Origin of the sequence: Pseudomonas sp. JUb52 (assembly GCF_004341115.1) — a bacterium.
Classification (GTDB): domain Bacteria; phylum Pseudomonadota; class Gammaproteobacteria; order Pseudomonadales; family Pseudomonadaceae; genus Chryseomonas; species Chryseomonas oryzihabitans.
On sequence record NZ_SLYS01000009.1, the window covers coordinates 54,294 to 110,932 of the forward strand.

The 56,639-nt window shown below is 65.7% G+C and carries 50 protein-coding genes and 1 tRNA gene (2 of these 51 cut by a window edge); 37 read left to right on the forward strand and 14 right to left on the reverse strand.

Annotated elements, in window-relative coordinates:
- Together cyoA and EC839_RS15835 are read right to left on the reverse strand one after the other, a co-directional pair.
- On the reverse strand, window positions 1-356 hold the beginning of the coding sequence (cyoA, locus tag EC839_RS15830; protein ID WP_007160924.1) for a ubiquinol oxidase subunit II. The gene continues 568 nt to the left of window position 1, outside the view; the window shows 356 of its 924 coding nt (coding positions 1-356); it begins with the start codon at window positions 354-356; its stop codon lies beyond the left edge, outside the window.
- Between the two features lie 406 nt (window positions 357-762).
- Window positions 763-838 (reverse strand) — tRNA-Thr (locus tag EC839_RS15835).
- A 290-nt stretch (window positions 839-1,128) separates the two neighbouring features.
- Here EC839_RS15835 and EC839_RS15840 point away from each other — a divergent pair.
- Window positions 1,129-2,127 (forward strand): SDR family oxidoreductase, encoded by a 999-nt coding sequence (locus EC839_RS15840; RefSeq protein WP_132832781.1) that lies wholly within the window; start codon window positions 1,129-1,131, stop codon window positions 2,125-2,127.
- A gap of 159 nt (window positions 2,128-2,286) precedes the next feature.
- Here the strand turns inward: EC839_RS15840 and EC839_RS15845 are convergent, their stop codons facing one another.
- Entirely contained in the window at window positions 2,287-2,784 is a 498-nt protein-coding gene (locus EC839_RS15845) for a pilin (protein WP_132832782.1), read from the reverse strand.
- A 212-nt stretch (window positions 2,785-2,996) separates the two neighbouring features.
- Between EC839_RS15845 and pilB the strand changes: the two genes are divergently transcribed.
- The 5 genes from pilB to yacG all read left to right on the forward strand — a co-directional run bounded on the left by pilB (window position 2,997) and on the right by yacG (window position 7,793).
- Entirely contained in the window at window positions 2,997-4,691 is a 1,695-nt protein-coding gene (gene pilB / locus EC839_RS15850; protein WP_132832783.1) for a type IV-A pilus assembly ATPase PilB, read from the forward strand.
- A 210-nt stretch (window positions 4,692-4,901) separates the two neighbouring features.
- Window positions 4,902-6,119 (forward strand): type II secretion system F family protein, encoded by a 1,218-nt coding sequence (locus tag EC839_RS15855; RefSeq protein ID WP_027600839.1) that lies wholly within the window; start codon window positions 4,902-4,904, stop codon window positions 6,117-6,119.
- Window positions 6,119-6,991: an A24 family peptidase gene (locus tag EC839_RS15860; RefSeq protein WP_132832784.1), complete on the forward strand. Its 873-nt coding sequence runs from the start codon at window positions 6,119-6,121 to the stop codon at window positions 6,989-6,991. Before EC839_RS15855 ends, EC839_RS15860 begins: the two co-directional genes overlap by 1 nt.
- Window positions 6,988-7,599 carry a dephospho-CoA kinase gene (coaE, locus tag EC839_RS15865; RefSeq protein WP_132832785.1) on the forward strand — a complete coding sequence of 204 codons (612 nt, stop codon included), beginning with the start codon at window positions 6,988-6,990 and terminating at the stop codon, window positions 7,597-7,599. Before EC839_RS15860 ends, coaE begins: the two co-directional genes overlap by 4 nt.
- Entirely contained in the window at window positions 7,596-7,793 is a 198-nt protein-coding gene (gene yacG / locus EC839_RS15870) for a DNA gyrase inhibitor YacG (RefSeq protein WP_007160931.1), read from the forward strand. Before coaE ends, yacG begins: the two co-directional genes overlap by 4 nt.
- Before the next feature lie 13 nt (window positions 7,794-7,806).
- Here the strand turns inward: yacG and EC839_RS15875 are convergent, their stop codons facing one another.
- The gene (locus tag EC839_RS15875; protein WP_132832786.1) at window positions 7,807-8,304 is read right to left on the reverse strand and encodes a hypothetical protein; all 498 of its coding nucleotides are present in this window, start codon (window positions 8,302-8,304) and stop codon (window positions 7,807-7,809) included.
- A 181-nt stretch (window positions 8,305-8,485) separates the two neighbouring features.
- On the opposite strand from EC839_RS15875, the gene recC reads away from it, so the two are divergent.
- From recC to rmuC, 4 genes are all read left to right on the forward strand, one after another.
- Window positions 8,486-11,917, forward strand: coding sequence for an exodeoxyribonuclease V subunit gamma (gene recC / locus EC839_RS15880; RefSeq protein ID WP_132832787.1), 3,432 nt, complete (start codon window positions 8,486-8,488; stop codon window positions 11,915-11,917).
- Window positions 11,914-15,576, forward strand: a complete 3,663-nt coding sequence (gene recB, locus EC839_RS15885) for an exodeoxyribonuclease V subunit beta (RefSeq protein WP_132832788.1) — start codon at window positions 11,914-11,916, stop codon at window positions 15,574-15,576. Before recC ends, recB begins: the two co-directional genes overlap by 4 nt.
- Window positions 15,569-17,650 carry an exodeoxyribonuclease V subunit alpha gene (gene recD / locus EC839_RS15890; protein WP_132832789.1) on the forward strand — a complete coding sequence of 694 codons (2,082 nt, stop codon included), beginning with the start codon at window positions 15,569-15,571 and terminating at the stop codon, window positions 17,648-17,650. Before recB ends, recD begins: the two co-directional genes overlap by 8 nt.
- Before the next feature lie 73 nt (window positions 17,651-17,723).
- On the forward strand, window positions 17,724-19,307 hold the full coding sequence (rmuC, locus tag EC839_RS15895) for a DNA recombination protein RmuC (protein ID WP_007160936.1): 1,584 nt from the start codon (window positions 17,724-17,726) through the stop codon (window positions 19,305-19,307).
- Between the two features lie 102 nt (window positions 19,308-19,409).
- Here the strand turns inward: rmuC and EC839_RS15900 are convergent, their stop codons facing one another.
- The 4 genes from EC839_RS15900 to EC839_RS15915 all read right to left on the reverse strand — a co-directional run bounded on the left by EC839_RS15900 (window position 19,410) and on the right by EC839_RS15915 (window position 24,118).
- Complete coding sequence (locus EC839_RS15900; protein WP_132832790.1) at window positions 19,410-20,993, reverse strand: peptide chain release factor 3; 1,584 nt, start codon at window positions 20,991-20,993, stop codon at window positions 19,410-19,412.
- 94 nt (window positions 20,994-21,087) lie between these two features.
- Window positions 21,088-22,263, reverse strand: coding sequence for an acyltransferase (locus EC839_RS15905; protein ID WP_132832791.1), 1,176 nt, complete (start codon window positions 22,261-22,263; stop codon window positions 21,088-21,090).
- A 298-nt stretch (window positions 22,264-22,561) separates the two neighbouring features.
- Window positions 22,562-23,611, reverse strand: a complete 1,050-nt coding sequence (locus EC839_RS15910; protein WP_132832792.1) for a glycoside hydrolase family 5 protein — start codon at window positions 23,609-23,611, stop codon at window positions 22,562-22,564.
- Between the two features lie 315 nt (window positions 23,612-23,926).
- A complete protein-coding gene (locus tag EC839_RS15915) occupies window positions 23,927-24,118 on the reverse strand; it encodes a hypothetical protein (RefSeq protein ID WP_132832793.1) in 192 nt (63 codons plus the stop codon).
- Between the two features lie 719 nt (window positions 24,119-24,837).
- On the opposite strand from EC839_RS15915, the gene EC839_RS15920 reads away from it, so the two are divergent.
- The 4 genes from EC839_RS15920 to EC839_RS15935 are packed head-to-tail and all read left to right on the forward strand — an operon-like array spanning window position 24,838 to window position 28,288.
- Window positions 24,838-25,548, forward strand: coding sequence for an ABC transporter permease (locus EC839_RS15920; RefSeq protein WP_132832794.1), 711 nt, complete (start codon window positions 24,838-24,840; stop codon window positions 25,546-25,548).
- A 9-nt stretch (window positions 25,549-25,557) separates the two neighbouring features.
- A complete protein-coding gene (locus EC839_RS15925; RefSeq protein ID WP_132832795.1) occupies window positions 25,558-26,460 on the forward strand; it encodes a glycine betaine ABC transporter substrate-binding protein in 903 nt (300 codons plus the stop codon).
- 3 nt (window positions 26,461-26,463) lie between these two features.
- Window positions 26,464-27,123, forward strand: a complete 660-nt coding sequence (locus tag EC839_RS15930) for an ABC transporter permease (protein ID WP_007160943.1) — start codon at window positions 26,464-26,466, stop codon at window positions 27,121-27,123.
- A 10-nt stretch (window positions 27,124-27,133) separates the two neighbouring features.
- On the forward strand, window positions 27,134-28,288 hold the full coding sequence (locus EC839_RS15935; RefSeq protein WP_132832796.1) for an ABC transporter ATP-binding protein: 1,155 nt from the start codon (window positions 27,134-27,136) through the stop codon (window positions 28,286-28,288).
- 50 nt (window positions 28,289-28,338) lie between these two features.
- On the opposite strand, the gene EC839_RS15940 is transcribed toward EC839_RS15935, so the two are convergent.
- Both EC839_RS15940 and EC839_RS15945 read right to left on the reverse strand, forming a co-directional pair.
- On the reverse strand, window positions 28,339-28,875 hold the full coding sequence (locus EC839_RS15940; RefSeq protein ID WP_132832797.1) for a murein L,D-transpeptidase family protein: 537 nt from the start codon (window positions 28,873-28,875) through the stop codon (window positions 28,339-28,341).
- A gap of 23 nt (window positions 28,876-28,898) precedes the next feature.
- Entirely contained in the window at window positions 28,899-29,453 is a 555-nt protein-coding gene (locus tag EC839_RS15945; RefSeq protein ID WP_132832798.1) for an NUDIX hydrolase, read from the reverse strand.
- A gap of 127 nt (window positions 29,454-29,580) precedes the next feature.
- Between EC839_RS15945 and EC839_RS15950 the strand changes: the two genes are divergently transcribed.
- The 3 genes from EC839_RS15950 (at window position 29,581) to purT (ending at window position 31,646) form a co-directional block, all read left to right on the forward strand.
- Window positions 29,581-30,168, forward strand: coding sequence for a CoA pyrophosphatase (locus tag EC839_RS15950; RefSeq protein ID WP_132832799.1), 588 nt, complete (start codon window positions 29,581-29,583; stop codon window positions 30,166-30,168).
- A 77-nt stretch (window positions 30,169-30,245) separates the two neighbouring features.
- Window positions 30,246-30,443 (forward strand): DUF1289 domain-containing protein, encoded by a 198-nt coding sequence (locus EC839_RS15955; RefSeq protein WP_007160948.1) that lies wholly within the window; start codon window positions 30,246-30,248, stop codon window positions 30,441-30,443.
- Window positions 30,444-30,464: 21 nt separating this feature from the next.
- Window positions 30,465-31,646: a formate-dependent phosphoribosylglycinamide formyltransferase gene (purT, locus tag EC839_RS15960; RefSeq protein ID WP_027600826.1), complete on the forward strand. Its 1,182-nt coding sequence runs from the start codon at window positions 30,465-30,467 to the stop codon at window positions 31,644-31,646.
- A gap of 61 nt (window positions 31,647-31,707) precedes the next feature.
- Here the strand turns inward: purT and EC839_RS15965 are convergent, their stop codons facing one another.
- Window positions 31,708-33,012, reverse strand: coding sequence for an MFS transporter (locus EC839_RS15965; RefSeq protein ID WP_027600217.1), 1,305 nt, complete (start codon window positions 33,010-33,012; stop codon window positions 31,708-31,710).
- Window positions 33,013-33,200: 188 nt separating this feature from the next.
- Window positions 33,201-34,001 carry an inner membrane protein YpjD gene (locus tag EC839_RS15970; protein WP_007160952.1) on the reverse strand — a complete coding sequence of 267 codons (801 nt, stop codon included), beginning with the start codon at window positions 33,999-34,001 and terminating at the stop codon, window positions 33,201-33,203.
- Here EC839_RS15970 and EC839_RS24185 point away from each other — a divergent pair.
- From EC839_RS24185 to EC839_RS16040, 14 genes are all read left to right on the forward strand, one after another.
- A complete protein-coding gene (locus tag EC839_RS24185; RefSeq protein ID WP_165904675.1) occupies window positions 34,000-34,245 on the forward strand; it encodes a hypothetical protein in 246 nt (81 codons plus the stop codon). The genes EC839_RS15970 and EC839_RS24185 overlap by 2 nt on opposite strands.
- Before the next feature lie 175 nt (window positions 34,246-34,420).
- Window positions 34,421-35,800 (forward strand): signal recognition particle protein, encoded by a 1,380-nt coding sequence (gene ffh / locus EC839_RS15980; protein ID WP_007160953.1) that lies wholly within the window; start codon window positions 34,421-34,423, stop codon window positions 35,798-35,800.
- A 250-nt stretch (window positions 35,801-36,050) separates the two neighbouring features.
- Window positions 36,051-36,299 (forward strand): 30S ribosomal protein S16, encoded by a 249-nt coding sequence (rpsP, locus tag EC839_RS15985; RefSeq protein WP_017640797.1) that lies wholly within the window; start codon window positions 36,051-36,053, stop codon window positions 36,297-36,299.
- Window positions 36,300-36,304: 5 nt separating this feature from the next.
- Entirely contained in the window at window positions 36,305-36,841 is a 537-nt protein-coding gene (rimM, locus tag EC839_RS15990) for a ribosome maturation factor RimM (RefSeq protein ID WP_132832800.1), read from the forward strand.
- A gap of 3 nt (window positions 36,842-36,844) precedes the next feature.
- Window positions 36,845-37,582 (forward strand): tRNA (guanosine(37)-N1)-methyltransferase TrmD, encoded by a 738-nt coding sequence (gene trmD / locus EC839_RS15995; protein ID WP_007160956.1) that lies wholly within the window; start codon window positions 36,845-36,847, stop codon window positions 37,580-37,582.
- A 42-nt stretch (window positions 37,583-37,624) separates the two neighbouring features.
- Window positions 37,625-37,975, forward strand: a complete 351-nt coding sequence (gene rplS / locus EC839_RS16000; protein ID WP_007160957.1) for a 50S ribosomal protein L19 — start codon at window positions 37,625-37,627, stop codon at window positions 37,973-37,975.
- Window positions 37,976-38,040: 65 nt separating this feature from the next.
- Entirely contained in the window at window positions 38,041-38,454 is a 414-nt protein-coding gene (locus tag EC839_RS16005; protein WP_007160958.1) for an acyl-CoA thioesterase, read from the forward strand.
- Window positions 38,451-39,341 carry a site-specific tyrosine recombinase XerD gene (gene xerD / locus EC839_RS16010; protein WP_132832801.1) on the forward strand — a complete coding sequence of 297 codons (891 nt, stop codon included), beginning with the start codon at window positions 38,451-38,453 and terminating at the stop codon, window positions 39,339-39,341. Before EC839_RS16005 ends, xerD begins: the two co-directional genes overlap by 4 nt.
- A gap of 63 nt (window positions 39,342-39,404) precedes the next feature.
- Window positions 39,405-40,130, forward strand: coding sequence for a thioredoxin fold domain-containing protein (locus EC839_RS16015; protein ID WP_007160960.1), 726 nt, complete (start codon window positions 39,405-39,407; stop codon window positions 40,128-40,130).
- Window positions 40,131-40,193: 63 nt separating this feature from the next.
- Window positions 40,194-41,498 carry a homoserine dehydrogenase gene (locus EC839_RS16020; RefSeq protein WP_027600220.1) on the forward strand — a complete coding sequence of 435 codons (1,305 nt, stop codon included), beginning with the start codon at window positions 40,194-40,196 and terminating at the stop codon, window positions 41,496-41,498.
- 46 nt (window positions 41,499-41,544) lie between these two features.
- Window positions 41,545-42,954 carry a threonine synthase gene (gene thrC, locus EC839_RS16025; protein WP_027600221.1) on the forward strand — a complete coding sequence of 470 codons (1,410 nt, stop codon included), beginning with the start codon at window positions 41,545-41,547 and terminating at the stop codon, window positions 42,952-42,954.
- Between the two features lie 280 nt (window positions 42,955-43,234).
- The gene (locus EC839_RS16030) at window positions 43,235-43,774 is read left to right on the forward strand and encodes a YaeQ family protein (RefSeq protein WP_007160963.1); all 540 of its coding nucleotides are present in this window, start codon (window positions 43,235-43,237) and stop codon (window positions 43,772-43,774) included.
- Window positions 43,774-45,495 carry a single-stranded-DNA-specific exonuclease RecJ gene (gene recJ, locus EC839_RS16035; protein ID WP_132832802.1) on the forward strand — a complete coding sequence of 574 codons (1,722 nt, stop codon included), beginning with the start codon at window positions 43,774-43,776 and terminating at the stop codon, window positions 45,493-45,495. Before EC839_RS16030 ends, recJ begins: the two co-directional genes overlap by 1 nt.
- Window positions 45,496-45,721: 226 nt before the next feature.
- The gene (locus EC839_RS16040; protein WP_027600223.1) at window positions 45,722-46,825 is read left to right on the forward strand and encodes an NADH:flavin oxidoreductase/NADH oxidase; all 1,104 of its coding nucleotides are present in this window, start codon (window positions 45,722-45,724) and stop codon (window positions 46,823-46,825) included.
- 37 nt (window positions 46,826-46,862) lie between these two features.
- Here EC839_RS16040 and EC839_RS16045 read toward each other — a convergent pair whose 3' ends face one another.
- Window positions 46,863-47,333: a nuclear transport factor 2 family protein gene (locus EC839_RS16045; RefSeq protein WP_132832803.1), complete on the reverse strand. Its 471-nt coding sequence runs from the start codon at window positions 47,331-47,333 to the stop codon at window positions 46,863-46,865.
- A gap of 192 nt (window positions 47,334-47,525) precedes the next feature.
- On the opposite strand from EC839_RS16045, the gene EC839_RS16050 reads away from it, so the two are divergent.
- Complete coding sequence (locus tag EC839_RS16050; protein WP_132832804.1) at window positions 47,526-48,221, forward strand: tellurite resistance TerB family protein; 696 nt, start codon at window positions 47,526-47,528, stop codon at window positions 48,219-48,221.
- Window positions 48,222-48,224: 3 nt separating this feature from the next.
- Here EC839_RS16050 and EC839_RS16055 read toward each other — a convergent pair whose 3' ends face one another.
- Window positions 48,225-49,127, reverse strand: coding sequence for a LysR family transcriptional regulator (locus EC839_RS16055; protein ID WP_132832805.1), 903 nt, complete (start codon window positions 49,125-49,127; stop codon window positions 48,225-48,227).
- 146 nt (window positions 49,128-49,273) lie between these two features.
- Here EC839_RS16055 and EC839_RS16060 point away from each other — a divergent pair, with 146 nt between their 5' ends.
- The 5 genes from EC839_RS16060 to EC839_RS16080 all read left to right on the forward strand — a co-directional run.
- The gene (locus EC839_RS16060; protein WP_132832806.1) at window positions 49,274-50,950 is read left to right on the forward strand and encodes a GMC family oxidoreductase; all 1,677 of its coding nucleotides are present in this window, start codon (window positions 49,274-49,276) and stop codon (window positions 50,948-50,950) included.
- A 109-nt stretch (window positions 50,951-51,059) separates the two neighbouring features.
- Window positions 51,060-52,682 (forward strand): MFS transporter, encoded by a 1,623-nt coding sequence (locus EC839_RS16065; RefSeq protein WP_132832807.1) that lies wholly within the window; start codon window positions 51,060-51,062, stop codon window positions 52,680-52,682.
- Between the two features lie 100 nt (window positions 52,683-52,782).
- Window positions 52,783-53,878, forward strand: a protein-coding gene (prfB, locus tag EC839_RS16070; RefSeq protein WP_100168977.1) for a peptide chain release factor 2 whose coding sequence is annotated in 2 segments (ribosomal slippage) — window positions 52,783-52,854 and window positions 52,856-53,878 — 1,095 coding nt in all. Because the reading frame shifts where the segments join, the coding sequence is not laid out codon by codon here.
- Between the two features lie 66 nt (window positions 53,879-53,944).
- The gene (gene lysS, locus EC839_RS16075; RefSeq protein ID WP_132832808.1) at window positions 53,945-55,447 is read left to right on the forward strand and encodes a lysine--tRNA ligase; all 1,503 of its coding nucleotides are present in this window, start codon (window positions 53,945-53,947) and stop codon (window positions 55,445-55,447) included.
- A gap of 274 nt (window positions 55,448-55,721) precedes the next feature.
- A protein-coding gene (locus EC839_RS16080; protein ID WP_027600227.1) for a transporter crosses the window boundary here: on the forward strand, window positions 55,722-56,639 show its 5' portion. 90 nt of this gene lie beyond the right edge of the window; 918 of the gene's 1,008 nt are visible here — the first part of the coding sequence; its start codon is at window positions 55,722-55,724; the stop codon falls past the right edge of the window.

Below are 56,639 nucleotides of genomic sequence, written 5' to 3' on the forward strand. Positions count from 1 at the left end.
GGCTTGAAGGGATCCAGCTCGTGGGAAGTCTTCCAGTTCAGGATGCTCAGGAACACCACGATGGCCAGGGGGACCAGCCAGACCACGGCTTCGATCTTGTAGGAGTGAGCCCAGTTCGGGGTGTACTTGGCTTCCTTGTTGGTAGCGCGGTACTTCCAGGCGAACAGGAAGGTCATCACGATGACCGGGATCACCACGATCAGCATGAGGCCGAACGCTGTGTAGATGAGGTTGCGTTCTTGCACGCCGATGGAGCCTTTCGGGTCCAGCAGCACGGCGTCGCACCCGCTGAGCAGCAGCGCGGCGGCACCGGCCAGAAGCCAACCGGTTGGTTTTAGATACTTCGTTAGTTTCATCTCACGACCTCAGTAGAGCGGCTCATCGTGGTTATTCTCTCAACGTGCCTGTCGCCAGCCTCATGCTCCGCAACGGACAGGCATCCGTGCGGCAGGCTGATGGATTGCAGAAATTGCGGGATTTCGCAGCGCGGTATGGTGCCACAGAGGGGCTGGATATTCGACCCTTTGGTCAGCCGCTGTTCAGGTGTTGCCGCCCGTCAAGCAAGCCGAAATCAGGCGGTGTAAGGCACTGTCATGCGCTGGGTAAGAGTAGCCGAGGGGCAGGGAGTCGCCAGTTTGCTCGGGCGTTTGCGGTCAGCTCGCACGCAAGGCGCAGATCGGAAAGGGACGCAGAAAGGCTCGGCCCAAGGCGGCTAAGGCCTTGAAGGCTTTGAAAAGAGCGAGGAGGGATGAGGCGGAAGGATGGTGCCGGAGATAGGAGTCGAACCTACGACCTTCGCATTACGAATGCGCCGCTCTACCAACTGAGCTACACCGGCACGAAGCTTTCAATGATAAGTCTTCGGTCATCTGCTGTGCAAGCCTGGTCATCGGGCCTGTGCCAAGCCCTGTGGCGATGTGTCGCACTGCTGTCCGCCGCTGATTTCGCGATTCGTTAATGCTTCTCGGCCTGACGTGATTTTTGCGCGCGAAGGTCAGCGGTCAGGGCGGCATGCATTCGGGAAACCTTTATGGGAGTCGTCATACCTAAACCTTCGCGGATCCAGCCTTGCCGCAGCTTCGCCCCCATGATCCTGCCAATAGATAGCTGCCCATGCGGAGAGCCTCGATGACCGATTACTCCCTTACCCGTCGTAACGTGCTCGTCGGCTCCGCCGTGGGGCTCGCCGCCGCTGCTTCGGGCGCTGCCGTCGCCCAGGAAGGCAGCAGCGCGACTCGTCCCGCCAAGCCGCTGCAGGACCCGCGCACCAAGTACACCCGCGAGCCTTTCAAGGAGCAGCGCCAGGAATGGCCGGCGCTCACCAGCAAGATGGAGCCGCGTCCCGACCATGGCGAGACCAGCTATCACGGCTCGGGTCGCCTGGCCGGGCGCAAGGCCCTCATCACCGGCGGCGACAGTGGCATCGGTCGCGCCGTGGCCATCGCCTTTGCCCGGGAAGGGGCGGATGTGGCTATCAACTACCATCCTTCCGAAGAGTCCGACGCTCAGGAGGTGGTCAAGCTGATCCAGGAAGCCGGCCGCAAGGCCATCACCCTGCCGGCTGACATCCGTACCCAGGAGGCCTGCGAAGACGTCGTGAGCAAGGCCGTCCAGCAACTCGGCGGCCTGGACCTGCTGGTGAACAATGCCGCCTATCAGCAAAGCAAGGCGGACATCCTCGAGATCACCGACGAGCAATTCGACCGCACCTTCAAGACCAACGTCTATCACGTCTTCCGCTTCAGCAAGGCCGCCATCCCGCACCTGCCGCCGGGCGCCAGTATCATCAATACCGTCTCGGTGAATTCCTATGATCCCGGCGAGGAACTCATCGACTACGCCGCGACCAAGGCCGCCATCCTTAATCTCACCAAGGGCATGGCCAAGCAACTGGCCAAGAAGGGTATTCGCGTCAACGCCGTGGCGCCGGGTCCGGTGTGGACGCCGCTGCAGGTGGCGGGTGGTCAGCTGGAAGGGCAGATGAAGGAGTTCGGGCAGGACACGCCGCTGGGGAGGGCAGGGCAGCCGGCGGAGTTGGCGGGGTTGTATGTGGCGTTGGCGGAGGAGGAAGCGAGTTTTAGTACGGGGACGGTGGTGGGGGCGTTTGGGGGGAAGGGGATGCCTTGAAAGGCGGCTTTATATGGCTAGTGCGAATATTTTTAGAAAAAATACTATCTATTAATTTCCAATTTCATAGTGCTACCTGAAGCTTATCAAGTATTAAAAGTCGACCAATTGACATTGATCGACTTTTAATGGTTCTAGCCTATGTTAATGCAGTATGCATCAACGGCACTCGGACGGGGCAAAAGTAGCAGCCAGACTTCCTTCGGTAGTGCCTTTGAATCCGCCATCGGCCGATCCTTTGGCTCTGCATTTCCAGACAACTGCATCACTCGGAGGAGTGAAGGTCTTAGTTCCATCTGGCAGTGCAGTACCTTTTGGAGCATTAGGGGTTAGAATAATAGTACCGCCCCCCGCTGCGGCTGTAGTCGTAATGGTGATTGCACCGGTCGTTGCATCAATTGCGACGCTAGAGGTATTCGCAGTCGCGCTCGGTTGAGTATAACCAAGACCATAACCAGATGCCGATGCTCCAGGATTGCCTGAAGAGAGCACATCAGCAACATTTACTTTTGCGGCGTCTGCCAGGCCTAGGCCTTCCGCGACGCGAGCTCTAGTAGTGTAGTTTTGGTAGGCAGGAAGAGCTACCGCCGCCAAAATACCAATGATCGCAACGACGATCATCAGTTCGATCAAGGTAAAGCCTTTCTGAGCTTTCATTCCAAATCTCCGAGGTTGGATCAGGCCAACGTGCCTGTTTGAGGTATAGCACAGGCCGTGCCAAAGAAAAGTGGCGACTGCAGCACGTTTTCCTTGTGGTGGGCGTCAACAAAAGGGCAGGTGATGACAAAAAATGTCAGCTGTCTGGCGTCATTTTGCGGGCGCCATTGGTGGTGCTATAACGCTTTCTGTAGCTAAGGGTAGGAATGACGATGAACGAGACAGTGATGCTGTCGGGACTAGCGCGGCAGCTAGTGGATGCTCAACTGCTGGCGGAGGCGGCAGCGCAGCAGGCGGTGGTCAAGGCCAAGCAGGCCAAGGTGCCACTGGTGACCTATCTCGTTCAGCAGCGGCTGGTGCAGAGCCGCCCTTTGGCGGAGTTGGCTGCCCAGGAATTCGGCGTACCCTTTGTTGATCTTGCGGCTATCGACAAGGAGCAGCTACCCAAGGACATCGTCAACGAAAAGCTGATGCAGCAGCACCACTTCCTGCCTTTGAGCAAAAGAGGCAACAAGCTTTTCATCGCGCTTTCCGATCCTACCAACCAGCAGGCCATCAATGATGTGTCCTTTGGCAGCAAGCTGGCGGTGGAGGTCGTGCTGGTCGAAGATGACAAGCTACATCAGGCCATCGAGCGCTACCTCGATACGGGAACCGGTGGGCTTGAGTTGTCCGATCTCGATCTCGATCTGGAAGCTGAGGGAGGAGAGCGGGCGCAAGAAGCCGTGGCTGGTACCGACGCCGACGATGCGCCCGTGGTGAAGTTCGTCAACAAGATGCTGCTCGATGCCATCAAGAAGGGCTCGTCCGACCTACACTTCGAGCCCTATGAAAAGATGTACCGGGTACGCTTCCGTACCGACGGTGTCCTGCACGAAGCGGCGCGGCCCCCGGTGCAGCTGGTGTCACGGATTTCGGCTCGGCTCAAGGTGATGTCCAATATGGATATCTCCGAGCGGCGCAAACCCCAGGATGGCCGGGTAAAGCTCAAGGTCTCCAAGACCAAGTCCATCGACTTCCGGGTCAACACCTTGCCTACCCTCTGGGGCGAGAAGATCGTGATGCGGATTCTGGATTCCTCCAGCGCCCAGATGGGGATCGATGCCTTGGGCTACGAGGATGTGCAGAAGGAGCTCTATCTGCAGGCACTCAAGCAGCCGCAGGGGATGATCTTGGTGACCGGTCCGACCGGTTCGGGCAAGACGGTATCCCTCTATACCGGCCTCAACATCCTCAATACCGAAGACATCAATATTTCCACGGCGGAGGATCCGGTGGAAATCAACTTGGAAGGTATCAACCAGGTCAACGTCAACCCGCGTCAGGGACTCGACTTCTCTCAGGCGTTGCGGGCCTTCCTGCGTCAGGATCCCGACGTGATCATGGTGGGTGAGATCCGGGACCTGGAAACGGCGGAGATCGCCATCAAGGCAGCCCAGACCGGTCACATGGTGATGTCGACCCTGCACACCAACAGCGCGGCGGAAACCCTGACGCGCTTGCGTAACATGGGCGTGCCCGCCTTCAACCTGGCGACCTCGGTCAATCTCATCATCGCCCAGCGGTTGGCACGCAAGCTGTGCAGCAAGTGCAAGAGAGTCCATGAAGTGCCGCGTGAGGCATTGTTGGCCGAAGGGTTCAAGGAAGAGGAGGTCGGTAGCTTCACCCTTTACCAGCCTATCGGTTGCGAAGACTGCAATGCGGGATACCGCGGCCGGGTGGGGATCTACGAGGTGGTGAAGATCACCCCGGCACTGCAGCAGATGATCATGGAGGAGGGCAACTCCATCGAGATCGCGGCGCGGATGCGTAAAGAGGGCTTCAATGATCTGCGGCGGTCGGGGCTGGTGAAGGCGATGCAGGGGATTACCAGTCTGGAAGAGATCAATCGGGTAACCAAGGACTAGCGGCTTTCCCTCACCCTAGCCCTCTCCCGGAGGGAGAGGGGACTTGATCCGAGCGTTGGTCGATCATCGCTGCAAGCCTCGGATACGTCGGGGCGCGGCGACTGTCGCTGTTTGGCGTGATGCTTGCCTTTAAAGCCGCAACCAGCTCTACATAGAGCATTCTTTTGACGGGCTCGCCACCGCGGGCCGAGCCTTTGACGAGTCGAGGCCATGGCCGATAAAGCTATCAAGATGGGCAGCTTCACCTGGGAGGGGACCGATCGCAAAGGGACCAAGGTGAAGGGCGAGATGACGGGCCTGAACCCTGCGTTGATCAAGGCGCAGTTGCGCAAACAGGGAATCAATCCGACCCGGGTACGCAAGAAGTCGGTGTCCCTGTTCGGCAAGGGCAAGAAGATCAAGCCCATGGATATCGCCCTGTTCACTCGACAGCTGGCGACCATGATGAGTGCCGGTGTGCCCCTGCTGCAGGCCTTCGACATTATCGGCGAGGGCTTCGATAATCCCAACATGCGCAAGATGGTCGACGACATCAAGCAGGACGTCGCCGCGGGTAACAGCCTGGCCAACTCCTTGCGCAAGCAGCCGCAGTATTTCGATGACCTCTATTGCAACCTGGTGGACGCAGGTGAGCAATCGGGTGCCTTGGAGACCCTGCTGGATCGGGTAGCCACCTATAAGGAAAAGACCGAGGCGTTGAAAAAGAAGATCAAGAAAGCCATGACCTATCCCGCGGCGGTGATCGTCGTCGCGGTGATCGTGTCGGCCATTCTATTGATCAAGGTAGTGCCTCAATTCCAATCGGTGTTCGAGGGCTTCGGGGCTCAGCTGCCGGCCTTTACCCTTATGGTCATCGCGATTTCCGAGGTTTTGCAGGAGTGGTGGTTGCTGGTACTGGGCGGGCTCTTTGTGCTGGCTTTCGTCCTTCGTCACTTCTACAAGAAATCGGAAAAATTCCGCGACGCGGTCGATCGTGGATTGCTCAAGATCCCGTTGATCGGCTCCATTCTCTACAAGTCGGCCATTGCCCGTTATGCCCGGACCCTGGCCACAACCTTCGCAGCGGGTGTCCCGCTGGTGGATGCCCTGGACTCGGTGGCGGGTGCGACCGGCAACGTGGTATTCCGCAATGCCGTGGAGAAGATCAAGGGCGATGTGTCCACCGGTATGCAGCTCAATTTCTCCATGCGCACTACCGGGGTGTTCTCTTCCATGGCCATCCAGATGACAGCTATTGGTGAGGAATCCGGTTCGTTGGACGAAATGCTGTCCAAAGTCGCGACCTTCTATGAAGACGAGGTCGATAACATGGTCGACAACCTCACCACCCTGATGGAGCCGATGATCATGGCGGTCCTGGGGGTTCTGGTGGGTGGTCTGATCATTGCCATGTATCTGCCCATCTTCCAGCTCGGCTCGGTGGTCTGATGGCGCTGCTGGAGTTCCTGGCCGGCGCGCCGCTGGCCGCGGCGCTGTGCGCGCTGGTCCTGGGGCTGCTGGTGGGCAGCTTTCTCAATGTGGTGGTCTATCGCCTGCCGGTGATGCTGAGGCGGGCTTGGCAGGCGGAGGCGCGTGAGGTGCTGGAGCTGCCGGCCGAGCCGGCAGGCGCCCCCTTCAACCTGGCGCGACCTGCTTCACGCTGTCCTCATTGCCAGCGCGCGGTGCGGCCCTGGGAAAATGTGCCGGTGCTGAGTTATCTGGTCCTGCGCGGTCGCTGCAAGGGGTGTCAGGCCTCTATCAGCCTGCGTTATCCGCTGGTGGAGCTGGCCTGTGGACTGCTGTCGGCCTGGGTCATCTGGCACCTGGGCGTGACCTGGCAGGGTGGGGCCTTTCTGCTGCTGACCTGGGGGCTACTGGCGGCCAGTTTGATCGACGCCGATCACCAACTGTTGCCGGATGTGATCGTGCTGCCGCTGTTGTGGCTGGGACTGGTCGCCAATCAGTTCGGCCTGTTCACCAACCTCGGCGATGCCGTCTGGGGCGCGGTAGCGGGGTATCTGAGTCTGTGGCTGGTATTCCAGCTGTTCCGTCTGGTGACTGGCAAGGAAGGCATGGGCTATGGCGACTTCAAGCTGCTGGCGCTGCTCGGCGCCTGGGGCGGTTGGCAGATCCTGCCGTTGACCATCCTGCTGTCCTCGCTGGTGGGCGCCATTCTGGGCGTCATCACCCTGCGGCTGCGGCGGGCGGAAAGCAGCACGCCCTTGCCCTTCGGTCCCTATCTCGCCGTGGCGGGGTGGATTGCCTTGCTCTGGGGTGATCAAATAACCGGCCTGTACCTGAACTTCGCCGGATTCCGATGACTTCTGCCTGGACCCTCGGCCTGACCGGGGGTATCGGCAGTGGCAAGAGCGCCGCTGCCGAGCATTTCGCCCAGTTGGGCATCACCTGTGTCGACGCCGACCAGGCCGCCCGCTGGGTGGTGGAGCCGGGACGACCGGCGCTGGCCGAGATCGCCGGGCATTTTTCGCCCGCTGTCTTGCAGCCGGATGGCAGCCTGGATCGAGCGGCGCTGCGAGCCGCGATCTTTGCCGATCCAACTGAGCGGCGCTGGCTGGAAGCCCTGCTGCATCCCCTCATTCGCCAGGAAATCCTGGCGGCCCTGGCTGGTGCCGAGTCGCCCTATGCCATCCTGGTGTCGCCGCTGCTATTCGAGTCCGGACAGCGGGCGTTGGTGCGGCGGGGGCTGGTGATAGACGCGCCGGAAGCGCTGCAGCTCGAGCGGGCCATGCGCCGCGACGGGGTGGACGAAGCCCAGGTACGGGCCATCCTGGCGGCGCAGTTGCCGCGCGCCGAGCGGCTGGCCAAGGCGGATGACGTCATCTGCAACGACGGCGATCTCGCCACGCTCCACGCCGAGGTGGAGCGCCTGCATTCCTTTTATCTGACCCTTGACGGAGGCCAAGTATGAGCACTCTTACCGTGGACTGCCCCACCTGCGGCGCACCCGTGGAATGGAGCGAGAAGAGCGCCAACCGGCCCTTCTGTTCCGACCGCTGCAAACTGATCGATCTGGGTGCCTGGGCGGCGGAAGAGCACGCCATCCCCGGCAATGAGCTGGAAGACGATCTCTACTCCGAAGACCTCAATCGGCGCGGCCACTAGGGCGCGCCTTCCCCTATAGCCGCTGCGCCCAGGCCTGGGCGGTCGCCTGGGCCGCCTGGCGCAGCTTGGCCGGCAGCTCGGGTTTCTCGTATTCCAGCGGGCTGGACGCCGTCACCGTATGGATCCGGTCGCGCTTGATGAAGAAGACCTGGGTGCCCAATAGCGGCTTGCTGCAGGCGCTGGCGCCTTCGCCCAGGCCGTCGATGGCCTTGCACTCCAGTTGTTCGCTCAAGGATTGCACCTGCCGGCGCAGCTTGGGCAGCGCCCGACCGCCATTCTCGTAACCCGCCGACAGGCCCAGCAGGTAGTTGGCCGGCTGGCCGGTGTCGCGATCGGTGAAGGCGCAGCCGCCGGCGATCTGCCGGGCATAGGCCAGGGGCAGGCCGGAGGTCTGCTGGAGCAGGGGCAAGGGCAATTGCGCCTGCAGGCTGGCGCAGTCGACGGGCTCGCCGGTGTCGGCATGGGCGAAGGCGGCACCCAGAAGCAGGGGAAGGGCAACGAGGAAACGCATGAAAACATCCTGTCGAAGGCCGGCGGCCGATAGCGGCTGAGTCTACCGGCTCGAGTCCCGCGATAGGCGGGTGGACGGAGCGGCTGTGCACTGCGTCATGCGTCGGTCAACACATTGCGGGCTGGTGTCTGGCGCGGGTGATCCTTACCCTGGCCGCAGATAGCGAACAGCGAGGCGTAGGATGTCCGAGGCGCTCACTCCCGGATTCATGGTGGTACACGGCAATCGGCTCGAAGAGCTGCGCGGCCTGGCGGTCGGCTGGATGCGGCGGTATCCCCTGGCGCCGCTGGAAAACGAACAGGTGCTGGTGCAGAGCAATGGCATCGCCCAGTGGCTCAAGCTGGCGCTGGCCGAGGATCCGCGCGGTGACGACGAGGGCGGTTGCGGGATCGCCGCGGCCCTCGAAGTGCAGTTGCCCGCGGCCTTTCTCTGGCGGACCTATCGCCAGGTATTGGGGCGTGACCAGGTCCCACCCTCCTCGCCGCTGGACCGCGCGCCCCTGACCTGGCGTCTGATGCGGCTCCTGCCGACCCTGCTCCTGCAACCGGACTTCGCCGCCCTGCGGCGCTTTCTCGACGACGACGGCGATCTGCGCAAGCGCTATCAGCTGGCCGAGCGCCTGGCCGATCTCTATGACGGCTACCAGGTCTATCGCGCCGACTGGCTCAACGACTGGGCCGCGGGGCGCGATCTGCTGGCCAGCCTGCGCGACGGTCGGCGTCCTTTGCCGGAAAGTTGCCGCTGGCAGGCGCAGCTGTGGCGGGCGCTGCTGGACGATGTGGGTGACGGTGGTCTGGCCCGCAGTCGGGCCGGGGTGCACCGGCGCTTTCTGGAGGTCATGCAGGCGGCGACCGAGCCGCCAGCCGGTCTGCCGCGGCGGGTGGTGATCTTTGGCCTGTCGGCGATTCCGGCGCAGACCCTCGAAGCCCTGGCCGCCCTGGCGCGCTTCAGCCAGGTGCTGCTCTGCGTGCACAATCCCTGTCGCCATCACTGGTCCGATATCGTCGCCGACCAGGATCTCCTGCGGCAGAATTACCGGCGCCAGCAGCGCAAGCCGGGCATGCCGCAGACCCTGGATGCCGAGGCGCTGCACCAGCACGGCCAGCCGCTGCTGGCGAGTTGGGGCAAGCAGGGCCGCGACTATATCCACCTGCTGGACGAATTCGACGAACCCGATGGCTATCGCCGCCTGTTCGAGGACCTCAACGGTGGGCGCATCGACCTCTTCGCCGAAACCGAGCCCCAACACCTGCTCGGCCAGTTGCAGGACGACATCCTCGAATTGCGTCCGCTGAGCGAGACCCGCGAGCGCTGGCCGGCGGTCGATCCGGCACGGGACAGGTCCATGCGCTTCCATGTGGCCCACAGCCCCCAGCGCGAGGTGGAGATTCTCCACGACCAGCTCCTGGCGCGCTTCAACAGCGACAGCAGCCTCCGGCCGCGCGACGTCATCGTCATGGTGCCGGACATCGACGCCTATGCGCCGCACATCCGCGCGGTGTTCGGCCAGCTCGAACGTCAGGATCCACGCTTCATCCCCTTCAGCCTGGCCGACCAGCACCAGCGCGGTTTCCAACCCTTGCTGATCGCCCTGGAGCACCTGCTGCAGCTGCCCGACAGCCGCTTCGCCCTGAGCGAGATCCTCGACCTGCTGGACGTACCGGCGCTGCGCGCCCGCTTCGGTCTGCGCGAGGGCGATCTGCCGACCCTGCATCTGTGGCTGGAAGGCGCCGGCGTGCGCTGGGGACTGGATGCCGAGCAGCGCAGTCGCCTCGACCTGCCCGAGGGGCTGACGCAGAACACCTGGCGCTTCGGTCTGAGGCGCATGCTGCTGGGCTACGCCGTCGGCAGTGGCGCGGCCCTGGGGGATATCGAGCCCTTCGACGAGGTGGGCGGCCTGGACGCAGCACTGGTCGGACCGTTGGTGGATCTGCTCGATGCCCTGGACGCGGCCCAGGCGGCGCTGGCCCAGCCGGCGCGACCGGCGGAGTGGGGCGCCCGCCTGCAGGCGCTGCTGGCGCTGTTCTTCAGTGCCCAGGATGAGCACGACGAATACCTGCTGGAACAGCTGGAAAATCTGCGCGAGCGCTGGCTGGAACTGTGCGAGGACGTGGCGCTGGATGAAGACCTGCCACTCACCATGGTGCGCGAGGCCTGGCTGGCGGGGCTGGACAGCGGTGGCCTGGCCCAGCGCTTTCTCGCTGGCGCGGTCAATTTCTGCACCCTGATGCCCATGCGCGCCATTCCCTTTCGCGTGGTCTGCCTGCTGGGCATGCATGACGGTGCCTATCCGCGCATCCAGTCACCGCTGGATTTCGATCTCATGGCCCAGGACTACCGTCCTGGGGACCGCTCGCGACGGGAGGACGACCGCTATCTGCTGCTGGAAGCGCTGCTCTCGGCGCGCGATCAGTTCTATGTCAGCTGGGTGGGGCGCAGCATCCGCGACAACAGCGAGCGCCCGCCGTCGGTGCTGGTCGCCCAGTTGCGCGACCATCTCCAGGCCGGTTGGCGGCTGGCGGGGCATGAAGAGGAGCCGGAGCGCCTGCTCATGGCCCTGACCCAGGAGCATCCCCTGCAGCCTTTCAGTGCCCGCTACTTCCGCGGTGAGCGCGGCTATTTCAGCTTCGCGGCCGAGTGGCTGGGCGTGCATGACCGCACCACGCGTGACGAGGATGAGCTGTTGCCGCCGCTGGTGCCCGAAGAACCCCTGGGCCTCGATGATCTCGCACGCTTTCTGCGCGGACCGGTGGACCTCTTCTTCGCCAATCGCCTCAAGGTGCACTTCGCGGCGCCCGATGCGCCGGCGGAAGACGAAGAGCCTTTCGGCCTGGACGCCCTGACCCGCTACCAGTTGGGCGAAGACCTGCTGGCGGCGGCTCTGGCCGCGCCGGCCGAGGCGGATCAGGCGCTCTTGGCCGCCGCCGAGCGCCTGCGCGGCAGTGGTCGGCTGCCGCTGGCGGGTTTTGGCGAGCGGGCCGGGCGGGCCTTGCGCGAGCCGCTGCCCGCCGTGGTGGCCCAGGTCGAGGCCCTGACGCTGCGCTGGCCCGAACCCCTGGAAGAGGCCCTGACCCTGGATATCGAACATCGCGAGCTGCAACTGGTGGCCAACCTCGAACGGCTGCGCCGCGGCCCCGAGGGCCTGCTGGCCCTGAACGCCCAGGCCAATGGCCTGGGCAATACGCGTACCCGCAAGTGGCACCGGCTGTTGCGGCCCTGGGTACAGCACCTGGTCGCCGCGGCCGGTGGTCTGCAGCTGACCACCGCGGTGGTGGCGACCGACCTGACCCTGTTGCTGGCGCCACTGGACGCTGAGCTGGCTCGCCGTCAGCTGAACGAATTGCTGGACGCCTGGGCCCTGGGGCAGCGGCGGCCGCTGCCGGTGGCGCCGCGCACCGCCTTCGCCTGGCTGGCCAATGACCCGGACAAGGCCCTGGCGGCGGCCGAGCAGGCCTATCAGGGCGAGGCGGCGACTCATCCGGCGCTGCGTCGGCAATACCCGGACTTCGCCGCCCTGCTGGCCGACGAGGAATTCGATGGCTGGTGCCAGACCCTCTATGCCCCGGTCTATAACGCCGGTTGGCAGGTGATGGGTGGGGAGGGCCAGGCATGAGTCAGCGTCCGCTCGCCCTACGCTTTCCGCTGCAGGGCAATCAGCTCATCGAGGCCAGTGCCGGCACTGGCAAGACCTTCACCATTTCCGCGCTCTATGTGCGTCTGGTGCTGGGCCACGGTACGCCGGAGACGGCCTTCGGCCGCGAACTGCTGCCGCCCCAGATCCTGGTGGTGACCTTTACCGAGGCAGCCACCCAGGAATTGCGCGATCGCATTCGCCATCGCCTGGCCGAAGCCGCGCGTTTCTTCCGCGACGAGATCGCCGCGCCCGATCCGCTGCTCGCCGAGTTGCGCGAGGACTTTCCGGTCGAGGCCTGGGCCGACTGCGCCCGCCGTCTGGACATCGCCGCCCAGTGGATGGACGAGGCGGCCGTCTCCACCATCCACAGCTGGTGCCAGCGCATGCTGCGCGAGCACGCCTTCGACAGCGGTAGTCTCTTCGTGCAGAACCTGGAGCAGGACCAGAGCGAGCTACTCGCCCAGGTGGTGCGCGACTACTGGCGACGCTTTTGCTACCCCCTGGAAGGGGAGGCGCTGGACTGGGTGATCGAGCACTGGGGCGAGCCCCGCGCTCTGGCCGCACGCCTGCGACCCTTGCTGAGCGAGGCCCTGGGCGCGCCCCAGGGCGAACCCGCCGCCTTGCTGGCCACCGCCCTGACGGAGCGTCGCGAGCGATTGGCACGGCTCAAGGCGCCCTGGGCCCAGTGGGCGGAAGAGGTGCGTGACCTCTGCCAGGCCGGCTGCGACGCCAAGGTGGTCGACGGCCGCAAGTTGCAGAAGCGATTCTTCGGGCCCTGGTGCGACAAGCTGGTCGCCTGGGCTGACAACCCCGCCAGCGAGGACCTGGATATCGGCACCGGCTTTACCCGGCTGACCGAGGAGGGCTTCGCCGAGGTCTGGACCAAGGCCAGTCCGCCGGATCATCCGGCCCTGGCGGCCATGGCGCGCCTGCCCGGGCAACTGGCCGAGCTGCCCAGCCCCGAGGTGCCGCTGCTGGAGCACGCGGCGGCCTGGGTGCAGCAGAAATTCGAGCGCGAGAAGCTGCGTCGCGCCGAGCTGGGTTTCGACGACATCCTCACCCGCCTGGATCGGGCATTGCAGGCCGATGGCGCCGGCGCGCGGCTGGCGGCGCTGATCCGCGAGCAATTCCCGGTGGCGCTGATCGACGAATTCCAGGACACCGATCCGGTGCAGTACCGCATCTTCAGCAGCGTCTATGGCGCGGGGGAGGGTACCGGGCTGTTCCTGATCGGCGATCCCAAGCAGGCCATCTATGCCTTCCGCGGCGCCGATATCCATACCTATCTGCAGGCGCGTCGCGCCAATGCCGGCCACCTGCACTCGCTGGACACCAACTTTCGTTCCACCGCCGCCATGGTCGCGGCGGTCAACCAGGTGTTCGCCCATGGCGAGGCCACGGCCCCGCGGGCGGCCTTCCTGTTCCGCCAGGGCGAGGACAATCCGGTGCCCTTCGAGCCGGTCCGCGCCCAGGGGCGGCGTGAAGTCCTGGAGATCGACGGCACGCCTGGCGCGGCCCTGACCTTCTGGCAGCTGGCCGGCGACGAGCCCCTGGCCGGCACCGCCTATCGCGCCACCCTGGCCGAGAGCACCGCCAGCGAGATCGTCCGGTTGCTGAGCCTGGCCGCCGAGGCCAAGGCCGGCTTTCGACGCGAAGACGGCGAGCTCACGCCACTGCGGCCGGCCGACATCGCCATCCTGGTACGCGCCGGCAGCGAAGCCCAGGCGGTACGCCAGGCGCTGGTGCGACGCGGGGTGCGCAGCGTCTATCTGTCGGACAAGGATTCGGTGTTCACCGCCCAGGAGGCCCGCTGCCTGCTGGACTGGCTCAAGGCCTGCGCCGAGCCCGACGTGGATCGTCGGCTGCGCGCGGCGCTGGGCAGCCTGACCCTCGACCTGCCCTTGGCCGAACTGGATGCCCTCAATCACGACGAGCAGGCCTGGGAGGCGCGGGTGTTGCAATTCCGCGGCTATCGCCAGCTATGGCGCGGCCAGGGCGTGCTGCCCATGCTGCGCCGACTGCTGCAGGACTTCCGCCTGCCGCAGCGGCTGATGGCCCGCGCCGATGGCGAGCGGGTGCTGACCAATCTGCTGCACCTCGCCGAACTGCTGCAGCGTGCCGCCGGCGAGCTGGACGGCGAGCAGGCGCTGATCCGCCACCTGGCCGAGCAACTGGCCGCCCAGGGCGCCGCCGACGAGCAGATCCTGCGCCTGGAAAGCGACGCCGAGCTGGTCAAGGTGGTGACGGTGCACAAGTCCAAGGGCCTGGAATATCCGCTGGTGTTCCTGCCCTTCGCCTGCGCCTATCGCGCCGAGGAGAGCGCCAGCCTGCCGCTGCGCTATCACGACGATCAGGGCCAGCTGCGCCGCACCTTCAAGCCCTCCGCCGAGGAACTGGCCCGCGCCGACGACGAGCGCCTGGCCGAAGACCTGCGCCTGCTCTATGTCGCCCTGACCCGGGCCCGCCATGCCTGCTGGGTCGGGGTGGCCGATCTCAAGCGCGGGCGCAGCAAGGAATCCGGCTTCGCCCGCAGTGCCCTTGGCTACCTGGCCACCGGCGGCGAGCCCCTGGCGAGTTCGGCGGCCCTGGGCACCGCCCTGACCACCCTGATCGGCGCGCAACCTGACACCCTGATCCTGCCGCTGCCCGCAGCCAGTCCGGCACGCCTGCCCGAAGCCCGCGAAGCGCCGGTGACCCTCAAGGCGCTGACGGCCCGTCGGGCGGCCCGCGAGGACTGGTGGATCGCCTCCTACAGCGCCCTGCGCATCGGTACGCGCCTGGGCGAGGCGCGGGAGGAGGTCCCGTTCAACCTGGAGCTGGATCTGGATACCCCGGCGGCCCAGAAGCTGTTCGACGACGATCGCCTCGCCCCGGACGAGGCCCGCCAGCCGGCGGCCGGCGAAGACCTGCATCGCTTTCCCCGCGGCCCCGGTCCGGGCACCTTCCTGCACAGCCTGCTGGAATGGGTGGGCGAGGAGGGCTTCACCGCCATCCAGGCGGCGCCCGAGCGGCTGGACGATCTGATCGCCCGGCGTTGCCAGCGGCGTGGCTGGAATCACTGGATTCCCATCCTGCAAGGCTGGCTGCGCCAGTTGCTGGCGCTGCCGCTGCCCCTGCCGGGGGGCAGCCAGCGCCTGGGCGAACTGGCGCGCTACCAGGTGGAGATGGAATTCTGGTTCGCCACCCATGGCGTCGATCTGGAGCGGCTGGACGAGCTGGTGCGGCGCGGCACCCACGGCGGCCAGGCGCGGCCGATGCTGGAACCGGGACAGCTCAACGGCCTGTTCAAGGGCTTCATCGATCTGGTCTTCGAACACGAGGGGCGCTATTTCGTGGTGGACTACAAGTCCAACTGGCTGGGCGCCGAAGCCGGGGCCTATACCCGCGCGGCCATGGAGGAGGCCGTCCTGGCCAAGCGCTATGACCTGCAGTACGTGCTCTACAGCCTGGCCGTGCACCGGCTGCTCAAGGCGCGACTGCCCGACTATAGCTACGAGCGCCACTTCGGCGGCGCCGTCTACCTGTTCCTGCGCGGCTGTGATCCGGCCGGCCACGGCGTCTTTGTCGAGCGGCCCGCCCAGGCGCTGATCGAGACCCTGGATCTGCTGTTCAGCGGTGCGGAGAATGCCCATGTCTGATTTCAGCCCCGCCACCGAACGGCTGCTGCGCCTGGCGTCCCTGGCCCAGGAGCGTCCACTTACCCCGCTCGAACAGCGGGACGACCTTTTTCGCCTACTGGAACTCTGGGTGCAGCGCGGCTGGTTGCGCCAGGTGGACCGGGCCTTCACCGGCTTTCTCGGCGAACTCGAACCCCAAGGCGACTCGGCGGTGCTCTTGGCCGCGGCCCTGGCCAGCCATCAGCTCGGCCATGGCCATGTCTGCCTGGATCTCGCCGCCACCCTGCGTAATCCCGATGCCGCCCTGTCGCTGCCACCCGAAGGCGACGAGGCGCGCGCGTCGCTCTTGCCGTCGCAGTTGCTGCACGGCCAGACCCTCGAGGCCTGGCAGCAGGCGCTGCGGGCCAGCGCCCTGGTCGATGGCGACGGCAGCTGTCCGGAACGACCGCTGGTGCTGGGCGGTGAGCGCCTCTACCTGCGTCGCTACTGGAATTACGAACGCGCGGTGGCGGCCAGCCTGCGCCAGCGCCTGGCCACCCCCGAGCCTTTGCCGGCGGATCTTGCCGAGCGTCTCGATCGGCTGTTTCCGCCGGACCCCGACGCGGGTGGCGAACCCGACTGGCAGAAACTGGCCTGCGCCCTGGCGGTGCGCGGTGCCTTCAGCATCGTCACCGGCGGCCCCGGCACTGGCAAGACCACCACCGTGGTGCGCCTGCTGGCGCTGCTCCAAGCGCCCGCGGTGGCGGCCGGTCGCCCCTTGCGCATCCGCCTGGCCGCACCGACCGGCAAGGCGGCCGCGCGCCTCACCGAATCCATCGGCGGCCAGGTCAGTCGCCTGCCGGTGGATGACGAACTGCGCCGGCACATCCCCACCGGGGTGACCACGGTGCACCGGCTGCTGGGCAGTCGGCCCAATACCCGCCACTTCCGCCATCACCGCGGGCATCCCTTGCCGCTGGACGTGCTGGTGGTGGACGAAGCCTCGATGATCGACCTGGAAATGATGGCCAGCCTGCTGGCGGCCCTGCCGCCGCGGGCGCGTCTGGTGCTGCTGGGGGACAAGGATCAGCTGGCTTCGGTGGAGGCGGGCGCGGTGCTGGGCGATCTCTGCCGGGATGCCGAAGCCGGACGCTACAGTCCGGCCACCCGCGCCTGGCTGGAAGCCGTGAGCGGCCAGTCGCTGGCCCAGACGACCCTGGCGGTCGGCGACGACCAGGGTGACGCCCTGGCCCAGCAGGTGGTGATGCTCAGGCGCTCACGGCGTTTCGGCGCTGGCAGCGGGATCGGCCAGCTGGCCCGTCGGGTGAATGCCCAGGACGGCCAGGGTGCGCAGCAGGTGCTGGTCGACGGCGGCTACGCCGATCTCCATCGGGTCCTGCTCAAGGGGCCGGAGGATCGCGCCCTCGAACGCCTGGTGCTGGAGGGACGCGGGCGCGCCCGGGGCTATCGACATTATCTCGAGGTCCTGCAGGGGACGCGGCCTCAGCTGGATACCGTCCTGGAGGATCCCGCCTGGACGCTCTGGGCCGGCCAGGTGCTGGCCGCCTTCGACGACTTCCAGCTGCTCTGCGCCGTGCGCAAGGGCCCCTGGGGTGTGGAAGGTCTCAACCTGCGCATTGCCAGTGCCCTCTTGGCGGCGGGCCTGCTCGCGGGCGAGCACGGCTGGTACGAGGGCCGTCCGGTGCTGGTGACGCGCAACGACTACAGCCTGGGGCTGATGAATGGCGACATCGGCATCACCCTCTGCCTGCCGGACGCCAACCAGCCGGCGCGCAAGGTCCTGCGGGTCGCCTTTCCCCGCGGCGATGGCAGCGGCGGTCTGAGATTCGTCTTGCCCAGCCGGTTGGCGGCGGTGGAGACGGTGTTCGCCATGACCGTGCACAAGTCCCAGGGCTCGGAATTCGCCCACACCGCGCTCCTGCTGCCCGAGCAGCTCAGTCCGGTGCTGACCAAGGAGCTGGTCTATACCGGCATCACCCGGGCGCGCGATGATTTCACCCTGATCGAGGCCCGTGGCGGCATCTTTGCCGAGGCGGTGGCCCGGCGGGTCCGTCGCGTCAGCGGCCTGGACCTGGATTTGCGAAACACTGTGTAAATGTACAGATAAACGCTGGACGCTCCCCTCGCGCCTGCCTAAGGTGAGGGGAGCCGTCCGCGATGAGAGCGCTATGACTTCCCTGCCTTTCGTTTCCCTTGTGCTTCCCCTGTTGCTGCTGGCCGGCTGGGCGGGTTCGGCCGTCTGGCTGACCGGACGCCAGCGCTATCTGCAACAGCAACTCGACAGCGCCGCCGAGCGCTACGACATGCTGCGCGACGACCTGCAACGCGCCGAGCTGGCCAACGGTCGCCAGGTGGTGGAGCTGGGCGCCGAGCGCGAACGCACCGCCGCTCTGCAGCGCCAGCTGGAGGCCAATCGCGAGCTGGAGGCGGAGTTGCGCCAGCAGACCCGCCAGGCCCAGTTGCAGGCCGCCGAACAGCACGCCCTGGCCGAGGCCACCCGCGCCCAGCTGCAGGGCATCCAGGAGCAGCTCGCCGAGGTGCGCGAGCGCCAGCACCGCGAGCAGCAGCTGCACGCCGAGGTGCAGGAACGCCATGCGCGCCTGACCGAAGAACACGCGACGCTCCGGACCACCCTGGAACAGAAGGAAGAGCACTTCCAGGCGCAGCAACAGCTGCTGCGCGAGAGTCGCGAGCAACTCAAGCTGGAATTCGAGCAACTGGCCGGACGCATCTTCGACGCCAAGGGCCAGGCCTTCGCCCAGCACAGCCAGCAATCCCTGGATGCGCTGCTACGGCCCTTCCGCGAGCAGATCGAGGGCTTTCGCGCCAAGGTCGAGGACATCCACCACAAGGATGTGCAGCAGCAGGCGGCCCTCGGCCAGCAACTGCTCGACCTCAAGGAGCTCAACCGCCAGATCACCCAGGAAGCCCACGACCTGGCCACCGCCCTGCGCGGCCAGAAGAAGGCCCAGGGCAACTGGGGCGAACTCATCCTGGAAAACGTGCTGGAGCGCTCCGGCCTGCGCGAGGGGCGCGACTTCGTCCGCGAACGCAGCTTCACCACCGAGACCGGTCGCCGGCGACCGGACGTGCTGGTCCATCTGCCGCAGAAGAAGCACCTGGTGGTGGACGCCAAGGTGTCGCTCAACGCCTATACCCGCTACGTCAACAGCGAAGACGAGGGCGAGCGCCGCCTGGCCCTGGGCGAGCACGTGCGCGCCGTGGGTGAGCGCATCCGCGAACTGGCCGACCGCGAGTACTTCAGTCTGCCGGGGCTGAATTCGCCGGAGATGGTCTTCTTGTTCATCCCCATCGAATCGGCTTTCGTCGAGGCGCTCAAGGCCGACGAGAGCCTGTTCCAGCGTGCCATCGAGCAGAATGTCTTGGTGGCGACGCCGACCACCCTGCTGACCAGCCTCAACATCGTCCGCCAGCTCTGGCGCTTCGAGGACCAAAATCGCCACACCGCCGAACTGGCCGAGCGCGCGGGCAAGGTCTACGACAAGCTGCGCACCTTTCTCGGCAGCATGGACGGCATCGGCAAGAGTCTGGACAAGGCCGGCGAAGCCTATCGCAAGGCCTGCGGCCAACTGGTGGGCGGGCCGGGCAACCTGGTCAAGCAGGTGGCCGACTTCAAGGAACTGGGCGTGGCGGTACGCACCGAGCTCGACGGCCAGTGGACCGAGCGGGCAGAACTGGAGCTGACCATGGTCGAGCTGGAAGCCGCGGCCGAGTCTTCCGATCGGGACTGATTCGCGCAGACCGGGCAGGAGCGCCGGCGATCCGCCTGGACGATTCCGGGAGGAGGGCGGTACGCCTGACCGGCGCCAGGCGCGCCGGTCAGGACGGTAGGCTTAGTGGTGCTCGCGGGTGGCGCGGAATTTGATCTCCGGCCAGCGCTCTTCCATCAGCGCCAGGTTGACCCGGGTCGGCGCCAGGTAGGTGAGGTGCCCGCCGCCGTCGACCGCCAGGTTCTCGAAGGCCTTGTTCTTGAAGTCTTCGAGCTTCTTCTTGTCATCGCACTCGATCCAACGCGCCGACCAGACGTTGATGGCCTCGTAGGCGCACTCCACCTTGTATTCTTCCTTCAGGCGGCTGGCGACCACGTCGAACTGCAGCACACCCACCGCGCCGAGCACGATGTCGTTGTTGCGCTCGGGAAAGAACACCTGGGTGGCGCCTTCCTCGGCCAACTCCTGCAGACCCTGGCGCAGCTGCTTGGATTTCAGCGGATCCTTCAGGCGCACGCGGCGGAACAGTTCCGGGGCGAAGTGCGGGATACCGGTGAAACCCAGGGCTTCGCCTTCGGTGAAGGTGTCGCCGATCTGGATGGTGCCATGGTTGTGCAGGCCGATGATGTCGCCGGCGAAGGCCTCGTCCAGGTGCTCGCGCTCGCTGGAGAAGAAGGTCAGGGCGTCGGCGATCTTCAGATCCTTCTTGATGCGCACATGGCGCAGCTTCATGCCCTTCTCGTACTTGCCCGAGCAGATGCGCATGAAGGCGATGCGGTCGCGGTGCTTGGGATCCATGTTCGCCTGGATCTTGAACACGAAGCCGGAGAACTTCTCTTCCACCGGCTCCACCACCCGCTCGTGAGCGGCGCGCGACAGCGGACGCGGGGCCCAGTCGACCACGGCGTCGAGCACCTGGTCGACGCCGAAGTTGCCCAGGGCGGTACCAAAGAATACCGGGGTCATCTCGCCGCGCAGGAAGGCCTCGCCATCGAATTCGTGGCAGGCGCCCTGGACCAGCTCCAGCTCCTCGACGAAGCGGTCGTAGAGATCGCCCAGGTGGGCGCGGGCCTCGTCGGAGTCCAGTTTGTCGATGGTCTTGGTGGCGATGCGCTCGTGGCCATGGCCGGGGGTGTAGACGTAGATGCGGTCGTCCGAGAGGTGATAGACGCCCTTGAAGTCGCGATAGCTGCCGATCGGCCAGGTGATGGGGGCGGCCTTGATCTGGAGCACTGCCTCGATCTCGTCGAGCAGCTCGATGGGATCGCGGATGTCGCGGTCGAGCTTGTTGATGAAGCTGACGATGGGGGTGTCGCGCAGGCGGCAAACGTCCATCAGGGCGATGGTGCGGGGTTCGACGCCCTTACCGCCGTCGAGCACCATCAGCGCCGAGTCCACCGCGGTCAGGGTGCGGTAGGTGTCTTCGGAGAAGTCTTCGTGACCGGGGGTGTCGAGCAGATTGATCATGTGCTCGCGGTAGGGGAACTGCATCACCGAGGTGGTGATGGAGATGCCGCGCTGCTTTTCCATCTCCATCCAGTCGGAGGTCGCGTGCCGGTCGGATTTGCGCGACTTCACCGTGCCCGCGACGGCAATGGCCTGGCCCATCAGCAGCAGCTTTTCGGTGATGGTGGTCTTGCCCGCGTCGGGGTGGGAAATGATGGCGAAGGTACGGCGCTTGGCGACTTCGGCGGCCTGGGTGGTCATGGATGAACCTGGGCGGGAAGAAAAAAGAGGGGGCGGAGTATAGCAGAGGGCAGCCCCACCGGCTCGAGGTCGGTAGGGCTGTGCCAGGCGTCGCTCAGCGCTGCGGCTGGATGTTGCCGTCGCAGCAGGGCGGGGTGCGCTTGCGGCGCACCAGGCGCTTACCCAGCGCCATACCCGGGATCTCGATGTATCTGTGGGTCAGGCAGGCGAAGGCGAAGACCACCGCCAGTTCCACTACCACCACCAGGTTGTCCAGCACGACGCTGCCGGTGGCGATGTAGCGGATCATGAAGGGCAGCGGTGCATCATGGGAGGGCGCCACCACGGTGAGGTCCTGATGCAGCAGCTTGCCCAGCACGATGAAGGCGCTCTTGATCACGAAGATCACCGCGGCGTGGCACAGATAGATGGAGTAGGAAAGCACCCCCAGGCGCACGAAGAGGCCGTGATGCAGCACGCTGGAGATCAGGCCGCGCTCGAAGGCGAAGGTGAGGATGGTGACGCAGAACACCAGGGTCGCCAGCACGCCCTTCTTGGGCACCGGCAGGTCAGAGGTCATCACCGCGGCGCCGGCGATCAGGCAGGCCAGTTCCAGGAGGGTGCCACCGAATTGTCCGCCGTTGTGCTGCTTGATCCAAACATAGAGGCGATAGGTGCAGGCGCCGGCGAAAAAGCACGACAGGCCGCGGAAGATCTCGGTCTTCAGCGGCAGGAAGGGAAACAGCAGCTGCACAAAGGTCAGCAGGGCGATCGCCAGGAACCACTGGCGCTGATGACCCTGGCCCTTGAGCACCAGCAGGCCAAAGACCAGATAGAGGTAGAACTCGATGCTGATGCTCCAGGACGGGTAATTGAAGGAGCCGGTGATGGCCTGGCCGAGCCAGGATTGCAGCAGCAACAGATTGGGCAGGAATTGCTCGGGCGCGGTGGCGCCGCTGAACGCCGGATCGTTGAAGCCGACCCCCAGTTTTTCCGCCAGCAGGCGACCGCACTCCAGCAGCACATAGAGACCGAGCATGGCTAGATGCAGCGGCAGGATCCGCGTCGCGCGACTGATGGCGAAGTCGCGATAGTCGTCCAGGGTGCGCAGCCGGCTCTCATAGGTGTGCATGAGCACGAAGCCACTGAGCACGAAGAAGAACTCGACGAACAGGTAGGCATTGGCAATCAGCGGATTTTCCGAGGCGGCCTGAGCGACATAGGTGTGAAACAGGACGACGGCGACGGCCAACAGACCGCGAAAGCTATCCAAAGCGACAAATCTTTCCATGGGGTATCCCTGAGGGTGCGGCAAGAAGAGGCGAACGGATGCAGCGCTGCCGTTAGGGGGAAAGACTGGAGGGGTAGTGCGGAAACGTGAAAGCTGACATGGCATCCTGGCTCTTGTGCGTCGCAAGCGTCTTAATAGTCGAACTATTACTTGCTGTTACATTTTGATCGCCAAAAACCAGCAAGTTCTTGCTAGGCCGTCCCTGGCCCGGCGTTTTGTGATTGCAGTCACCGATTTCCGGGCAAGTTGTCACCCAACGGCAAGAAGGCGCCGCCCGTACTGCCCGGTGGCGCTTCGCTCAGCGAGGACCCAGGGTCTGGCAGTCGGCCGGCTTCACGTATATCTGCAGCACCTTCCACTGCGGGCGGGGCTTGCCCTTGACCGGTTCGATCGCCAGCGGATAGTCGCCCCAGTTGGGGCCGGCTGCCCAGTACATGGCCGGGATGCATTCCTGGCGCAGCCGCGCCAGCAGGCGGTCCATGGCGGCCAGCCAGCGGGGGTCGTTGTCCGGCACGCCGAATTCGCCGATGTGACCGCGCTTGCCGTGCTGCTTGAGCCAGGTGATGAAGGGCTCGACCCGGCGGATGCCGACATCCGGATCGAAGTCGGTCATGTCCTTCTTGAGGTACTTGCCGCCACCGTCATTGTCGAAATAGACGTGCGCCGAATAGATCAGGTTGTCGGCCGGATCCTTGAGGCCGAGCAGCTTGGCGTTGTAGCGCGGCCAGAGATAACTGCTGGACCAGCCATTGCCTTCGATCAGGAGCGGACGCGCCCGATCCACCTCGCGCACCGCGTCGATACCGTGCTGGGCTGCCACCGGCCATTGCTCAACGGCATCGTGGGGTTCGTTCATGATGTCGTAGGCGGCGAGGGCGGGGTGCTCGTGCCAGCGCTGGGCGATCCGGCGCAGGACATCGGCGTAGGCCGGATAGGGCACCGCCGCGCTGCCGATGATCTGGCCGCGGTATCTCATGTAGTTGTGCAGATCCAGGATCACGCTCATGCGATAGCGCTTGGCGTTGTCCAGGGTCTGGTCGATCAGCTTGGCGTAGGCGGGATCCAGGGGTTGTCCCAGCGTGGGCTGGAGGCGCTCCCAGATGACCGGGAAGCGGATCACCCGAATGCCTTTGGCCGCCCAACGTCGGTAATGGCCGGCATCAGGAAAGAAATAGTTGGTTCCCGGCTTGCCCGGCAGTACGTGGGGCGCGAAGCCGGCGCCGGAAAAATTCAGACCGACGAGATCGGTGGGGAAGTCCCGTGAGGCAGCCTGGGCAACCGGCATGGCGGCCAGACCGCAGAGCAGGGTGAACAACAGGGTGAGCTTGGATTTCAGGCGTAGCGTCATCGGCAAGGTCCCGGACAGTGACGGAAGACGTGGGAATATCGGGCGGTCGTGGCCCGATCCGCCATGAGGCCTGAAGAGACGCCGGGAAGTTGCAGTGCAAGGCTCAGAAGGTGCGCCAGACAACGTTAATGTCGGGCGAAAACCGCGGAAATGCGAGCTGGTTAGGCTGGCGGGCAGCTAGGCGCAGGACGCCGCGGCGTCTGGATCCGGGCACCGCGACCCCCAGGTAGGAAAGGAAGGGTGGAGCGGGTAATGAACTGCCTGTGACTGCTTTCCATCTTTCCATGGCGCAGGCAGGTCATTCGAAAGCGGTCTTTAGCGACGCAGGCAGATCCCAGCCCACTGCTCGGCTTCGCGGCGGGCCGAGGCCTCGTCGCTGAATTCGGCGATCAGGCCGCCGTGCGCATACACCACCACCCAATTTTCCACCTTGGGTTGCAGCAGCATTACGGGGGCAGAGGAGAGAACAGCGGAGTCCAACGATGCACAAGCCGTCATGTCATTCATAACGTTCCCTTTGAAGTTAGCTCGGTGAATAGTCTGTTTTTATAGCGGTTCCAGAAACGGCGCTTGGTGCTATCACTGGGCCACCTATTGACCTTGGTATGGCTGAATGATCCCTCAAAGCGTCAGCCATTCGTCGGCATGATAAAGGGGTGCCAAAACCCCGTCACCGCACTGGCTCACAGAAAGATGTTTCAGATATGACCGTACGTCAGCTGAGCTGTGTGCCGCTCCACGAAACGGCGGCGGCTTGCCTCGTCATCTGTGACGGGTATCGCTCGGGTACTGCAAAGCGGATAACAGTAAGCGTATTAAATTTATCGTCACACATTCGCCGAAGGCTCTAGCGCGCGACTCTCGCTTTTTGCTGGCTGTCCGAGCCTCTCGGCCGGGCCTTTCACCCTGTCAAGACGTTCCGCTTCGCATGATCGGGTTGGCATTGAGCGAGTCTATTGGGTTAGCCTGAAAAGGAGCTGGCGAACTATCGACTGCGATGGACGTCAATCTCTTCGGTCGAGACAAGGCGCCATGTCGTTCCCCCGGAGCGACACCCAAGGGCTAGGCAGATCCGAGATCCGCAGTGCCCCGTTGGTCCAGCCGGCATACCCGCCATGCCCTGCTGTGTCTCGACCCTGAACCCGGACAGCCGTCCTGCGCCTCGCCCCGTGCGAGGTCCGCACTCGGAAGGCATGCGGCCTGTCCGCCCGTTGAAGGAGCCTGACATGGCGAAGTTCAAGACCCTCCTGCTCGGCACGGCCGTGGGAGTGGTGATCCTGGCACTGCTGGTGCACTGGATCGGTAGGGATACCCTCAGTACCTATCGTGCGGATCTGCTGTTCTATCTCCAGGCCCACCTCTACCTGGTGGCCGTCTCCATGGTCCTGGCTCTGCTGGTGGGCATCCCCGCCGGCGTGCTGCTGAGTCGGCCAGCCTTCGCCCGCAGCGCCGAGCGCTTCATGCAGGTGTTCAACATCGGCAATACCGTGCCGCCGCTGGCGGTGCTGGCCATCGCCCTGGGCATCGTCGGCATCGGCGACGGACCGGCGATCCTGGCGCTGTTCCTGGCCTCGCTACTGCCCATCGTGCGCAACACCTACGAGGGGCTGAAGAACGTGCCGGCCTCGCTCAAGGAGGCTGCCACCGGCATCGGCATGACCCCCATCCAGGTGCTGACCAAGGTGGAGCTGCCCAACGCCGTGCCCATCATCATCGGCGGGGTGCGGGTCGCCCTGGCGATCAACGTCGGCACCACGCCGCTGGTGTTCCTGATCGGCGCCAACAGCCTGGGCAGCCTGATCTTTCCCGCCATCGCCCTGGAAAACCAGTCGCAGCTGCTGCTGGGCGCCGCAGCCACCGCCCTGCTGGCCCTGCTGCTCGACGGCTTGGTGCTGCTCGCCAGTCGCCTCTGGCTGGAACGCGGCCTGGCCCGCTAAGGAGACGAGATGAAGAAGTTGCTTATCGCCCTGGGCGCCGCCTGGTTCGGACTGACGCTGGCCAGCGCCGCCCAGGCCGATCCGATCCGCATCGGCGCCAAGGTCTTTACCGAGCAGGCCATCCTCGCCGAACTCACCGGACAGTATCTATCCCGCCGCGGCTATCAGCCGGAGATCGTCGGCGGCCTGGGCAGCACCATCGCCTGGAACGGCGTGAAGAACGCCCAGCTCGACCTCACCTGGGAATACACCGGCACCTCGCTGGTGGCCTACAACCATGTCACCGAACGACTGGACAAGGAGGCCTCCTACCAGCGGGTCAAGCAGCTGGACGCCAAGGTCGGTCTGGCCTGGCTGGCACCTACCCGCTTCAACAACACCTATGCCCTGGCGTTGCCGGAGAAGATCGCTCGACAGCATCCCGAGCTGAACAGCATCAGCGACCTGGCCGGGCTGCTCAAGGCCGAGGCCGGCAAGCAGCACCTCACCGCCCTGGACATCGAATTCGCCAACCGCTCCGATGGCCTCGCCGGCCTGGTCAAGGCCTATGGCCTGAGCTACACCCGGGACGACATCCGTCAGATGGACCCGGGTCTGGTCTATACCGCCCTGCGCAACGGCCAGGTCTTCACCGGCCTGGTCTACACCACCGACGGCCGCCTGGACGCCTTCAGGCTCAAGGTGCTGGAAGACGACAAGGGCTATTTTCCCGACTACACCGCCGCCCCCGTGGTGAACGCCGGGTACCTGGCCAAGCACCCGGATCTCGCCGCCTTGCTCAAGCCCCTGGCGGAAAGCCTGGACCAGGCCACCATGCGCCAGCTCAACGCCAAGGTGGACATCGAGCGGCAGACGCCGGCCCAGGTGGCCCGCGACTTCCTCGCCCAGCACCCCCTAGACGGAGGGCAATGACCCATGGATTTCGTCACCTCCTTCAATCACATCGACTGGCTGCAGGTCCTCGAACTGACCCGCCAGCACATCACCCTGGTGGGGATCGCCGTGACCCTGGCGATCCTGGTGGGCGTGCCCCTGGGCATCCTCATGACCCGCTATCCCTGGCTGGCCGGACCGCTGCAGGCGGTGGCCACGGTGGTCATGACCCTGCCCTCCATCGCTCTGTTCGGTCTGCTGCTGCCGTTCTATTCCAAGTTCGGCCAGGGCCTCGGTCCGCTGCCGGCCATCACCGCGGTGTTCCTCTATTCGCTGCTGCCGATCCTGAGAAACACCTACCTGGCGCTGACCAGCGTCGAGCCGGGCATTCGCGAGGCGGGTGCCGGTATCGGCATGACCTTCTGGCAGCGCCTGCGCATGGTCGAACTGCCCATCGCCCTGCCGGTGATCCTGGCCGGGGTGCGCACCGCCGTGGTCATGAACATCGGCGTCATGACCATCGCCGCCACCATCGGCGCCGGCGGCCTGGGCGTGCTCATCCTCACCTCCATCAGCCGCAGCGATATGGCCACCCTCATCGTCGGCGCGGTGCTGGTCAGTCTGCTGGCCATCGTCGCCGACCTCGTCCTGCAGTGGCTGCAACGCCGCCTCACCCCGCGCGGCCTGCGCAGCGCCCCTTAAGGAGTCCCAGATGATCGAACTCGACCGCCTGACCAAGACCTTCAAGCAGCATGGCAAGGACGTGACCGCGGTGGACGCCGTGAGCCTCACCGTGGAGGAGGGCCAGATCTGCGTCTTCCTCGGTCCCTCCGGCTGCGGCAAGACCACCACCCTGAAGATGATCAATCGCCTGATCGAGCCCACCTCGGGACGGGTGCTGATCAATGGCGAGGACACCACCGGCATCGACGAGGTGACGCTCAGACGCCATATCGGCTACGTGATCCAGCAGATCGGTCTGTTCCCCAATATGACCATCGAGGAAAACATCACCGTGGTGCCCAAGCTGCTGGGCTGGGACAAGAAGCGATGCCGCGAGCGCGCCACCGAGCTGATGAGCATGGTGCAGCTCGAACCCAAGCAGTACCTGTCGCGCTATCCGCGCGAACTGTCCGGTGGCCAGCAGCAGCGCATCGGCGTGATTCGCGCCCTGGCGGCCGAGGCACCGCTGCTGCTGATGGACGAACCCTTCGGCGCGGTGGACCCGATCAACCGCGATGCCATCCAGAACGAGTTCTTCCAGATGCAGCGGGCGCTGAACAAGACGGTGATCATGGTCAGCCACGACATCGACGAGGCCATCCGCCTGGGCGACAAGATCGCGGTGTTCCGCGGCGGCCGCCTGGTGCAGTTCGACCACCCGGACACCCTGCTGGCCCATCCCAAGGACGACTTCGTCAGCAACTTCGTCGGCCAGGACAGCACCTTGAAGCGTCTCCTGCTGATCCGTGCCGAGGATGCGGCCGACAACGCGCCCTCGATCCAGGCCGAGACCCTGATCGGCGATGCCGTGGAATTGATGGAGGAGCACGACCGCCGCTACCTGGTGGTGACGGATGCCGCCAACAAGGGCCTGGGCTATGTGCGCCGGCGTGACCTGCGCGGGCAGAGCGGCCCGGTGGCGCCCTTCATCACCCCGTTCAAGGCCACCGCGGCCTTCGACGAGCACCTGCGCATCCTGCTGTCGCGCATGTACCAGTTCAACAGCTCCTGGCTGCCGGTGCTCAGCGCCGACAACGATTTCCTCGGCGAGGTCACCCAGGAATCCATCGCCGACTACCTCAGCAGCGGTCGGTCGCGGGGCAAGACCACCATCGTCTCGCCGGCGGAGCAGGTGGCGGGGTAGGGCAGGGACTCAGGCGGCGGTCGCAGGGCTGCCGCCTGACGGCCTGTGGCTCAGGGGCGGATCTCGATCAGGGTGCCGTCCTTGACCAGGCCCCAGACCTCGCGCATGTCGTGGTTGGTCATGGCGATGCAGCCCTCGGTCCAGTTCAGCGAGTTGAAGTACCACTCCGGGTACTCCTCGTCGATGGGCGTGCCGTGCAGCATGATCATGCTGCCGGGACGCACGCCGGCCTGGCTGGCGCGGGCCAGGTCCTCGCGATTGGGATAGGAGATGTGCATGGCCAGGTTGAACTTGTCGCTGGTCTTGCGCCAGTCGATCCAGTAGAAGCCTTCCGGGGTGCGCTTGTCGCCCTCGCGCAACTTGGGGCCGCGGGGATTCTTGCCCAGCGAGATGCGATAGGACTTCATCACGGTATCGCCGCTGAGCAGTTGCAGCTGATTGCGCGACTTGATGACCAGCACCTTGTCGATCAGCGGCGCGGCCGGCTGGCGGATCACCGTGACGCTAGTACTGGCGTGGGCCAGCTGGGGAAGCAACGAACCGCACAGCACATAGCAGAGCGCCAACAACAGGTGCAACGGACGCATGTCGGGTAGATCCTCGGAAGAGCTCAGGCAGGCTTGGGTGCGACCACCATGGGCGCCATGCCTTCATGGCGCAGGGAAAACTCGCCGCGACGGCGGTCGGCGAAAAAGCATTCTAGTGTCCGCTTGATGGTCGGAAAAGCCAGAGACGACCAGGGGATGTCGGCTTCGTCCAGAAGGCGCACGTCGAGGCTTTCCTCGCCGACGCCAAAGCGGCCGTCGACCAGTTCGCCGCGGAACAGCATGTAGATCTGGTCGATGTGCGGCAGGTCGAAGAGGGTATAGAGCTCCAGGCCCTGCACGGTTGCGCCGGCTTCCTCGAAGGTCTCGCGGGCGGCGGCCTCGGTGGTGGTCTCGCCGTTTTCCATGAAGCCCGCCGGCAGCGTCCAGTAACCCTTGCGCGGTTCGATGGCGCGCTGGCAGAGCAGCACCTTGCCTTCCCAGGTCGCCAGGCAGCCGGCCACTACCCGCGGATTTTGATAATGCACTGCACCGCACTGGCTGCAGACCAGGCGCATCCGGTTGTCACCCGCGGGAATGCGCTCTTCCAGCAGTCCGCCACAGTGATTGCAATGCTTCATGGTTCATCCTCGTTTTGCTGCAGTGTGCCGGGGCGATCCCAGGCCTCGCAAGCGATGGCTGGGCTTGGGATTGCCCGACGGGCGTGCCATGATCCAGGGGATACGATGAGCAAGGGAGAATTCCGGCGTGGATGAGTTGCTCCAGCGCCTGCGTCACTATCAGCCGCGCACCCTGAGCGGCACCGAGAGCTACCAGGAAGCGGCGGTGCTGGTGCCCATCATCCGTGGCGAGCATCCCGAGTTGCTGCTCACCCTGAGGGCCAGCAACCTGTCCACCCACGGCGGCGAGGTGGCCCTGCCGGGCGGCCGGCGCGATCCCGAGGACGCCGATCTGGTCGCCACCGCCCTGCGCGAGGCCGAGGAAGAGGTCGGACTGCCACCGGGCCTGGTGGAGGTGATCGCCCCCCTGAGTCCGCTGGTGTCGCGCTACGGCCTGGCGGTGACCCCCATCGTCGCGCTGATCCCCGATCAGCTCGAATATGTCCCCAGCGAAGCCGAGATCGCCGCGATCTTCAGCGTGCCCCTGCAGTTCTTCTGCGAGGTGCCGCCGGATTTCACCCTCAGGGTCGACCACGACGGCCGGCGCTGGCAGGTGCCCAGCTATCAGTATGGCGAGCACCGCATCTGGGGACTGACGGCGGTGATCATCGTCGAACTGGTGAACCTGCTGTACGACGCCGGTATCGCGCTCAAGGCACCGCCCAGGCGGGATTGAGCGGTATCGGCAAGGTAAAGGCACATGCCAAGACGGGCATTAACGGGCACAATGCGCGGCCATTCGAGGGAAGCCGCATGACCACCGCCGATTCACCCGTGCGTTCGCCTTGCGTCCATGTCTGTGCCCTGGACGAACAGGACATCTGCATCGGTTGCCAGCGCAGCGCCGCCGAGATCACCCGCTGGATGTCCATGAGCGACAGCGAGCGCCGCGAGGTGCTGCTGCGCTGCAGCGAGCGGGCGCGAGCAGGCGGTGCGGCCTTCCTGACCTGACATCAGCCGGAGAGATCTGTCATGCCCCGTATCGGTACCCCCCTGTCCCCCAGCGCCACCCGCGTGCTGCTCTGCGGCTCCGGCGAACTGGGCAAGGAAGTCGTCATCGAACTGCAGCGCCTGGGCGTCGAGGTAATCGCCGTGGATCGCTACGCCGATGCCCCGGCCATGCAGGTCGCCCACCGCAGCCACGTCATCGACATGCTCGACGGTGCCGCCCTGCGCGCGGTGATCGAGCGCGAGCAGCCGCACTTCATCGTGCCGGAAATCGAGGCCATCGCCACCGCCACCCTGGTGGAGCTGGAAGGCGAGGGCTACACCGTGGTGCCCACCGCCCGCGCCGCCCAGCTGACCATGAATCGCGAAGGCATCCGGCGCCTCGCCGCCGAGGAACTTGGCCTGCCCACCTCGCCCTATCATTTCGCCGACACCTACGAAGACTATGCCGCCGCCGCCGAGGCGCTGGGCTATCCCTGCGTGGTCAAGCCGATCATGAGTTCCTCGGGCAAGGGCCAAAGCCTGCTGCGCAGCGCCGACGAACTGCAGGCCGCCTGGCAATACGCCCAGGAAGGCGGTCGTGCCGGCAAGGGTCGGGTGATCGTCGAGGGCTTCGTCGATTTCGACTACGAGATCACCCTGCTGACCGTGCGCCACGTCGGCGGCACCTCCTTCTGCGCGCCGGTCGGGCATCGCCAGGTCAAGGGCGACTACCACGAGTCCTGGCAGCCCCAGGCCATGAGCGACAAGGCCCTGGCCGAATCCGAGCGGGTCGCTCGCGCGGTCACCGAAGCCCTGGGCGGTCGCGGCCTGTTCGGTGTGGAACTGTTCGTCAAGGGCGACCAGGTCTGGTTCAGCGAGGTCTCGCCGCGGCCCCATGACACCGGCCTGGTGACCCTGATCTCCCAGGACCTCTCCGAATTCGCCCTGCATGCCCGCGCCATCCTCGGTCTACCGATTCCCACCATCCGCCAGTTCGGCCCCTCGGCCTCGGCGGTGATCCTGGTGGACGGCGACTCGCGCCAGACCGCCTTCGCCAATCTCGGCGCGGCCCTGGCCGAACCCGACACCGCGCTGCGCCTGTTCGGCAAGCCCGAGGTGAAGGGACAGCGGCGCATGGGCGTCGCCCTGGCTCGCGACGAAAGCATCGAAGCCGCCCGCGCCAAGGCCGTGCGTGCGTCCCAGGCGGTGAAGGTCGAGCTGTAAGGCCGGCTGCGTCCCCACGAAAAAGGGCCTCGCAGGGCCCTTTTTCATTGGCTGGAGAAATCTACAGCGACTGGTCGCGCGTCTCGCGCATGCAGAGCACCGCCACCAGGCTGATGGCCGCCGCCGCCGAGACATAGCCGCCCACCCAGCTCAGGCCACCGGCTTCCACCAGTTGCTGCGCGGCGTAGGGCGCCAGGGAGGCGCCGAGGATGCCGCCCAGGTTGTAGGCCGCCGAGGCGCCGGTGTAGCGCACCCGGGTGGGGAAGATTTCCGGCAGCAGGGCGCCCATGGGGCCGAAGGTCATGCCCATGAGAAACAGCTCCAGGGCCAGGAACAGGCCGACCGCCTGACTGGAGCCGTGGGTCAGCAGCGGCTCCATGGCGAAGCCCGACAGCAGGGCGGCGATGGCACTGGCCGCCAGTACCGGCTTGCGGCCGAAGCGATCCGCCAGCCAGGCCGACAGCGGCGTGGCCAGGGCCATGAACAGCACGGCCACGCAGAGCAGGCCGAGGAATTCCTGGCGGCTGTAGCCGAGGTTCTTCACCCCGTAGCTCAGCGAGAACACCGTGGAGATATAGAAGAGGGCGTAGCACACCACCATGCTCAAGGCGCCCAGCAGCACCGCCTTGCCGTGCTTGCCGAAGGTCTCGACCATGGGCAGGCGCAGCTTCTCGCGCCGCGCCATGGCCTCGGCGAATACCGGTGTCTCGTGCAGCGACAGCCGCACATAGAGGCCGACCACCACCAGCAGGGCGCTGAGCAGGAAGGGGATGCGCCAGCCCCAGGCGCGGAATTGCTCGTCGTCCAGCAGCAGCGCCAGGGCCAGGAACAGGCCGTTGGCCATGAGGAAGCCGATGGAGGGGCCGAGCTGGGGAAACATGCCGAACCAGGCGCGCTTGCCGGGCGGGGCGTTCTCGGTGGCCAGCAGCGCCGCGCCACCCCATTCGCCGCCCAGCCCCAGGCCCTGGCCGAATCTCAGCAGGCACAGCAGGATCGGTGCCCAGACGCCGATGCTGGCGTAGCCGGGCAGGAGGCCGATCAGGGTGGTGGAGATGCCCATCAGCAGCAGCGAGGCTACCAGGGTGGACTTGCGCCCGATGCGATCGCCGAAGTGGCCGAACAGCAGCGAACCCAGCGGCCGCGCCAGGAAGGCGATGCCAAAGGTGATGAAGGCGCTGAGGGTCTGGGCCATGCCCGCGCCCTGGGGAAAGAACACCGGGCCGATCACCAGGGCCGCGGCCGTGGCATAGACGTAGAAGTCGTAGAACTCGATGGCGGTGCCGATGAAGCTGGCGGTGGCCACGCGGGTGGGAGAGTTGCGCGGCACGGAGGTGGGCGCGTCGAAGGCGGCAGCGGTCGTGGACATGCAGGGGTACCGGGCAGTCGTTCTTGTAGGAGGCGTCTGCCGGAGCGGCCCGATGGGGCAGCGGCTGTCCGAGGATGGGGACGGGCGGGACGACCTGTTATGACGTGCCGGGCGCGAAGCGGCTGTTGGCCGGGTCGCGCCGAACGTGGTTCGGTCGCCTGATTATGCAGGTAGTGGAACGACGACTGTCAACGATGCAGGATGAATTCCCGCACCAGCTTGCTGCCGAAGTAGGCCAGCATCAGCAGGATGAAGCCCAGCAGCGTCCAGCGGATCGCCCGGTGGCCGCGCCAGCCCAGCCGATTGCGCCCCCACAGCAGGATGCCGAACACCACCCAGGCGATGCAGGAGAGCACCGTCTTGTGCACCAGGTGCTGGGCGAACATGTCTTCGACAAAGAACCAACCGGAGATCAGCGACAGCGAAAGCACCACCCAGCCGGCCCAGAGAAAGCCGAACAGCAGGCTTTCCATGGTCTGCAGCGGGGGAAAGCTGCGGATCAGCCCGGACGGGTGCTTGTTCTTGAGCTGGCGATCCTGGATCAGCAGCAGCAGCGATTGCAGCACCGCCAGGGTGAAGAGCCCGTAGGCGATGATCGACAGCAGCACGTGCACGACGATCTTGGGCGACACGTCCAGCGGGGTCACGGTGCCCGGCGGCACGAATTCGGCCAGCAGCGCGGTGATGGCGCCGAGGGGATAGACCAGCACCAGCAGCGGTTGCAGCGGCATGCGCAGGCAGCCGATCAGCATCAGCGCGATGGCGGTCGCCGAGATCAGGCTGGAGGCGTCGAAGAAGTCCAGGCTCAGGGTCGGTTCGAGGATCAGCTGCAGATAGACGGCCAGGGCGTGGGGCAGCAGGGCCAGGATGCCGGCGCCCAGGACCAGGGGCTTGCTCGACGGCTGTTTGCGCAGCAGGCAACTGCCCTGGTAGAGGGTCGCGAGCAGATAGAGGGCGGCGGCCAGGAGGGTGGGCAGCAGGGCGTGCATGGTCCGGTTTCAGCAGAGCGGAAAGCAGGCGAGTGTGGCACAGACAGGGCGGTACAGAAAGTCTGAGCCGCGCCTTGGCGCCGGCTGGCCAGGCTGGGCGAACCCTGGCCGCCAGCGGGTGGTCCCAAGAGGTACATATCTTGAAGAGGTCACGACCATGCTTAAATTTCTCGGCGGTACCATGGGCATCATCTTTCTGATCGGCCTGGTGGTGGTCATCGGCATCTTCTCGCTGATTTTCTGACCCCATCCCCTCGGGTACCGGCCTGGCGCCGGTGCCTGCCTTCCTCTCCCCGGCTTCTCGTCGACGCGGGCACTGCTGACGGATTCACGCGGTAGCGGCCCTAGCGGCTATCCCTGCTCAGGCGCTCTTTCGTTATACTTGCCGGTCAGCCGCCGTTTCTGCCCTGGATGTCCGCATGTTCGAGAATCTCACAGACCGCCTGTCCCAAAGCCTGCGCCACATTACCGGCAAGGCCAAGCTCACCGAAGACAACATCAAGGACACCTTGCGCGAGGTGCGCATGGCGCTGCTCGAGGCGGACGTCGCCCTGCCGGTGGTCAAGGAGTTCGTCAATCGGGTCAAGGAGCGGGCGGTCGGCACCGAGGTGTCCAAGAGCCTGACCCCGGGCCAGGCGTTCGTGAAGATCGTGCGCGCCGAGCTCGAAGCCATCATGGGCGCGGCCAACGAAGACCTGGCGCTCAACGTCGCGCCGCCGGCGGTCATCCTCATGGCCGGCCTACAGGGCGCGGGCAAGACCACCACTGCGGGCAAGCTGGCGCGCTTCCTCAAGGAGCGCAAGAAGAAGACCGTCATGGTCGTCTCCGCCGACGTCTATCGTCCGGCCGCCATCAAGCAGCTGGAGACCCTGGCCGGGGAGGTGGGGGTCACCTTCTTCCCCTCCGACATCAGCCAGAAGCCGGTGGAGATCGCCCAGGCCGCCATCCGCGAAGCCAAGCTCAAGTTCATCGACGTGGTCATCGTCGACACCGCAGGTCGCCTGCACATCGACAGCGAGATGATGGCGGAGATCCAGCAGGTCCATGCCGCCACCAAGCCGGCCGAGACCCTGTTCGTGGTCGACGCCATGACCGGTCAGGACGCCGCCAACACCGCCAAGGCCTTCAACGACGCCCTGCCGCTCACCGGCGTGATCCTGACCAAGGTCGACGGCGATGCCCGGGGCGGTGCCGCCCTGTCGGTCCGCCACATCACCGGCAAGCCGATCAAGTTCATCGGCATGGGCGAGAAGAGCGAGGCCCTCGATCCCTTCCACCCGGATCGCGTCGCCTCGCGCATCCTCGGCATGGGCGACGTCCTCTCGCTGATCGAGCAGGCCGAACAGACCCTGGATCGCGAAAAGGCCGACAAGCTGGCCAAGAAGCTCAAGAAGGGCAAGGGCTTCGATCTCGAAGACTTCCGCGACCAGCTGCGCCAGATGAAGAACATGGGCGGCCTGGGTTCGCTGATGGACAAGCTGCCGACCATGATGGGTGGCATGAACATCCAGCAGATGGGCAACGCCCAGGGCGCCGCGGAAAAGCACTTCAAGCAGATGGAAGCCATCATCGACTCCATGACCCCGGCCGAGCGCCGCGATCCGGAGCTGATCAGCGGCTCGCGCAAGAAGCGCATCGCCCTGGGTTCCGGCACCCAGGTGCAGGACGTCGGCCGCCTCATCAAGCAGCACAAGCAGATGCAGAAGATGATGAAGAAGGTCACCGCCAAGGGCGGTATGGCCAAGATGATGCGCGGCATGGGCAGCATGTTCCCCGGCGGCGGCATGCCCAAGATGTGATTTCCGGGTGCCGCCCGTCGCCAGATGGCCGGCATTGGAAAGGGCTCTGCGAAGGGCGTCGGCACCAGTACTGATGCACCTTCGCGAGCGACGGGGCTCCACCGCTGGAGTCTCCAGGCTGCCGCTATGCCGAGGGTGCCGTTGAAAGCCATTGGCAAACCGGGTAACAGCCCTTAGAATATGCGGCCTTTCGGGCCATGTGGCCCAGTGTGCCCACAGCTACAAGCACCGACTACAGGAACGAAGTTCAATGGTAACCATCCGTCTAGCCCGTGGCGGCTCCAAGAAGCGCCCCTTCTACCACCTGACCGTGACCAACAGCCGCAATGCGCGCGATGGTCGTTTCGTCGAGCGCATCGGTTTCTTCAACCCGGTGGCCAGCGGCGCCGAAATCCGTCTGTCGGTAGACCAAGAGCGTGCCAGCTACTGGCTGTCGCAGGGCGCCCAGCCGTCCGAGCGCGTCGCTCAGCTGCTCAAGAGCGCTCAGGCTACCGCCTGAAGACCATGAGTACGCCGACCTCCGCCCCCGACCTGGTGGTCCTGGGCAAGATAGTTTCGGTCTTTGGCGTACGTGGTGAGCTCAAGATCTACTCCTTTACCGATCCGCTCGACAATCTGCTGGACTATCGGACCTGGACGCTGCGGCGCGAAGGCGAGACCCGGCAGGTCAAGGTGCTCGGCGGTCGGATGCACGGCAAGGTCCTGACGGTACGTCTGCAGGGCCTGGACGATCGCGAAGAAGCCCGCCTGATGGCCGGTTTCGAGATCTGCGTGCCGCGCAGTGAATTGCCCCAGCTGGGCGCCGGTGACTACTACTGGCATCAGCTGGAAGGTCTCAAGGTGATCAATCGCGAAGGCCAGTGGCTGGGCGTGGTGGATCATCTGCTGGAGACCGGGGCCAACGACGTCATGGTGGTCAAGCCCAGTGCTGGCAGCCTCGACGATCGTGAGCGTCTGTTGCCTTATCTGCCCGACCAGTACGTGCTGGCGGTGGATCTGGCCAAGGGCGAGATGCAGGTCGACTGGGACGCGGATTTCTGATCCATGCGTATCGATGTCATCAGCCTCTTTCCCGAGATGTTCGAGGCCGTCAGCGCCTATGGCGTGAGCGGTCGCGCGATGAAGCAGGGGCTCCTGGAGCTGACCTGCTACAACCCGCGCAGCTATACCGAGGATCGTCACCAGACCGTGGACGACCGGCCCTTTGGCGGTGGTCCCGGCATGGTCATGAAGATCCAGCCGCTGGAGCGCGCCCTGGCCGATGCCAAGGGTGATTCGGCGGCGAAGGTGATCTACCTGTCCCCCCAGGGTCGCAAGCTCGACCAGGCGGCGGTACGGGAACTGGCGCAGGAGGAGCATCTGATCCTCATCGCCGGGCGTTACGAAGGCATCGACGAGCGTTTCATCGAGACGCACGTGGATGAAGAATGGTCGATTGGCGACTATGTGCTGTCCGGCGGTGAATTGCCGGCCATGGTGCTGATCGATGGGGTCACGCGACTGCTGCCTGGAGCCTTGGGGCATGCGGATTCCGCCGAGCAGGACTCGTTTACCGATGGCCTGCTCGATTGCCCGCACTACACCCGACCCGAGGTGTACGAGGGCCGTCGCGTACCCGACGTGTTGCTCAGTGGTAACCACGAGCATATCCGGCGCTGGCGACTGCAGCAGTCCCTGGGACGCACTGCGGAGCGACGCGCCGATCTTCTGGATGGCCGCTCGCTTTCTGGAGAAGAGCAGAACCTGTTGGCGGAATACCTCCGTCAGCGGAACGATAGTTAGGTATCGATGGCGGGCCGCGGCCTGTCTTAGGAGCAGAGTGACATGACCAACAAAATCATTGCCCAGATCGAAGCTGAGCAGATGAACAAAGAAATCCCGGCGTTCGCCCCCGGCGACACCGTGATTGTCCAGGTTAAGGTGAAGGAAGGCGACCGTCAGCGTCTGCAGGCCTTCGAAGGCGTGGTGATCGGCAAGCGTAACCGCGGCCTGAACAGCGCCTTCACCGTACGCAAGATCTCCAACGGCGTTGGCGTCGAGCGTACCTTCCAGACCTACAGCCCGCTGGTCGACAGCCTGAGCGTCAAGCGTCGCGGTGACGTGCGCAAGGCCAAGCTGTACTACCTGCGCGAACTGTCCGGCAAGGCTGCCCGCATCAAGGAAAAGCTTTCCTGATCGCGGCGTGACCAGAAAAAAGCAGCTTCGGCTGCTTTTTTCGTTTCTGAGGTTCGAGGTAAGCAATGACGACCCGCGAAGCGGAAATCCAGCGGCGCACCGCGCTGTCGGAAACCCGGGTGGCCAAGGCGGTCTTCCCGCCCACCACCAATCATCACGACACCCTGTTCGGCGGCACCGCCCTAGCCTGGATGGACGAGGTGTCCTTCATCACCGCGACGCGCTTCTGTCGCAAGCCGCTGGTCACGGTCTCCACCGACCGCATCGATTTCAACCATCCCATTCCCGCGGGCTCCATCGTCGAGCTGATCGGCCGGGTGGTGAAGGTCGGCAACACCAGCATCAAGGTGCAGGTCGAGGTCTTCGTCGAAGGCATGCTGGCGGAAGGCCGCGAACGCGCCATCAACGGTGCCTTCAGCTTTGTCGCCGTCGATGACGAGGGCAAGCCGACCCCGGTGCTGCCCGGATTCGCCGCGTGAGCGCCGAGCGGCTGATCGAGGAATTCCTCGACGCCCTGTGGCTGGAGAAGGGGCTGTCGCCCCATACCCGCAGCGCCTACCGCACCGACCTGCTGGCCTTCGCCCGGTGGCTGGAGGGCAGGGGGCTGACCCTGGAGTCCGTCGGTCGCGACGCCGTGCTCGATCACCTCGGCTGGCGCCTGAGCGAGGGTTACCAGGCGCGCTCCACGGCGCGTTTCCTCTCCGGGCTGCGCAGCTTCTACAAGTATGCGGTGCGCGAGGGGCGGCTGGCCGAGGACCCGACGCTGCTGGTGAGCATGCCGCAGCTGGGGGCGCCGCTGCCCAAGAGCCTGTCCGAGGCGGATGTGGAAGCCCTGCTGGCCGCGCCGGATACCGAGGACACCCTGGGCCTGCGCGATCGCACCATGCTCGAGGTGCTCTATGCCACCGGCCTGCGGGTGACCGAGCTGATCAGCCTGACCCTGGACGAGATCAACCTGCGCGAGGGTTCGCTGCGGGTCTTCGGCAAGGGCAGCAAGGAGCGGCTGATCCCCCTGGGCGAAGAGGCCATCGCCTGGCTGGAAAGCTATCTTAAGACCGCGCGTCCATTGCTGTTAGGCGGCCAGCCCGGCGACATCCTCTTTCCCAGCCAGCGCGGCACGCCCATGACCCGGCAGACCTTCTGGCACCGCATCAAGCTGCATGCCCAGGTGGCTGGCATCCGCACCTCGCTGTCGCCACACACCCTGAGGCACGCCTTCGCCACCCATCTGCTCAATCACGGCGCCGACCTGCGCACGGTGCAGATGCTGCTCGGCCATACCAGCCTGTCCACCACCCAGATCTACACCCACGTCGCCCGCGTGCGGCTGCAGCAACTGCACGCCCAGCACCATCCGCGCGGCTAGGGCGGGGCCGCCGTAGCCGGCAGGTCTGTGGTAGGCTTGCCGGCGTCTCAACAGGAGTCAAACATGCGTATTTCCCAACTGTTGCTCGCCGCTTGCCTGGGGCTCGGCGTGCAACTGGCTCAGGCCGAACCTGAGCAGGCCATTCGCCAGAGCCTGACCGCGCTGCAACCCAATCTCGCCATCGAGTCCATCGCCAAGAGTCCGCTGGAAGGCCTCTATCAGGTCCAGCTCAAGGGCGGCCGCGTGCTCTATGCCAGCGGCGATGGCCAGTTCGTCATGCAGGGCTATCTGTATCAGGTCAAGGACGGCAAGGCCTCCAACCTGACCGAGAAGGCCGAGAATGTCGCCGTGGCGCGGCAGATCAATGGCCTTGATCGCAACCAGATGATCGTCTATCCCGCCCAGGGCGAGACCAAGGCGCACATCACCGTCTTCACCGACACCACCTGCCCCTATTGCCAGAAGCTGCACGCCGAGGTGCCCGAACTGAACAAGCGCGGCATCGAGGTGCGCTACCTAGCCTTCCCGCGCCAGGGCATGGGCTCGCCGGGTTCCAAGCAGCTGGAGGCGGTGTGGTGCGCCAAGGACAAGCCGGCGGCGCTGAACCAGATGTTCACCGGCCGTGAGGTCAAGTCCGAGAGCTGCCAGAATCCGGTCGCCCAGCAATTCGCGCTGGGGCAGAACATGGGTATCCAGGGCACGCCGGCGATCATTCTCGCCGATGGCCAGATGATCCCGGGCTACCAGCCGGCCGACCAGCTGGCGGAAGCGGCAATCGGCGCCCGCTAGGCGCCTCAATCAGAGCTATGAACGGGGCCGCGGAGCGGTCCCACACGACATGGGGATAAGGGTGTGAAGCCGGTCAAAGTAGGCATCTGTGGTCTGGGTACCGTGGGCAGCGGGACCTTCAACGTACTCAAGCGCAACGCCGAGGAAATCGCCCGGCGCGCCGGGCGGGGTATCGAGGTGGCGCAGATCGCCCAGCGCCGGCCCAATCCCCAGTGCGACACCGGTAGCACGCCGATCACCGCCGATGTCCTGGCGGTGGCCGACAATCCCGAGATCGACGTGGTGGTGGAGCTGATCGGTGGCTACACCCTGGCCCGCGAACTGGTGCTGCGCGCCATCGCCAACGGCAAGCACGTGGTCACCGCCAACAAGGCGCTGATCGCCGTGCACGGCAACGAGATCTTCGCCAAGGCGCGTGAGCAGGGCGTGATCGTCGCCTTCGAAGCCTCGGTGGCCGGCGGCATCCCGGTGATCAAGGCGCTGCGCGAAGGCCTGGCCGCCAACCGCATCAACTGGGTGGCCGGCATCATCAACGGCACCGGCAACTTCATCCTTTCCGAGATGCGCGAGAAGGGTCGGACCTTTCCCGATGTCCTGGCCGAAGCCCAGGCGCTGGGCTATGCCGAGGCCGATCCGACCTTTGACGTGGAAGGCATCGATGCCGCCCACAAGCTGACCATCCTGGCCTCCATCGCCTTCGGCATCCCGCTGCAATTCGACAAGGCCTACACCGAGGGCATCACCCGCCTGACCACCGCCGACGTCGGCTACGCCGAGGCACTGGGCTATCGCATCAAGCACCTGGGCGTGGCGCGCAGCACCGACCAGGGCATCGAGTTGCGGGTGCACCCGACGCTGATCCCGGCCGATCGCCTGATCGCCAACGTCAACGGCGTGATGAACGCGGTGATGGTCAACGGTGATGCCGTCGGCTCGACGCTGTTCTATGGCGCCGGTGCCGGCCAGGAGCCGACCGCCTCGGCGGTGGTGGCCGACCTGGTGGACGTGGTGCGCGCCATGACCTCGGATCCGGAGAATCGCGTGCCGCACCTGGCCTTCCAGCCCGATGCGCTGTCCGACCATCCGGTGCTGTCGATCGAGGCCTGCGAGAGCGCCTACTATCTGCGCATCCAGGCCAAGGATCACCCGGGCGTGCTGGCCCAGGTGGCGAGCATCCTTTCGGCGCGCGGCATCAACATCGAATCCATCATGCAGAAGGAAGCCGAGGAACATGACGGCCTGGTGCCCATGATCCTGCTGACCCATCGCGTGACCGAGCGCCACATGGTCGAGGCCATCACCGCGCTGGAAGCCCTGGACGACGTCGTCGGCGATGTCGTCCGCATCCGCGTCGAGCACCTGAACTGAGCAGCCTGGCGGCGCCCGGCGCCGCCGTCTTTCCCGAGGTCGAGTCATGCGTTACATCAGTACCCGCGGCCAGGCGCCCGCGCTGAATTTCGAAGAAGTGCTGCTGGCGGGTCTCGCCAGCGACGGTGGTCTCTATGTGCCGGAGAACCTGCCGCGCTTTTCCCTGGAGGAGATCGCCTCCTGGGCCGGTCTGCCCTACCACGAGCTGGCCTTCCGGGTGATGAAGCCCTTCGTCGCCGGCTCCATCGCCGATGCCGAATTCAAGGCCATCCTGGAAGAGACCTACGCCGGTTTCGCCCATAGCTCGATCGCGCCGCTGCGCCAGCTGGACGCCAACGAGTGGGTGCTGGAGCTGTTCCACGGCCCGACCCTGGCCTTCAAGGACTTCGCCCTGCAACTCCTGGGGCGGCTGCTCGACCATGTGCTGGCCAAGCGCGGCGAGCGCGTGGTGATCATGGGCGCCACCTCCGGCGACACCGGCTCGGCGGCCATCGAAGGCTGCAAGCGCTGCGAGAACGTGGACATCTTCATCCTGCATCCGCACCAGCGGGTGTCGGAAGTGCAGCGTCGGCAGATGACCACGCTGCTGGGCGACAACATCCACAACATCGCCATCGAAGGCAACTTCGACGACTGCCAGGAGATGGTCAAGGCCAGCTTCGCCGACCAGGGTTTCCTCAAGGGCACCCCGCTGGTGGCGGTCAACTCGATCAACTGGGCGCGGATCATGGCCCAGATCGTCTACTACTTCCATGCGGCCCTGCAGCTGGGCGCCCCGGCGCGCTCCATCGCCTTCTCGGTGCCCACCGGCAACTTCGGCGACATCTTCGCCGGCTACCTGGCGCGCAACATGGGTCTGCCGGTGAGCCAGCTGGTGGTCGCCACCAACCGCAACGACATCCTGCACCGCTTCATGTCCGGCAACCGCTACGACAAGCAGCAGCTGGAAGCCACGCTGTCGCCGTCCATGGACATCATGGTCTCGTCCAACTTCGAGCGCCTGCTGTTCGACCTGCACGGTCGCGACGGCCTGGCCCTGGCCGAGCTGATGGCGAATTTTCGCAGCAGCGGCACCCTGACCGTGGCCGACGATCGCTGGACCGAAGCGCGCAAGCTGTTCGACTCCCTGGCCGTGAGCGATGAAGAGACCTGCGCCACCATCGCCGAGGTGTATGCCGCCACCGGCGAGGTGCTGGATCCGCACACCGCCATCGGCGTGCGCGCCGCTCGTGAGTGCCGGCGCAGCCTGGCCACGCCCATGGTGGTGCTGGGCACCGCCCACCCGGTCAAATTCCCCGAAGCGGTGGAAAAGGCCGGCATCGGCGCGACCCTCAGCCTGCCGACCCACCTGGCCGACCTGCTGCAGCGTGAAGAGCGCTGCACCGTGCTGCCCAACGACCTGGCCGCCGTCCAGGCCTTCGTCAGCCGCCACGGCAAGCGTGGTCAGCCGCTGTAGGGTTTCAGCCCTCCAGATCGCGATGAGCGGCGTAGGGTGGGTAACGGCGCAGCCTTACCCACCGGTACCCGAGGCCCGGCGTGGAAAACGCTGCGCGGTTTTCCACCCTACGTATCAGGTAGGTTGGGTTGAGACGGCTCCACCGCCGAAGCCCAACGAGGCGGACTCCAACCGTCTCTGTTGGGCTTCGCTGCGCTTAACCCAACCTACGGATCCACGGTCCAAAGCCTCCCGATCTTTTCCGGTACAATGCCCGGCTTTCCCTGCCGGTGACCCGCCCATGGCTCTGCAAGCCACGCCCTACAAAGTCGAACTCAACCTCACCGATCTGGATCGCGGGGTCTACGAGAATCTGCGCCTGACCGTGGCGCGGCATCCCTCAGAGACCGAGGAGCGCATGGCGGTGCGGTTGCTGGCCTATGTGCTCTGGTACAACGAGCAGCTGGCCTTCGGCCGCGGCCTGTCCGACGTCGACGAGCCGGCGCTGTGGGAAAAGAGTCTCGATGGCCGGGTGCTGCACTGGATCGAGGTCGGCCAGCCCGATGCCGAGCGCCTGACCTGGTGCAGCCGCCGTACCGAGCGCACCAGCCTGCTGGCCTATGGCAACCTGCGCGTCTGGCAGACCAAGGTGGTGGACGCGGTCAGGACGCTGAAGAATCTGCACATCGCCGCAGTCCCCGCCGAGCCCCTGGCCGAGCTGGCCCGCGATCTGCCGCGCAGCATTTCGTGGCAGGTGATGATCAGCGAAGGCACCCTGTTCGTCACCGACGACCGTGGTCAGCACGAATTGCAGCTGGAATGGCTGCTGGGCGAACGTTGATGCGCCTGGAGCCCCGTCCGCTGCCGGCGGTACTGCCCGACCTGGGCGATCTGCCGCCGCTGCTCACCCGGCTCTATGCCGCCCGCGGCGTGACCCAGCCGGAAGAACTCGACAAGGGCCTGGCGCGGCTGGTGCCCTATCACCAGCTCAAGGGCATCGAGGCGGCGGTGGAGCTGCTGGCGCGGGCCCTGGAAGAGCGCCGGCGCATCCTCATCGTCGGCGACTTCGATGCCGATGGCGCCACCGCCAGTGCCGTGGGCGTGCTGGCCCTGCGGCGCCTGGGCGCGGCCTGGGTCGACTATCTGGTGCCCAATCGCTTCGAATACGGCTACGGTCTGACGCCCGAGATCGTCGCCGTGGCCCTGCAGCGTGAACCCGAGGTGCTGCTCACCGTAGACAACGGCATCTCCAGCCTGGACGGCGTCGCCGCGGCCAAGGCGGCCGGGCTGCAGGTGGTCATCACCGACCACCACCTGCCAGGCGCCGAGTTGCCCGCCGCCGACGCCATCGTCAATCCGAACCAGCCGGCCTGCGCCTTCCCCAGCAAATGCATCGCCGGGGTCGGGGTGATCTTCTATGTGATGCTGGCCCTGCGCAGTCGCCTGCGCGAGAACGGCTGGTTCGCCCGTCAGGGCCTGGCCGAGCCCAATCTGGCCGAGTTGCTGGATCTGGTCGCCCTCGGCAGCGTCGCCGACGTGGTCCCGCTGGACGCCAACAACCGTATCCTCGTGCACCAGGGGCTGATGCGCATCCGTGCCGGTCGAGCACGACCGGGGCTCAAGGCGCTGCTGGAAGTGGCCGGGCGCCAGCCGGGCAAGGTGGCCTCCAGCGACCTCGGTTTCATCCTCGGCCCGCGCCTCAATGCCGCCGGCCGGCTGGACGACATGTCCATCGGCATCGAGTTGCTGCTCTGCGAAGACCCGCAGCTGGCGCAGGAATACGCCCAGCAGCTGGACGACTTCAACAAGGATCGCAAGAGCATCGAGCAGGGCATGCAGCGCGAGGCGCTCAAGCAGCTCAAGGAGTTGCCGGAAGACGATCTGCCCTTCGGTCTCTGCCTGTTCGATCCGGAGTGGCACCAGGGCGTGATCGGCATCCTCGCCTCACGGCTCAAGGAGAAGTATCACCGCCCGGCGCTGGCCTTCGCCGACGACGGCAGTGGCAACGGCATGCTCAAGGGCTCGGCGCGCTCGGTGCCCGGGCTGCACATCCGCGATGCCCTGGACGCCGTGGCGACTCGACATCCGGGGCTCATCACCAAGTTCGGCGGTCACGCCATGGCCGCCGGCCTCAGCCTGCCCCAGGCGCATTACGAGACCTTTGCCGCCGCCTTCGACGCCGAGGTGCGCCGCCATCTGCAGGCCGAGGATCTCAGCGGTCGTCTGCAGACCGATGGCTGCCTGGCCCCCACCGAATTCCAGCTCGGCCTGGCCCAGGCCCTGCGCCAGGCCGGCCCCTGGGGTCAGCAATTTCCCGAACCGCTGTTCCACGGCACCTTCGAGATCCTCTCCCAGCGCCTGCTCAAGGAGCGGCATCTCAAGCTGACCCTGCGCAGCGAGCAGGGCGGACCGGAGCTGGACGGCATCGCCTTCAACATCGATCGCGACACCTGGCCCGATCCCAACATCCGCTGGGCCGAACTGGCCTATCGGCTGGACGTGAACGAATTCCGCGGCAACGAGAGTGTGCAACTGCTGGTGGTGCACCTGGCACCACGTTAGGTCTCGCCTGAAAAGTGCCTGCGCTCGGTGATGCTGCGTTAAAAATCAGCTGGTTCGCCAGTTCGATCGGAATGCTCATTTACCACTCGTAAACTCCGCTTCCTCGCTGATTTTCGCCTTGCCTGACCTTCGCTCGGCGACTTTTCAGACGAGCCCTGTCGGATCGGCGACCTATTCTGTTCGGGAACACTCCAATGCGGTGAATCCCGACTAGACGAGGTCCGCCATGAGTCTCCTGTTCCAGCCCCTGACCCTGCGTCAGCTGACCCTGCCCAATCGCGTGGTGGTCTCCCCGATGTGCCAGTACTCCAGCGAAGACGGCTTCGCCAACGACTGGCACCTGGTGCACCTGGGCAGTCGCGCCACCGGTGGTGCCGGCCTGGTGATCTTCGAGGCCACCGCGGTCACCCCCGACGGGCGCATCACGCCCCAGGACCTGGGGTTGTGGAAGGACGAGCAAATCGAGCCTCTGCGGCGCATCACCCAGTTCATCGAGGGGCAGGGCAGTGTCGCCGGCATCCAGCTGGCCCATGCCGGGCGCAAGGCCAGCACCTGGCAACCCTGGCTCGGCAAGCACGGCAGCGTGCCCATCGCCGAAGGCGGCTGGGTGCCGGTGGCGCCCTCGGCCATCGCCTTCGATCCCCAGCACACCCGGCCCACGGCGGTGGATCGCGACGACATCGCCAGCATCCGCCGGGCGTTCGTGGACACCGCCGAGCGCGCCCTGGCGGCCGGCTTCAAGGTGGCCGAGATCCATGCCGCCCACGGCTATCTGCTGCACCAGTTCCTCTCGCCGCTCTCCAATCGCCGCGAAGACGACTACGGCGGCAATTTCGAGAATCGTATCCGCCTGCTGCTGGAGGTGACCGCCGACGTGCGCGCGGTCTGGCCGGAGGAGTTGCCGCTGTTCGTGCGGGTCTCGGCCACCGACTGGGTGGAAGACGGCTGGGACGTCGACGAGACGGTGGAACTGGCGCGCCGGCTGAAGACCCTGGGCGTCGACCTGATCGACGTCTCTTCCGGCGGCACCGCGGCCCAGGCCGACATCCCCACCGGCCCCGGCTACCAGACCCAGTTCGCCGAGCGGGTGCGTAAGGAGGCCGGGATCCCCAGTGGCGCGGTGGGCATGATCACCGATGCCGCCCAGGCCGAGCACGTGCTGCGCACCGGCCAGGCCGATCTGGTGCTGCTGGCCCGTGAGTTGCTGCGCGATCCCTACTGGCCGCTGAATGCCGCCGAAGCCTTGCGCGAAAAGGTCTCCTGGCCGCCGCAGTACGTCCGCGCCGCGCATCGGGATACGCCGCTGCGCAAGCCGTTCGGGGTGGAATAGGGGAGAGCAGGAGCCTTCCGTCCGGATGGCTCTCCGGTCAGGGCTTGGCTGGTCGCAGCATCGCTTCCAGGGCATCGCTGTCGTAGTAGTCGCCCAGGTACCAGATGCGACCGTCGCGGATCTTCATGATGCTGGCGCCGCGGATCTTCACCGGTTGCTTGCCGGTGGCGGTGGCGCGGTTGCCGGTCAGTTCCCATTCGAAGGCGATGCTGCGCGGGCCGATGACCGGCTTGTGCACCATCTTCACCTGCAGATCCGGTACCGCCTTGAGGGTGACCTTGACGATCCTGTCGCGGGCCTGGGTGCGGCTGGTCTCGGTGGTGGCGGCGCCACTGTCGAAATACTGCACCTTGGGATCGAGCAGGGCGCTGGCGGCCTCGGCGTCGTGATCGTTCCAGGCATCGAGATAGCGATTGGCGATGAGGCGCGCGTCCTCGGCGGCGGCCTGGACCTGGCCGGCGGTGAGGGCGAGCGAAAGCGCGAACAGCACAGCCAGACGCGAGCGCATGGGGGTGTCTCCGGCAACTGCAGGGGGAAGGCGCAAGAGTAGCGCCGCGGGCCACCTGTGGTCAGCAATATTTTGTATCGGCTGGCCGCTGGCGAGGGCGGTCCTGGCAACATCCGGTAAGCAGGTGCGGGGAGCCGGACGGTGTGGGCAGCGGTCCTAAGGGGCTGAATCCCGACTCTGTGGAGGTCATCCATGAACACCCGCGGTTTGCTCGATCAATTGCTCAAGGCAGGCCAGCAGGCCCTGGCCAAGAAGACCGGCCAGTCGACGCCGCGACCCGGTACGGCATCTACCGGCAAGGATCCCCTGGGCGGTCTGCTCTCCGGATTGGGCAACAGCGGTCTGGCCGCTGGCGCCCTGACCGCCCTGCTGGGCAGCAAGCGCGGCCGCGCCCTGGGCGGCAAGGCGGTCGGCTATGGCGGTCTGGCGGCGCTGGGCATGGTGGCCTACAAGGCCTATCAGTCCTGGCAGGCCAACCAAGCCCAGGGGACGGCGGCTGTCGAGCCCCGCACCGTGGATCGGGTACCGGAGCACGAAGCCGAGGCCCACGGCCGGGCGGTGCTGATCGCCCTGATCGCGGCGGCCAAGGCCGATGGTCATGTCGATGACCAGGAGCGCCAGGCCATCGAGGCCGAGATGGCCAAGCTGGACAACGATCCCGAGTTGCGCAGTTGGCTGCAGCGCGAGCTGGAACAGCCGCTCGACCCGGCCAAGGTCGCCGCCGCGGCGGAAACGCCCGAGATGGCCGCCGAGATGTACCTGGCCAGCCTGATACTGATCGACGATCAGCAGTACATGGAAAAGGCCTATCTGGACGAGCTGGCGCGCCAGCTGCGCCTGGAGCCCGGCTTGCGGGCCGAACTGGAGCGCGAGGCCGCGGCGGTCTGACGGCTAGGCGAGGGCGCGTTCCTCGCCCAGTAGGATGCTTCGCTCCGCTGCGCAGAGGTGCAGCAGGAAATCCCAGACCACGCGCAGGCGCGCGGAGCGGTGCAATTCCCGGTGGGTCGAGATCCAGTACTCGCGGGTAAAGGACCGCTCCGGCAGCACGCCTTCCAGCGGGGTGTCCTGACCCACCAGGTAACAGGGCAGCACCGCGATGCCGATGCCGGCACAGGCGGCTTCGCGCTGGGCGATGACGCTGGTGCTGCGAAAGACGATGCGCGGCTCGGGGCAAAGTCCCTGGATGAATTGCAGTTCACGGGTGTACAGCAGGTCGTCGACATAACCGATGAAGGTCTGCTCGCCGAGGTCGGCTTCGGCACCCAGGGGTGGTGCCCGATCCAGGTAGGCGCGACTGGCATAGAACCTCAGGCGATAGGGCGCAAGCCGCCGGCCGATCAGGCCCTCGGCGGTGGGCCTTTCCAGGGTGATGGCGATGTCCGCCTCGCGGTTGGTGACGCTGACGAAGCGCGGCACCGAGACCAGTTCCACCTCCAGCCCCGCATAGTCGCGCAGTAGCGCCCCCAGGCGCTGGGCGAGAAAGCCGGTGCCCAGGCCTTCGGTCACCCCGACCCGCACCTGGCCCAGTGGATTGAGCCTCTGGGTCACCGCCTCCTGGGCCAGCAGCGCGGCTTCTTCCATCGCCTGGGCATGTGCCAGCAGGGCCTGACCGGCCGGGGTGAGCTGATAACCGCTGGCCTGCTGCACCAGCAGCTGGCTGCCCAGGGCGCGCTCCAGCGCCTCCAGGTGGCGGGCGACGGTGGCATGGCTGACGCCCAGGCTACGGGCGGCGGTCAGCAGGCGGCCATGGCGCTGGACCTCCAGGAAAACCCGCAGATCGTTCCAGTCGAACATCCCTTTTCCTCGTCTAGGCCTATCTGAGCGGGCGCTGGCGGGTCGCTGTTCAGAAATGCACAGCGGGTGCCCGTTTTCTGCGACTGTTGTTCGCGGATGACGACACTAGGATAGGGACCACAACAACAAAAAAGCGAGGGAACGTCATGCCCGGTCCTGCTGCTGCGGAATATGACTTCATCATCGTCGGCGCCGGTCCGGCCGGCTGCCTGCTGGCCAATCGACTGTCCGCCGATCCGGCCCATCGCGTGCTGCTGCTGGAAGCCGGCGGGCGCGACAACCATCCCTGGATCCACATCCCCGTCGGCTATCTGTTCTGCATCGGCAATCCGCGCACCGACTGGTGCTTCAAGACCGAGGTGGAAGCGGGCCTGGGTGGCCGTGCGCTCAACTATCCACGCGGGCGGGTGCTGGGTGGCTGCTCCTCCATCAACGGCATGATCTACATGCGCGGCCAGGCCCGCGACTATGACGGCTGGGCCGCCGCCGGCAATCCCGGCTGGGGCTGGGAGGACGTGCTGCCGCTGTTCAAGCGCATGGAGGATCATTGCGACGGCGCCTCGGCCGCTCATGGCGCCGGGGGCGAATGGCGGGTCGAGCGCCAGCGCCTGCACTGGACGCTGCTCGACGCCTTTCGTGCCGCCGCCGACGAAACCGGCATCGCGCCGGTGGAAGACTTCAATACCGGTGACAACGAGGGCTGCGGCTACTTCCAGGTCAATCAGCGCAATGGCGTGCGCTGGAATGCCGCCAAGGCCTTTCTCAAACCCATCCGCCAGCGCGCCAATCTCGAGGTGCTGACCGGCGTCCAGGTCGAGCGGGTGCTGCTGGAAGAGGGCAGGGCACGGGCGGTGCTGGCGCGCCTGCCGGGCCAGGCCGAGCCCCAGCGCCTGGTGGCGCGGCGGGAGATCGTGCTCTGCGCCGGCGCCATCGGCTCGCCGACCCTGTTGCAGCGCTCCGGCATAGGGCCGCGCGGTCTGCTCGAAGGCCTGGGCATCGGTGTCCGGCACCGGCTGGAGGGCGTGGGCGGCAATCTGCAGGATCACCTGCAACTGCGCCTGATCTATCGGGTACACGGCGTGCCGACGCTCAACGCCCTGGCCGGCAGCCTCTGGGGCAAGCTGGGCATGGGCCTGGAATACCTCTGGAAACGCAGTGGCCCCCTGGCCATGGCACCGAGTCAACTGGGCGCCTTCGCCCGCTCCGATCCCGGGCAGCCCTCGGCCAATCTGCAGTATCACGTGCAGCCACTGTCGCTGGAGCGCTTCGGCGAGCCGCTGCATGGCTTTCCCGCCTTTACCGCCTCGGTGTGCAACTTGCGCCCGGCCAGTCGCGGCCAGGTGGCCATCCGCAGCGCCGATTCTCTGGCCGCGCCGCTGATCCAGCCGCGTTATCTCAGTGCGCCGGAGGATCTCAGGGTGGCCGCCGACGCCATCCGCCTGACCCGGCGCATCGTCGCCGCCCCGGCCCTGGCCGCCTATCGACCCGAGGAATACCTGCCGGGACCGGCCTACCAGAGCGAAGAGGAGTTGCAACAGGCCGCCGGCGCCATAGGCACCACCATCTTCCATCCTTCCGGTACCTGCCGCATGGGCCAGGACGCCGAGGCCGTGGTCGATGCGCGCCTGCGGGTGCATGGCATTCCCGGGCTGCGGGTGGCCGATGCCTCCATCATGCCGACCCTGGTCTCGGGCAACAGCTGCTCGCCGACGCTGATGATCGCCGAGCAGGCGGCCACCTTCATGCTGGCCGAGGCGCGGGAGCAGAGCGGTCACGAGCTGCCCGCCGCCGTGGCCCGGGCCAGTACGGTTTCGGCTGCCTAAACTCGTCCATCCGGTTTCACCGACGGCGGGGTCTCCCGCCGTTTCCACCGTAGTAGCTGTCGCCCATAACAACAATCAGCCCGGCGATCCCGGGCCAGGAGAACGTGCGATGTCCGACTATGCCCAACCCCGGGTACAACCCAGCGCGGCCAGCAGTCGCCGCGAAGAACGCAAGGTGATCTTCGCCTCGTCCCTGGGGACCGTCTTCGAATGGTACGACTTCTTTCTCTATGGCGCCCTGGCGGCGGTGATCAGCAAGCAGTTCTTCGCCGGCGTCAACGACACCACCGCCTTCATCTTCGCCCTGCTGGCCTTTGCCGCCGGCTTCGTGGTGCGGCCCTTCGGCGCCCTGGTGTTCGGCCGCCTGGGCGACATGGTCGGCCGCAAGTACACCTTTCTCGCCACCATCATCCTCATGGGCATCGCCACCTTCGGCGTCGGCCTGCTGCCCACCTACGCCAGCATCGGCGTGGCCGCGCCCATCATCCTGGTGGTGCTGCGCCTGCTGCAGGGCCTGGCCCTGGGCGGTGAATACGGCGGCGCCGCCACCTACATCGCCGAGCACGCACCGCCTGGCAAGCGCGGCGCCCATACCAGCTGGCTGCAATCCACCGCGACCCTGGGCCTGTTGCTGTCGCTGGTGGTGATCCTGGTCTGCCGCTATCTGACCGGCGACCAGTTCGAGGTCTGGGGCTGGCGCCTGCCGTTCCTGCTGTCGATCTTCCTGCTGGCCATCTCCACCTGGATCCGCATGTCGATGCACGAGTCGCCCGCCTTCGTGCGCATGAAGGCCGAAGGCAAGCAGAGCAAGGCGCCGATCCGCGATTCCTTCACCAACTGGAGCAACCTCAAGGTGGTGCTGATCGCGCTGTTCAGCATCAACGGCGGCCAGGCGGTGACCTTCTACCTGTCGCAGTTCTATGTGATGTTCTTTCTCACCCAGACCCTCAAGCTGGATCCGGTGCTGGCCAACAACCTGCTGATCGTCAGCGTGATCCTTGGCGCGCCCTTCTTCGTCATCGCCGGCTGGCTGTCGGACAAGGTCGGGCGCAAGCCGATCCTGATGCTTGGCCTGCTGCTGGCCACGGTGCTCTACTTCCCGCTGTTCAAGGCCCTGACCCACTACGCCAATCCGCAGATCTACCAGGCCAGCCAGCAGGCGCCCATCGTGGTCACTGCCGATCCGGCCACCTGCACCTTCCAGTTCGATCCGGTAGGCAAGGCCCGCTTCGACAGTCCCTGCGACCGGGTCAAGACACTGCTGGCCAAGAGCGGGTTGCCCTACCGCAGCGTGGCCGCGGCGCCCGGCGACGCGGTGCAGGTCAGCGTTGGCGACAAGCTCATCGTCGGCTTCGACGAACCGGCCCTGCGCGCCGCGGTGCAGGCCGCCGGCTATCCGGCCAAGGCCGACTCGGCCCAGGTCAACAAGCCCATGGTGGTGGCGGTGATCTTCGCCCTGATCCTGATCGCCACCCTCTGCTACGGGCCGCTGGCGGCGCTGATGGTGGAGCTGTTCCCCACGCGCATCCGCTACACCTCCATGTCGCTGCCGTACCACATCGGCAACGGCTGGTTCGGCGGCTTCCTGCCCACGGTGTCCTTTGCCCTGGTGGTCTATACCGGCGACATCTTCTATGGCCTCTGGTACCCGGTGCTGATCACTGGCGTCAGCCTGGTGGTGGGGCTGCTGTGCCTGCCGGAAACCCGCCATCGCGATCTCGACGCCGATTGAGGCGCGTGCGGGCGGCGTGGCCCGCCGCCCGCTGAGTTTCGCCGCCGATTGGGTTATACTCGCGAGCTTTTCCACAGCTTTTCTCGCGAGTGTTTCCCCCATGGAAATCAACCCGATCGTCACCAGCATCAAGGACCTCACCAGCCGCACCCAGACCATTCGGGGGTATCTTTGACTACGATCTGAAAAAGGATCGTCTGGTCGAAGTCGAGCGCGAGCTCGAGGATCCCGCTGTCTGGAACAAGCCCGAATACGCCCAGAATCTCGGCCGCGAGCGCGCCCAGCTGGCCCAGGTGGTCGGGACCCTGGACGAGCTGACCGGTGGCCTGGCCGATGCCAGCGACCTGCTGGAGATGGCCGCCGAAGAGGAAGACCAGGGCGCGGTCGATGACGTGGCGACCGAGGTGGAGCGCCTGCGCGGCATCCTCGAGAAGCTGGAATTCCGCCGCATGTTCAGCGGCGAGATGGACCCCAACAACTGCTACCTGGACATCCAGGCCGGCTCCGGCGGCACCGAGGCCCAGGACTGGGCCAACATGCTGCTGCGCATGTACCTGCGCTGGGCCGACCAGCACGGCTTCAGCGCCGAGATCGTCGAGCTGTCGGAAGGCGAGGTCGCCGGTATCAAGGGCGCCACGGTGCACATCAAGGGTGAATACGCCTTCGGCTGGCTGCGCACCGAGATCGGCGTGCACCGCCTGGTGCGCAAGAGCCCCTTCGACTCGGGCAACCGTCGTCACACCTCCTTTACCGCGGTGTTCGTCTCGCCCGAGATCGACGACAACATCGACATCGAGATCAACCCGTCCGATCTGCGCATCGATACCTACCGCTCCTCGGGCGCGGGTGGTCAGCACGTGAACACCACCGACTCCGCGGTGCGGATCACCCACGTGCCCACCAACACCGTGGTGGCCTGCCAGAACGAGCGTTCCCAGCACGCCAACAAGGACACCGCCATGAAGATGCTGCGGGCCAAGTTGTACGAGCTGGAGATGCAGAAGCGCACCGCCGCCTCCCAGGCGCTGGAGGACTCCAAGTCCGATATCGGCTGGGGCCACCAGATCCGCTCCTACGTCCTCGACGCCTCGCGGATCAAGGATCTGCGCACCGGCGTGGAACGCAGCGACTGCGACAAGGTGCTCGACGGCGATCTGGACGAATACCTCGAAGCCAGCCTCAAGCAGGGCATCTAATCCTTCTCTGGCCGGTCGCCCGCCGGGCGCCGGCCCGCAACACCCTTCCCCAGGTAAACAGCAGACATGAGCGAACAACCCCTAGACCCCCAAGCCCAGGAACAGGAAGACAACAAGCTGATCGCCCAGCGCAAGGAAAAGCTCTCCGCGCTGCGTGCCCAGCAGGCCATTCCCTTCCCCAACGACTTCCGCCGCGACAGCCTGGCCGGTGATCTGCAGCAGCAGTACGCCGACAAGACCAAGGAAGAGCTGGAAGCCGCGGGCATCAAGGTCAAGGTGGCCGGCCGCATCATGCTCAACCGCGGCGCCTTCATGGTGCTGCAGGACACCAGCGGGCGCATCCAGGTCTACGTCGACCGCAAGACCCTGCCGGCCGAGACCCTGGAAGCGGTCAAGACCTGGGACCTGGGCGACATCATCGCCACCGAAGGCACCCTGGCCCGCTCCGGCAAGGGCGATCTCTACGTCAACATGAGCGACGTGCGCCTGCTGACCAAGTCGCTGCGCCCGCTGCCCGACAAGCACCATGGCCTGACCGACACCGAGCTGCGCTATCGCCAGCGCTATGTCGACCTGATCGTCAACGAAGAGGTGCGCCAGACCTTCCGCGTGCGTTCCCAGGTCATCGCCCACATCCGCCGCTTCCTCATGGAGCGGGGTTTCCTCGAAGTGGAAACCCCCATGCTGCAGACCATTCCCGGCGGTGCGGCGGCCAAGCCCTTCGAGACCCACCACAACGCCCTGGACATGGCCATGTTCTTGCGCATCGCGCCGGAGCTGTACCTCAAGCGCCTGGTGGTCGGTGGCTTCGAGAAGGTCTTCGAGATCAACCGCAACTTCCGTAACGAAGGCGTCTCGACCCGGCACAACCCCGAGTTCACCATGCTCGAGTTCTACCAGGCCTACGCCGACTACCGCGACAACATGGACCTCACCGAGGAACTGTTCCGCGAACTGGCCATGGCCGTGCTCGGCACCACCGACGTGCCCTATGGCGACAAGGTCTTCCACTTCGGCGAGCCCTTCGTGCGCCTGTCGGTGTACGACTCCATCCTCAAGTACAACCCGGACATCACTGCGGCAGACCTGCAGGACGTCGAGAAGGCCCGCGTCATCGCCAAGAAGGCCGGCGCCAAGGTGCTCGGCCACGAAGGCCTGGGCAAGTTGCAGGTGATGATTTTCGAGGAACTGGTGGAGAGCAAGCTGGAGCAGCCGCACTTCATCACCGAGTACCCCTTCGAGGTCTCGCCGCTGGCGCGCCGCAACGACGACAATCCCAGCGTCACTGACCGCTTCGAGCTGTTCATCGGCGGCCGCGAGATCGCCAACGCCTACTCCGAGCTCAACGACGCCGAAGACCAAGCCGAGCGCTTCATGCTGCAGGTCCAGGAAAAGGACGCCGGTGACGACGAGGCCATGCACTACGACGCCGACTTCATCAACGCCCTGGAATACGGCATGCCGCCCACCGCCGGCGAAGGCATCGGCATCGACCGCCTGGTGATGCTGCTGACCAACTCGCCGTCGATCCGCGACGTCATTCTCTTCCCGCACATGCGTCCGCAATAAGAGTGGCGCCCCGTCCGGGGCGTCGCTCCGGCTCCTGCCGACCGGGGCTCTGTCATCAAAGGTTCATCCGGACCTGCTAAGAGCCTGTTCATAGTCTAGCGAGCTAGAGCCAAACAAGGCGAAAAGGGCTGAGGAAGCGGAATTTACGAAGGGTAAATGAGCATTCCGACCGGGCTGGCGCCCCAGGCCCTTTTCAACGCGGTTTGGCCGACGCGCAGCAGACTTTGAACAGGCTCTGACAGAGCTCTGATGTCGCGTCCCTTTGCAGGTAGCCATGACCAACACCCTGATCCCCCTGCATCCGGCCGCCGAACGGCTGGGGCTGCTCTACGCCTATCATTTCACCTCCGGCCAGCCGGGCCGGGCCCTGACCATGGCGCCGGAAGATCCCTGGGAGGCGGAAGAGGGCGGGTTTCGCTGGCTGCACTTCAACCTGGCCCACGCCGCCGCCGAACGCTGGATGCGCGAGCACCTGGGACTGCCCGAGGAATTCTTCGAATCCCTGCACGCCGGTTCCCACTCGACCCGCCTGGAGCCGGCCGACGACACCCTGCTCGGGGTGGTGAACGACGTGACCCTGGCCTACGGCCAGGTCTCGGTGGACGTGGCCACCCTCTGGGCCTGCGCCCGCCCGGGGCTGCTGGTGACCGCCCGGGCCCAGCCACTGCGTTCGGTGGATCGCCTGCGCCACGCGGTACGCCGCGGCGAGGGCTTCGGCTCGACCCTGGAACTGCTGGTGCACCTCCTGCGCGACCAGGCCGATGTGCTGACCGGCATCATCCGTGACACCACGGTCAAGGTGGATGCCATCGAGGACCGCCTGCTGTCCCAGCGGCTGTCCGCCAGTCGCGCCGAACTGGGCAGCCTGAGACGTGCCCTGGTGCGGCTGCAGCGATTGCTGGCCCTGGAGCCGGGTTCCCTGCTGCGGCTGCTCAACCGGCCGCCGGCCTGGCTGCGCCGCGACGACATCCAGACCCTGCGCGAGGCCACCGAGGAATTCGACCGGGTGCTGGACGACCTCGCCGCCCTGGTGGAACGGCTCAAGTTGCTCCAGGAAGAGATCGCCGCCGCCTCCGCCGAGCAGACCAACCGCACCCTGTTCACCCTGACCCTGGTCACGGTGCTGGCCCTGCCGATCAACATCATCGCCGGCTTCTTCGGCATGAACGTCGGCGGCATTCCGCTCGCCGAC

What these genes read in the sequence shown, in the direction of transcription:
- EC839_RS16005 (WP_007160958.1), top strand. Translation starts at nt 38,041, where the DNA reads ATGACGACCCGCGAAGCGGAAATCCAGCGGCGCACCGCGCTGTCGGAA.
- EC839_RS16045 (WP_132832803.1), bottom strand. Translation starts at nt 47,333, where the DNA reads ATGCGCTCGCGTCTGGCTGTGCTGTTCGCGCTTTCGCTCGCCCTCACC.
- EC839_RS16050 (WP_132832804.1), top strand. Translation starts at nt 47,526, where the DNA reads ATGAACACCCGCGGTTTGCTCGATCAATTGCTCAAGGCAGGCCAGCAG.
- EC839_RS15915 (WP_132832793.1), bottom strand. Translation starts at nt 24,118, where the DNA reads ATGAATGACATGACGGCTTGTGCATCGTTGGACTCCGCTGTTCTCTCC.
- rpsP (WP_017640797.1), top strand. Translation starts at nt 36,051, where the DNA reads ATGGTAACCATCCGTCTAGCCCGTGGCGGCTCCAAGAAGCGCCCCTTC.
- EC839_RS15970 (WP_007160952.1), bottom strand. Translation starts at nt 34,001, where the DNA reads ATGCACGCCCTGCTGCCCACCCTCCTGGCCGCCGCCCTCTATCTGCTC.
- recC (WP_132832787.1), top strand. Translation starts at nt 8,486, where the DNA reads ATGTCCGAGGCGCTCACTCCCGGATTCATGGTGGTACACGGCAATCGG.
- coaE (WP_132832785.1), top strand. Translation starts at nt 6,988, where the DNA reads ATGACTTCTGCCTGGACCCTCGGCCTGACCGGGGGTATCGGCAGTGGC.
- recJ (WP_132832802.1), top strand. Translation starts at nt 43,774, where the DNA reads ATGCGCCTGGAGCCCCGTCCGCTGCCGGCGGTACTGCCCGACCTGGGC.
- EC839_RS15940 (WP_132832797.1), bottom strand. Translation starts at nt 28,875, where the DNA reads ATGCGTCCGTTGCACCTGTTGTTGGCGCTCTGCTATGTGCTGTGCGGT.
- EC839_RS15840 (WP_132832781.1), top strand. Translation starts at nt 1,129, where the DNA reads ATGACCGATTACTCCCTTACCCGTCGTAACGTGCTCGTCGGCTCCGCC.
- thrC (WP_027600221.1), top strand. Translation starts at nt 41,545, where the DNA reads ATGCGTTACATCAGTACCCGCGGCCAGGCGCCCGCGCTGAATTTCGAA.
- trmD (WP_007160956.1), top strand. Translation starts at nt 36,845, where the DNA reads ATGCGTATCGATGTCATCAGCCTCTTTCCCGAGATGTTCGAGGCCGTC.
- EC839_RS15945 (WP_132832798.1), bottom strand. Translation starts at nt 29,453, where the DNA reads ATGAAGCATTGCAATCACTGTGGCGGACTGCTGGAAGAGCGCATTCCC.
- EC839_RS16040 (WP_027600223.1), top strand. Translation starts at nt 45,722, where the DNA reads ATGAGTCTCCTGTTCCAGCCCCTGACCCTGCGTCAGCTGACCCTGCCC.
- EC839_RS15910 (WP_132832792.1), bottom strand. Translation starts at nt 23,611, where the DNA reads ATGACGCTACGCCTGAAATCCAAGCTCACCCTGTTGTTCACCCTGCTC.
- EC839_RS15900 (WP_132832790.1), bottom strand. Translation starts at nt 20,993, where the DNA reads ATGACCACCCAGGCCGCCGAAGTCGCCAAGCGCCGTACCTTCGCCATC.
- pilB (WP_132832783.1), top strand. Translation starts at nt 2,997, where the DNA reads ATGAACGAGACAGTGATGCTGTCGGGACTAGCGCGGCAGCTAGTGGAT.
- EC839_RS15860 (WP_132832784.1), top strand. Translation starts at nt 6,119, where the DNA reads ATGGCGCTGCTGGAGTTCCTGGCCGGCGCGCCGCTGGCCGCGGCGCTG.
- EC839_RS15875 (WP_132832786.1), bottom strand. Translation starts at nt 8,304, where the DNA reads ATGCGTTTCCTCGTTGCCCTTCCCCTGCTTCTGGGTGCCGCCTTCGCC.
- EC839_RS15930 (WP_007160943.1), top strand. Translation starts at nt 26,464, where the DNA reads ATGGATTTCGTCACCTCCTTCAATCACATCGACTGGCTGCAGGTCCTC.
- rplS (WP_007160957.1), top strand. Translation starts at nt 37,625, where the DNA reads ATGACCAACAAAATCATTGCCCAGATCGAAGCTGAGCAGATGAACAAA.
- EC839_RS15955 (WP_007160948.1), top strand. Translation starts at nt 30,246, where the DNA reads ATGACCACCGCCGATTCACCCGTGCGTTCGCCTTGCGTCCATGTCTGT.
- EC839_RS16030 (WP_007160963.1), top strand. Translation starts at nt 43,235, where the DNA reads ATGGCTCTGCAAGCCACGCCCTACAAAGTCGAACTCAACCTCACCGAT.
- EC839_RS16060 (WP_132832806.1), top strand. Translation starts at nt 49,274, where the DNA reads ATGCCCGGTCCTGCTGCTGCGGAATATGACTTCATCATCGTCGGCGCC.
- EC839_RS15920 (WP_132832794.1), top strand. Translation starts at nt 24,838, where the DNA reads ATGGCGAAGTTCAAGACCCTCCTGCTCGGCACGGCCGTGGGAGTGGTG.
- EC839_RS15935 (WP_132832796.1), top strand. Translation starts at nt 27,134, where the DNA reads ATGATCGAACTCGACCGCCTGACCAAGACCTTCAAGCAGCATGGCAAG.
- ffh (WP_007160953.1), top strand. Translation starts at nt 34,421, where the DNA reads ATGTTCGAGAATCTCACAGACCGCCTGTCCCAAAGCCTGCGCCACATT.
- EC839_RS15845 (WP_132832782.1), bottom strand. Translation starts at nt 2,784, where the DNA reads ATGAAAGCTCAGAAAGGCTTTACCTTGATCGAACTGATGATCGTCGTT.
- EC839_RS15905 (WP_132832791.1), bottom strand. Translation starts at nt 22,263, where the DNA reads ATGGAAAGATTTGTCGCTTTGGATAGCTTTCGCGGTCTGTTGGCCGTC.
- recB (WP_132832788.1), top strand. Translation starts at nt 11,914, where the DNA reads ATGAGTCAGCGTCCGCTCGCCCTACGCTTTCCGCTGCAGGGCAATCAG.
- yacG (WP_007160931.1), top strand. Translation starts at nt 7,596, where the DNA reads ATGAGCACTCTTACCGTGGACTGCCCCACCTGCGGCGCACCCGTGGAA.
- purT (WP_027600826.1), top strand. Translation starts at nt 30,465, where the DNA reads ATGCCCCGTATCGGTACCCCCCTGTCCCCCAGCGCCACCCGCGTGCTG.
- EC839_RS15855 (WP_027600839.1), top strand. Translation starts at nt 4,902, where the DNA reads ATGGCCGATAAAGCTATCAAGATGGGCAGCTTCACCTGGGAGGGGACC.
- rmuC (WP_007160936.1), top strand. Translation starts at nt 17,724, where the DNA reads ATGACTTCCCTGCCTTTCGTTTCCCTTGTGCTTCCCCTGTTGCTGCTG.
- recD (WP_132832789.1), top strand. Translation starts at nt 15,569, where the DNA reads ATGTCTGATTTCAGCCCCGCCACCGAACGGCTGCTGCGCCTGGCGTCC.
- EC839_RS16015 (WP_007160960.1), top strand. Translation starts at nt 39,405, where the DNA reads ATGCGTATTTCCCAACTGTTGCTCGCCGCTTGCCTGGGGCTCGGCGTG.
- EC839_RS15925 (WP_132832795.1), top strand. Translation starts at nt 25,558, where the DNA reads ATGAAGAAGTTGCTTATCGCCCTGGGCGCCGCCTGGTTCGGACTGACG.
- EC839_RS16055 (WP_132832805.1), bottom strand. Translation starts at nt 49,127, where the DNA reads ATGTTCGACTGGAACGATCTGCGGGTTTTCCTGGAGGTCCAGCGCCAT.
- rimM (WP_132832800.1), top strand. Translation starts at nt 36,305, where the DNA reads ATGAGTACGCCGACCTCCGCCCCCGACCTGGTGGTCCTGGGCAAGATA.
- EC839_RS16065 (WP_132832807.1), top strand. Translation starts at nt 51,060, where the DNA reads ATGTCCGACTATGCCCAACCCCGGGTACAACCCAGCGCGGCCAGCAGT.
- EC839_RS24185 (WP_165904675.1), top strand. Translation starts at nt 34,000, where the DNA reads ATGGTCCGGTTTCAGCAGAGCGGAAAGCAGGCGAGTGTGGCACAGACA.
- EC839_RS15965 (WP_027600217.1), bottom strand. Translation starts at nt 33,012, where the DNA reads ATGTCCACGACCGCTGCCGCCTTCGACGCGCCCACCTCCGTGCCGCGC.
- lysS (WP_132832808.1), top strand. Translation starts at nt 53,945, where the DNA reads ATGAGCGAACAACCCCTAGACCCCCAAGCCCAGGAACAGGAAGACAAC.